At 31.3% G+C, this 57671-nt stretch carries 55 protein-coding genes and 1 pseudogene (1 of these 56 running past the window's edge); 11 read left to right on the top strand and 45 right to left on the bottom strand.

Annotated elements, in window-relative coordinates; genetic code table 11:
- The 5 genes from ES677_RS05050 to ES677_RS05070 all read right to left on the bottom strand — a co-directional run.
- Nucleotides 1–164: helix-turn-helix domain-containing protein (locus ES677_RS05050; RefSeq protein ID WP_148380616.1), on the bottom strand; the 164-nt coding region annotated here is incomplete at its 3' end.
- Nucleotides 165–218: 54 nt separating this feature from the next.
- Nucleotides 219–1247 carry an nSTAND3 domain-containing NTPase gene (locus ES677_RS05055; protein ID WP_211357861.1) on the bottom strand — a complete coding sequence of 343 codons (1029 nt, stop codon included), beginning with the start codon at nucleotides 1245–1247 and terminating at the stop codon, nucleotides 219–221.
- Nucleotides 1248–1531: 284 nt separating this feature from the next.
- Nucleotides 1532–2917, bottom strand: a complete 1386-nt coding sequence (locus ES677_RS05060) for an ATP-binding protein (protein WP_148380617.1) — start codon at nucleotides 2915–2917, stop codon at nucleotides 1532–1534.
- Between the two features lie 159 nt (nucleotides 2918–3076).
- Nucleotides 3077–3874, bottom strand: coding sequence for a hypothetical protein (locus tag ES677_RS05065; protein ID WP_148380618.1), 798 nt, complete (start codon nucleotides 3872–3874; stop codon nucleotides 3077–3079).
- Between the two features lie 555 nt (nucleotides 3875–4429).
- Complete coding sequence (locus ES677_RS05070; RefSeq protein ID WP_148380619.1) at nucleotides 4430–4942, bottom strand: VOC family protein; 513 nt, start codon at nucleotides 4940–4942, stop codon at nucleotides 4430–4432.
- A 115-nt stretch (nucleotides 4943–5057) separates the two neighbouring features.
- Between ES677_RS05070 and ES677_RS05075 the strand changes: the two genes are divergently transcribed.
- Nucleotides 5058–5378 carry a winged helix-turn-helix transcriptional regulator gene (locus ES677_RS05075; protein WP_148380620.1) on the top strand — a complete coding sequence of 107 codons (321 nt, stop codon included), beginning with the start codon at nucleotides 5058–5060 and terminating at the stop codon, nucleotides 5376–5378.
- 139 nt (nucleotides 5379–5517) lie between these two features.
- On the opposite strand, the gene ES677_RS05080 is transcribed toward ES677_RS05075, so the two are convergent.
- The 12 genes from ES677_RS05080 to ES677_RS05135 all read right to left on the bottom strand — a co-directional run bounded on the left by ES677_RS05080 (nucleotide 5518) and on the right by ES677_RS05135 (nucleotide 14504).
- Nucleotides 5518–6153: a hypothetical protein gene (locus ES677_RS05080; protein WP_148380621.1), complete on the bottom strand. Its 636-nt coding sequence runs from the start codon at nucleotides 6151–6153 to the stop codon at nucleotides 5518–5520.
- A gap of 1210 nt (nucleotides 6154–7363) precedes the next feature.
- Nucleotides 7364–8179 (bottom strand): hypothetical protein, encoded by an 816-nt coding sequence (locus ES677_RS05085; protein WP_148380622.1) that lies wholly within the window; start codon nucleotides 8177–8179, stop codon nucleotides 7364–7366.
- A 309-nt stretch (nucleotides 8180–8488) separates the two neighbouring features.
- Complete coding sequence (locus ES677_RS05090) at nucleotides 8489–8848, bottom strand: hypothetical protein (protein WP_148380623.1); 360 nt, start codon at nucleotides 8846–8848, stop codon at nucleotides 8489–8491.
- 148 nt (nucleotides 8849–8996) lie between these two features.
- A complete protein-coding gene (locus ES677_RS05095; RefSeq protein WP_148380624.1) occupies nucleotides 8997–9206 on the bottom strand; it encodes a hypothetical protein in 210 nt (69 codons plus the stop codon).
- A gap of 5 nt (nucleotides 9207–9211) precedes the next feature.
- Complete coding sequence (locus ES677_RS05100; protein WP_148380625.1) at nucleotides 9212–9409, bottom strand: hypothetical protein; 198 nt, start codon at nucleotides 9407–9409, stop codon at nucleotides 9212–9214.
- A gap of 10 nt (nucleotides 9410–9419) precedes the next feature.
- Nucleotides 9420–9839: a molecular chaperone DnaJ gene (locus tag ES677_RS05105; protein WP_148380626.1), complete on the bottom strand. Its 420-nt coding sequence runs from the start codon at nucleotides 9837–9839 to the stop codon at nucleotides 9420–9422.
- A gap of 1 nt (nucleotide 9840) precedes the next feature.
- Nucleotides 9841–10242: a hypothetical protein gene (locus ES677_RS05110; protein ID WP_148380627.1), complete on the bottom strand. Its 402-nt coding sequence runs from the start codon at nucleotides 10240–10242 to the stop codon at nucleotides 9841–9843.
- The gene (locus ES677_RS05115) at nucleotides 10232–10792 is read right to left on the bottom strand and encodes a hypothetical protein (protein ID WP_148380628.1); all 561 of its coding nucleotides are present in this window, start codon (nucleotides 10790–10792) and stop codon (nucleotides 10232–10234) included. The genes ES677_RS05110 and ES677_RS05115 overlap by 11 nt, the downstream gene beginning before the upstream one ends.
- A 980-nt stretch (nucleotides 10793–11772) precedes the next feature.
- On the bottom strand, nucleotides 11773–12240 hold the full coding sequence (locus ES677_RS05120) for a hypothetical protein (protein ID WP_148380629.1): 468 nt from the start codon (nucleotides 12238–12240) through the stop codon (nucleotides 11773–11775).
- A complete protein-coding gene (locus tag ES677_RS05125; protein WP_170235048.1) occupies nucleotides 12230–13240 on the bottom strand; it encodes a CBASS cGAMP synthase in 1011 nt (336 codons plus the stop codon). Before ES677_RS05125 ends, ES677_RS05120 begins: the two co-directional genes overlap by 11 nt.
- 28 nt (nucleotides 13241–13268) lie before the next feature.
- Complete coding sequence (locus tag ES677_RS05130; RefSeq protein ID WP_148380631.1) at nucleotides 13269–14270, bottom strand: CBASS cGAMP-activated phospholipase; 1002 nt, start codon at nucleotides 14268–14270, stop codon at nucleotides 13269–13271.
- 3 nt (nucleotides 14271–14273) lie between these two features.
- Entirely contained in the window at nucleotides 14274–14504 is a 231-nt protein-coding gene (locus tag ES677_RS05135) for a DUF2188 domain-containing protein (RefSeq protein WP_148380632.1), read from the bottom strand.
- Between the two features lie 869 nt (nucleotides 14505–15373).
- Between ES677_RS05135 and ES677_RS05140 the strand changes: the two genes are divergently transcribed.
- From ES677_RS05140 to ES677_RS05150, 3 genes are all read left to right on the top strand, one after another.
- A complete protein-coding gene (locus ES677_RS05140; RefSeq protein ID WP_148380633.1) occupies nucleotides 15374–16228 on the top strand; it encodes a caspase family protein in 855 nt (284 codons plus the stop codon).
- Nucleotides 16229–16254: 26 nt separating this feature from the next.
- Nucleotides 16255–16839, top strand: coding sequence for a hypothetical protein (locus tag ES677_RS05145; RefSeq protein ID WP_148380634.1), 585 nt, complete (start codon nucleotides 16255–16257; stop codon nucleotides 16837–16839).
- Between the two features lie 337 nt (nucleotides 16840–17176).
- Nucleotides 17177–17641, top strand: a complete 465-nt coding sequence (locus ES677_RS05150) for a hypothetical protein (RefSeq protein WP_148380635.1) — start codon at nucleotides 17177–17179, stop codon at nucleotides 17639–17641.
- On the opposite strand, the gene ES677_RS15260 is transcribed toward ES677_RS05150, so the two are convergent.
- From ES677_RS15260 to ES677_RS05210, 13 genes are all read right to left on the bottom strand, one after another.
- On the bottom strand, nucleotides 17628–17789 hold the full coding sequence (locus ES677_RS15260; protein WP_170235049.1) for a hypothetical protein: 162 nt from the start codon (nucleotides 17787–17789) through the stop codon (nucleotides 17628–17630). The genes ES677_RS05150 and ES677_RS15260 overlap by 14 nt on opposite strands.
- Before the next feature lie 140 nt (nucleotides 17790–17929).
- Nucleotides 17930–19033: a HigA family addiction module antitoxin gene (locus ES677_RS05155; RefSeq protein WP_148380636.1), complete on the bottom strand. Its 1104-nt coding sequence runs from the start codon at nucleotides 19031–19033 to the stop codon at nucleotides 17930–17932.
- 17 nt (nucleotides 19034–19050) lie between these two features.
- Nucleotides 19051–19383 carry a type II toxin-antitoxin system RelE/ParE family toxin gene (locus ES677_RS05160; RefSeq protein ID WP_148380637.1) on the bottom strand — a complete coding sequence of 111 codons (333 nt, stop codon included), beginning with the start codon at nucleotides 19381–19383 and terminating at the stop codon, nucleotides 19051–19053.
- Between the two features lie 185 nt (nucleotides 19384–19568).
- A complete protein-coding gene (locus ES677_RS05165) occupies nucleotides 19569–23219 on the bottom strand; it encodes an HsdR family type I site-specific deoxyribonuclease (protein ID WP_148380638.1) in 3651 nt (1216 codons plus the stop codon).
- Nucleotides 23216–24541: a 5-methylcytosine restriction system specificity protein McrC gene (locus ES677_RS05170; protein WP_148380639.1), complete on the bottom strand. Its 1326-nt coding sequence runs from the start codon at nucleotides 24539–24541 to the stop codon at nucleotides 23216–23218. The genes ES677_RS05165 and ES677_RS05170 overlap by 4 nt, the downstream gene beginning before the upstream one ends.
- On the bottom strand, nucleotides 24531–26339 hold the full coding sequence (locus ES677_RS05175) for an McrB family protein (protein ID WP_148380640.1): 1809 nt from the start codon (nucleotides 26337–26339) through the stop codon (nucleotides 24531–24533). Before ES677_RS05175 ends, ES677_RS05170 begins: the two co-directional genes overlap by 11 nt.
- A gap of 2 nt (nucleotides 26340–26341) precedes the next feature.
- Entirely contained in the window at nucleotides 26342–27589 is a 1248-nt protein-coding gene (locus tag ES677_RS05180; protein ID WP_148380641.1) for a restriction endonuclease subunit S, read from the bottom strand.
- The gene (locus tag ES677_RS05185; protein WP_148380642.1) at nucleotides 27586–29166 is read right to left on the bottom strand and encodes a type I restriction-modification system subunit M; all 1581 of its coding nucleotides are present in this window, start codon (nucleotides 29164–29166) and stop codon (nucleotides 27586–27588) included. Before ES677_RS05185 ends, ES677_RS05180 begins: the two co-directional genes overlap by 4 nt.
- Before the next feature lie 218 nt (nucleotides 29167–29384).
- Nucleotides 29385–29573: a DUF3050 domain-containing protein gene (locus tag ES677_RS05190; protein ID WP_317130605.1), complete on the bottom strand. Its 189-nt coding sequence runs from the start codon at nucleotides 29571–29573 to the stop codon at nucleotides 29385–29387.
- A 115-nt stretch (nucleotides 29574–29688) separates the two neighbouring features.
- Nucleotides 29689–30951, bottom strand: coding sequence for a type II toxin-antitoxin system HipA family toxin (locus ES677_RS05195; RefSeq protein ID WP_148380644.1), 1263 nt, complete (start codon nucleotides 30949–30951; stop codon nucleotides 29689–29691).
- 3 nt (nucleotides 30952–30954) lie between these two features.
- Complete coding sequence (locus ES677_RS05200; RefSeq protein ID WP_148380645.1) at nucleotides 30955–31218, bottom strand: helix-turn-helix transcriptional regulator; 264 nt, start codon at nucleotides 31216–31218, stop codon at nucleotides 30955–30957.
- Between the two features lie 163 nt (nucleotides 31219–31381).
- Complete coding sequence (locus ES677_RS05205; protein WP_148380646.1) at nucleotides 31382–31831, bottom strand: hypothetical protein; 450 nt, start codon at nucleotides 31829–31831, stop codon at nucleotides 31382–31384.
- Nucleotides 31831–32682, bottom strand: coding sequence for a hypothetical protein (locus ES677_RS05210; RefSeq protein WP_148380647.1), 852 nt, complete (start codon nucleotides 32680–32682; stop codon nucleotides 31831–31833). The genes ES677_RS05205 and ES677_RS05210 overlap by 1 nt, the downstream gene beginning before the upstream one ends.
- Nucleotides 32683–33027: 345 nt before the next feature.
- On the opposite strand from ES677_RS05210, the gene ES677_RS05215 reads away from it, so the two are divergent.
- Nucleotides 33028–34020: an IS110 family RNA-guided transposase gene (locus ES677_RS05215; protein WP_148380648.1), complete on the top strand. Its 993-nt coding sequence runs from the start codon at nucleotides 33028–33030 to the stop codon at nucleotides 34018–34020.
- 153 nt (nucleotides 34021–34173) lie between these two features.
- On the opposite strand, the gene ES677_RS05220 is transcribed toward ES677_RS05215, so the two are convergent.
- The 13 genes and pseudogenes from ES677_RS05220 to ES677_RS05280 all read right to left on the bottom strand — a co-directional run bounded on the left by ES677_RS05220 (nucleotide 34174) and on the right by ES677_RS05280 (nucleotide 46493).
- Nucleotides 34174–34530: a hypothetical protein gene (locus ES677_RS05220; RefSeq protein ID WP_148380649.1), complete on the bottom strand. Its 357-nt coding sequence runs from the start codon at nucleotides 34528–34530 to the stop codon at nucleotides 34174–34176.
- Nucleotides 34531–35284: 754 nt separating this feature from the next.
- Nucleotides 35285–36388, bottom strand: coding sequence for a hypothetical protein (locus ES677_RS05225; protein ID WP_148380650.1), 1104 nt, complete (start codon nucleotides 36386–36388; stop codon nucleotides 35285–35287).
- On the bottom strand, nucleotides 36381–37964 hold the full coding sequence (locus ES677_RS05230; RefSeq protein WP_148380651.1) for an ImmA/IrrE family metallo-endopeptidase: 1584 nt from the start codon (nucleotides 37962–37964) through the stop codon (nucleotides 36381–36383). The genes ES677_RS05225 and ES677_RS05230 overlap by 8 nt, the downstream gene beginning before the upstream one ends.
- Nucleotides 37965–38261: 297 nt before the next feature.
- Nucleotides 38262–38360, bottom strand: a pseudogene (locus ES677_RS15635) (ATPase); the annotation flags it as partial.
- Nucleotides 38361–38614: 254 nt separating this feature from the next.
- Nucleotides 38615–39028, bottom strand: coding sequence for a hypothetical protein (locus ES677_RS05240; protein WP_148370141.1), 414 nt, complete (start codon nucleotides 39026–39028; stop codon nucleotides 38615–38617).
- A gap of 346 nt (nucleotides 39029–39374) precedes the next feature.
- Entirely contained in the window at nucleotides 39375–40157 is a 783-nt protein-coding gene (locus tag ES677_RS05245; RefSeq protein ID WP_148370142.1) for a DUF6591 domain-containing protein, read from the bottom strand.
- Between the two features lie 121 nt (nucleotides 40158–40278).
- Nucleotides 40279–40716, bottom strand: coding sequence for a hypothetical protein (locus tag ES677_RS05250; protein WP_148370143.1), 438 nt, complete (start codon nucleotides 40714–40716; stop codon nucleotides 40279–40281).
- A gap of 407 nt (nucleotides 40717–41123) precedes the next feature.
- Entirely contained in the window at nucleotides 41124–42035 is a 912-nt protein-coding gene (locus tag ES677_RS05255; RefSeq protein ID WP_148370144.1) for a hypothetical protein, read from the bottom strand.
- 235 nt (nucleotides 42036–42270) lie between these two features.
- Nucleotides 42271–42954: a P-loop NTPase family protein gene (locus ES677_RS05260; protein ID WP_148380652.1), complete on the bottom strand. Its 684-nt coding sequence runs from the start codon at nucleotides 42952–42954 to the stop codon at nucleotides 42271–42273.
- A gap of 57 nt (nucleotides 42955–43011) precedes the next feature.
- On the bottom strand, nucleotides 43012–43374 hold the full coding sequence (locus ES677_RS15640; RefSeq protein WP_246124375.1) for a hypothetical protein: 363 nt from the start codon (nucleotides 43372–43374) through the stop codon (nucleotides 43012–43014).
- Nucleotides 43375–43832: 458 nt separating this feature from the next.
- A complete protein-coding gene (locus tag ES677_RS05270; RefSeq protein ID WP_148380729.1) occupies nucleotides 43833–44102 on the bottom strand; it encodes a helix-turn-helix domain-containing protein in 270 nt (89 codons plus the stop codon).
- Between the two features lie 228 nt (nucleotides 44103–44330).
- On the bottom strand, nucleotides 44331–45176 hold the full coding sequence (locus tag ES677_RS05275) for an RteC domain-containing protein (protein ID WP_148380654.1): 846 nt from the start codon (nucleotides 45174–45176) through the stop codon (nucleotides 44331–44333).
- Nucleotides 45177–45242: 66 nt separating this feature from the next.
- A complete protein-coding gene (locus tag ES677_RS05280; protein ID WP_148380655.1) occupies nucleotides 45243–46493 on the bottom strand; it encodes a site-specific integrase in 1251 nt (416 codons plus the stop codon).
- 400 nt (nucleotides 46494–46893) lie between these two features.
- Here ES677_RS05280 and ES677_RS05285 point away from each other — a divergent pair, with 400 nt between their 5' ends.
- The 6 genes from ES677_RS05285 (at nucleotide 46894) to ES677_RS05310 (ending at nucleotide 53649) form a co-directional block, all read left to right on the top strand.
- Nucleotides 46894–48138: a tyrosine-type recombinase/integrase gene (locus ES677_RS05285; RefSeq protein ID WP_148380656.1), complete on the top strand. Its 1245-nt coding sequence runs from the start codon at nucleotides 46894–46896 to the stop codon at nucleotides 48136–48138.
- 4 nt (nucleotides 48139–48142) lie between these two features.
- The gene (locus ES677_RS05290; protein WP_148380657.1) at nucleotides 48143–49288 is read left to right on the top strand and encodes a hypothetical protein; all 1146 of its coding nucleotides are present in this window, start codon (nucleotides 48143–48145) and stop codon (nucleotides 49286–49288) included.
- A gap of 191 nt (nucleotides 49289–49479) precedes the next feature.
- Nucleotides 49480–49773 carry a helix-turn-helix domain-containing protein gene (locus tag ES677_RS05295; RefSeq protein WP_148380658.1) on the top strand — a complete coding sequence of 98 codons (294 nt, stop codon included), beginning with the start codon at nucleotides 49480–49482 and terminating at the stop codon, nucleotides 49771–49773.
- Nucleotides 49773–50105 (top strand): hypothetical protein, encoded by a 333-nt coding sequence (locus tag ES677_RS05300; RefSeq protein WP_148380659.1) that lies wholly within the window; start codon nucleotides 49773–49775, stop codon nucleotides 50103–50105. The genes ES677_RS05295 and ES677_RS05300 overlap by 1 nt, the downstream gene beginning before the upstream one ends.
- Nucleotides 50105–51295 carry a primase-helicase family protein gene (locus tag ES677_RS05305; protein WP_246124376.1) on the top strand — a complete coding sequence of 397 codons (1191 nt, stop codon included), beginning with the start codon at nucleotides 50105–50107 and terminating at the stop codon, nucleotides 51293–51295. The genes ES677_RS05300 and ES677_RS05305 overlap by 1 nt, the downstream gene beginning before the upstream one ends.
- An 866-nt stretch (nucleotides 51296–52161) precedes the next feature.
- Nucleotides 52162–53649, top strand: coding sequence for a P-loop ATPase, Sll1717 family (locus ES677_RS05310; RefSeq protein ID WP_148380661.1), 1488 nt, complete (start codon nucleotides 52162–52164; stop codon nucleotides 53647–53649).
- A 579-nt stretch (nucleotides 53650–54228) separates the two neighbouring features.
- Here ES677_RS05310 and ES677_RS05315 read toward each other — a convergent pair.
- Both ES677_RS05315 and dndD read right to left on the bottom strand, forming a co-directional pair.
- Complete coding sequence (locus ES677_RS05315; RefSeq protein WP_148380662.1) at nucleotides 54229–55755, bottom strand: ATP-binding protein; 1527 nt, start codon at nucleotides 55753–55755, stop codon at nucleotides 54229–54231.
- A gap of 10 nt (nucleotides 55756–55765) precedes the next feature.
- Nucleotides 55766–57671 carry the 3' portion of a DNA sulfur modification protein DndD gene (gene dndD, locus ES677_RS05320; RefSeq protein ID WP_148380663.1) on the bottom strand. 83 nt of this gene lie beyond the right edge of the window, so 1906 of the gene's 1989 nt are visible here — the last part of the coding sequence; its start codon lies off the right edge, out of view; its stop codon occupies nucleotides 55766–55768.

Consider the following 57671-nt stretch of genomic DNA (forward strand, 5'->3'; position numbering starts at 1 on the left):
CCAGCTGTCCTTCCTCTACTTGGCGTGTTCCTTTTTAACTCTCTTGATACCGTACTCTTATTGACACCAATAATTTTCGATATTTCTGTAATAGTTATTTCTGTCTCTAATAATGCAGAGATTTGGTGCCTTTGTGACAAGGTCAATTGTTTATAATGTTTCATTCAAAACGAATATAAATATTGAGCCTAAAATAGATGGGGCTAGCCCCATCTATTTTAAATAAGCGTGTTGCACTTATGACTTGAACTTACTATGTCAATAATTTGTTCATCTGAAAGTTTATGTAAGTCTATTCTTTGAGTTGAAAATTCTTGGCATTTTCGTCCGATTTCTTGAAATGCATAATCTCTAACAGTTATTATTATTTTAAGTTTACCGTTTCTATTAGCTTTAAAAAAGCCTGTTATTTGTTCAAATGCATCAATTCTGTTTGCATCATCAACAAAAAGTAAATAGTCTTTTTCTACATCAAAATATTGATACAAGTCCTCAAGTAAAGTATGGCTCTTATATGAAACACAATATGCTTGGTATGATTCATTTTTTGATAAATAATTATTGATAGTTTCAATTGCTAACTTCGTTTTTCCAACTCCAGGTGCTCCAGTAAGGATTATAAAATCGTGATTATCTATAGCATTACTTAATTGCACTAATTCTGTTTCCCTATGTAAAAATGTGTTATTTAAAGGTGTAGCAATACCTTTTGAAGCTCTACCATACTCTTTGATAAAATTCTCTATTGAAACTATTTGACCTGTATCTAATGGTAAACCTAAATAATGATGTGCTAAATCTCTATGATGCAAGTGAAGTTCCAATGCTAATTCTTGTAGCATTAAATAGCGAATTCTAATGTCAGCTTTAAAACTTTGAGCTAGTGTGTTTAATTCGGTTATTTTATCTTGGTTAATGTTCCAATTAAAGCAAAGAATGATTTCTTGAATTTTTTCAATAGGGATTTTTGTCTTTTCAGGGTCAAAACAAGCTTTTATATCATTGGCTAGCTTGTTTTTTGTACTCGTATCCGTTGTAATTTCTGAATATAAAAAGTTTCCGTTTTGTAATTGAAAGAAAGTGTCAGGTGTTCCTTTTGTTGTTTTTTGTTTTCCTGTCTGACTTCCTGTCCTAGATATAGCCAAGTAATTATTGTCTCTAATCGTTAAATAACTATCGCATAGCTCTTGAAATACAGTTCCATTTATTTCTTTCAGTCGATTTTCTATTGTTTGCAGTCTGCTCATATTATTTAATTACTTCGAGCGTTGGAAAAAAACAGCTCTTTTGGTTTTTTAAGCGTTGGATTATGTGTCGGCAAAAACCAAATGTGCTGTTTGTGTGGCTGGCTTTTTTAGTTCAAATGTTCAATTTTATCACGATTTCCCGCATTATGCACAACGTTTATGTATAAGAATAGTTGCGGGTTTGTATGCGAGGATTTTCCGAAGGAAAATCAGACGTTACAAACACGCAACGACCTTTGATTAAGCACTAAACCGTAATTATTTTTATACGGTGTTGGCAATAGTTATTTTTTAATCCACGTTGAATTTCTACCTTTTTTATTTGGGTCAGGATTTTTAACGATTAAATTTCTTTTCTGTAGTTTATAAAAATGAGATTTAATTGAATCTGCTGATTTTATTCCAGTTATTTTTCTTGCTGTACTATTATGTATTTCTTCGTGAGTTTCTAAATATTCCATAATCAACACAGATGGGGAGGCAAGAGGCTCGTGTTTAATTAATACAGTTACTGAATGTTCATTTTCAATAATTTCAGGTTTTTTTAGCCTTAATTCACTAATTTCATTAAAGGCTGTATTTAAACCTTCTCCAACATCCTGATTCGGTGGGTTTGGAAATTTGTTAATAAGCCTAACCATATTTCCATTTCGAGCAAATTGTTCTTGTAATATATTTTTTACAGTAACGTGACCGGGAAGCGAACCCGGACTTAATATTTCCACTCTATTGTCAAAAATTCTTATATGAATATCTGAAGCAATACTATAATCTCTGTGCAAAACAGCATTGGTAATTATTTCGTGCAAAGCTTTTTCGGGATATTCAAGTGATTCTAAACCTGTCTCTTTTAAAACTTTACCTGACTCAATAATTTCCTTTGTTTTATTAACAGCTTCATATATTTGTTTATAGGCGGAACCTTCTATAGATATTGGAGTGAAATCAAGAGTTTCTCGAGTTCCTTCTTCATCTTTGGTTTTATATCTATAAATTTTAATCCCACTTTGTTTTGGTAGTGCTGCTTGAGGAGTATCAGAATACAACATTACGGCAGAAACGGTTGGTAAATTATTCCTTATTAATAATTGCTTTCTCAACCAAGGTTCAGGTTCCGTAGTGGGAATAACTTCTGTCATAAACTCATAAATTGATAATGAGTCAGAAACAAAACCTAAAGGTAAATTCAAAGTATGGTCTTCATAGGATTGAATTCCTTTATCTAATTCCAAACGTTTTTTTTCTTCTTCTGATTCAATAGGAAGATTTTGAGCAGACCTTCTTTTGTATATTTTACCATTTGAAGCTATGATAATTTTTGGGTTTTTCTTTATGGACAAATGCAAAATAACTCCGTTTTCCGATGAATTTTTATAAAAATTATATGTGAAATAATCCCCTAAAGGAAAGAGCTTTTCAAAGACTTGAATATGTGCATTAGCTTCTTCTTCATCAGTAAAACCACTCCATTCTCTATTTTGGGAGCTTGATGTGTCATTTTCTTCAATACCTAAATAGATATCTCCTCCAACAGAATTAGCAAATGCAGATATTGTATTAGTCAATTTTGCAGGTTTTATTCTTTTTGATTTTAAGTCATTAAAATGATTTTCATTAAGACTTAAAATTTTCTGCTTTTGATTTTCTGATATTTCTATTGTATTAATCATTCATTTTTTTTAATTATTGCCAACGTTTTTGTATAAGATTAGTTGCGTGTTTTAAGCAGTAAATTTAGTAAATAAAACACGAACCAAGAAAGTCCGTTTGGACTTTCGTAAATAGGCAAAAAGCCAGCAATTAATTTTATACGGTGTTAGCAATAGTTTTTATTCCAAGTCTTTCATCAAATAGTAATCTTTATTTAATTTAGCCTCATCAAAAATTCTTGTCATTTCATTTTTCAATATTTCGTACATTTTCCTCTCTGACAAGTTTTCAAATTCCTTATTTTCCTTGATAAAAATTTCTTTTAATAAGTCTAAAATTTTATCCTTATCAGCTGTTTCTCTTTCTATATCGCAAAGTGTATCTATACAATATTGGCTTGTAATTAGTGATAATCGACTGTCCTCATTTATTATTACGGAATTATATTTTTCAAGTGATTCGACAATATCATAGGAAAAGAAAAAGTGCTCATAAAATATATCAAAACCTTTTTCCAGGTCAACTATTTTTATGTTTTTTGGACTTGCTAAAATAAAGCGAAAAGGTGACCTTTCCATTGGATTTAAATATTTCAATAAACTCGCTCCATTGCAAACTGCAAGATATAATCCCAACGTATTTTTATAATGAATATTTAGTGGTAATAAAATACTTAATAGTTCGTTCCAATATATTTCATCTCCGTTTTTTAATTCTAATCCACCATCAAAACCGTGGATTTCAAAATGAAAAAAAAAGAAGTAATTATTAGCTATTGCATCATTGACTATTCTTTTCAAGAGTTCAACTAAATCTTTTCCAGTATCAACATCATAGAATTCAGAACTTAAATTCGGTTCTTGAAACACTTTATATTTAATTGTCGAATGATGAAGATTAAAACCTGTTTTTTTATCTCCATTCGGCAACGATTCGATTATTATTAGTCCAAATTTTTTCGTGTCGTCGCTGTTCATAAATTATTGCTAACTTAGTTATATGAGCATAAAACCAATGTGTTACCTTCTTCATTGGTTGGATATCTGCTAGTTCATAACCCAAATGGCTATTACCAATACATCTTAAATGCGCACAATGAGTGGCAACTATGCTTCTTTATTAGCGCACGTAATATAGAAATAACTTCTTCTTTATTATTGTAAAAAATCGTAAATGTGGGGTATGGGCGTTTTTATTTATGAAACAGCGTATTTTCTGGAAAAATATACGGTGAGACTTTGTTGTAGATTGGTTTTGTTTTTAAGAGTTGCTACTGTTTAATTACAGCACTTTATTTACTAAGTATACGTAATTGTCACTGTTTTTTGTTATATCCTCTCTATTCAGTTTATAGTAGTTAAGGGAAAGATCAAAAAACTAACGTTGAAAGCGGTCTGTAATAAGCTACTAAATCCAACTTTTGGAATAGCAAAAGCTGGATTGATAAATGAGAATACTTACAGAACTGCTTTAGTGAAAAGTTAATGGGTTTACTTGTATTTTACCACAGTACTTTTTTGGCAATTGTCTTTTTATTTTGAATAAGCACCTGATGAATATGTCAATTCATAACTATGAGTGTAGATTTCAAAAACAATCCCGAATGGGTCTTCAACGTAGCACATTTTGAAAGGCTTGTCATTAGGATAATACTCTCTTATTGGCATTCTTTGTTTACCACCATAAGACACTATTTTTTCTATCAATTCCTCAATATTTGGGTCTTGTATGCAAAAATGAAAAAGTCCAGTATTGAAAGGATTAAATTCTGGTGCTTCCTTTATTCCGTTTGGAAAGGAAAACAATTCAATACCAATTCCGTCTGAAGTTGCTAAATGAGCAATTTCAAATTCAGTCCAATCGTTTCCGAAAACGTCAATGCACATTTGACCAATTGCAGTTTCCTTTTCCTTTTTTACTTTTGAAGGCTCCATAATTACATACCAGCCCATTACTTCTGAATAGAATTTTACGGCTTCTTTTATATTTGGAACTGTTATTCCGATATGAGAAAATGATTTTGGATAATTTTTATTAGTTGTCATGATTTATATTTTAGATTGCAAAATTAATCTATATTTGCTTAATTGACAATAACTTACTAAAAAGTGGTATAGTTACCAAAACGAGTAATATAGTGATAATCAGTAATATAAAGTTATGGTTTTGAATAAAGAAAATAGATGTCCTTTAAACTACACAATGAATCTAATAGGGACAAAATGGAAACCTTTAATTTTATTTCATTTATTAGAAGGCGGTTTGCGTTCAGGCATTTTACAGAAGAAAATTCCAGGGATTTCTAATAAAATGTTTACACAAACGGTAAGGGATTTAGAAAAAGATGGACTTATATCCAGAAAGGTTTTTCCTGTAGTTCCTCCAAAAGTTGAGTACAGATTAACGACTAGAGGGAAATCTCTTGAGAATATTTTAAAAAGTTTGGATAATTGGGGTTTGAAAGATTCCCAGAATTATTAAAATGTGCTCGATTTCAAACTTGTTGGCAACGTTTATGTATAAGAATAGTTGTGGGTTTGTATGCGAGGATTTTCCGCAGGAAAATCAGATGTTACAAACACGCAACGACCTTTGATTTAGCACTAAACCGCAATTATTTTTATACGGTGTTACTAACTGGCTTTGTTTCCGTTATTGAAATCGGTTCATATTTTTCTTTTTTCGCAATATGAGTCAATTCCATTAATATTTTTTCTAATTCCTGAATAGAATTTAATTTTTCCTTTTTAGTATCAATACTTTTTGTGAAAGCATATCTGCTAAAGTCGATTTTTAAATAATCCAATTCTTTAGCTTTTTGTAAATATTCTTTACTGTTCAAATGATTAGTAAGCCCATAAATACTAAATTCTGCTATTTTCGGTTTCCTAATATTAATATCAAAAATAATTTCACTACCATTTATTTCGGCAAATTGAACATAATCTACCAAACTATTATGATTTGTTTTAATTGTCTTTTTGGTAAATCCAATTTTCTCTAATTCAGAGTACGGTTTCTTAGTCAGAATCCGCTTTTTATATCTCCTTTTTCGAAACCAATCAGAAATCCAAACTGATAAGATAAATAAAGGTAAGACTATTAAAGTCAGACTATAAATTATTAAAATCCATTTGGACGAAACTTCGGAATAAAAGAAAAATAAATAGACAGAAAACCCAATGGAAAGAATTCCGCTTATCCATAAATATCCATTAATTAGAAATTTTCTATTTAGTTCTAAAAGTTCGTTCATTCAGCTTGTTGGTAACTTAGTTATATGAGCATAAAACCAATGTGTTACCTTCTTCATTGGTTGTATATCTGCTAGTTCATAACCCAAAAAGGCTATTACTAATACATCTTAAATGCGCACAATGAGTGGCAACTATACTTCTTTATTAGCGCACCAAATATAGAAATTACTTCTTCTTTATTATTGTAAAAAATCGTAAATGTGGGGTGGGAGCGTTTTTGTTTTTTTTAAACAATACCCTTGTACTTGGTGGTAGGTTGTTTTCTTCATTAGTTAACTCGCCGGGTTAGTTGTTTTTTATGGTTTCTAAGGAGAGGCGGGCTGAAAAAAAACTACTAAAGCCACTTTAGTAATTGCTAAATCTGGATTACTATATTAGAATACTAACTGAAGTACTTTAGTGAAAAGTTAATGGGTTTTTACTTGTTTTTTACCACAGTACTTTGTTGGGAATTAGGCTTTTTTCGCTGGTTTAACTAAAATTAGATAAAAATCAGTTAAATTCCTCATTGTCAATAGCATTATATGTAAAATCAAAAACACTAAAATTGAAAATCCTACATATTTTAAATTCTGATTAAACTTTATATTCTCAATTAGTAATGGATAAATTAAACAAACTATTATAAGTCCAACTTCTACAATAACTGAATATGTGAAATTTATAAGTAAAAGCCTAAATAAAGTTATATACTCTTTATTTATTTTTATACTAGTTTTCTTATTTTTAATTTCTTCTAAATTGAACAATAATATCATTATAAATTAATTTTAATCCAATTTTTTGGTCAATAAAAATTTGAAAATTAGCATATTGCATATTAGGTAAACAGAGAGTAAATAATACAGCTAAACGAATTTAGGTTCTTGGAATTTGACTTTTGTATTTTATTCTCGACCAATCAAGGAAAAGGGGATTGCCAATATTAAGTGAGCGAGCGCTATATATGCATAAGTATCATTCACTCCAAACATCTTAAACATCCAATAGAGTTCTGCTAAAAATGGAAGAAATAACGAGATTATCCCTCCTAAAAATCCGCCCTCTGTAAATGCTATTATTACAGTCCAAAGGTGAGTTATTATTGCTGTTATTGCAAATACCCCATATAGTGAAACAAATATTGCTCTCATATTATCTTCGTTTGTTTATTATTGTTTACTTATTTCTACTTAAATCTTTTTTTATTCTATTCCGACTTTAAATTTTTTATTCTATTAATTTTGTTATTATAAACCCATAGTGTCCATTAACAAATACTTTTGAATACACTGTATTAGACGCCTTCTCTTTTATTACATAAATAAGTTGGTTTTTGTTTACTTTTTTTATTCTTTCAGAATTATAGGCAGGTTTTTTCTGTAGGAATGTATCTGAGTCATATTTTAAAAAAGTTTTCTTTAAAAACTTTTTCGGTGCTTTCTCATCTCCTTCCCTATATTCTTTTACTAGAAACAAAGCATAGTAGTCATAATAATGATTTTTGTATGGAACCGAAGTGTAGCCATATTTGTCCGGTCCTTGTATCGTTGTATTTGTTGTTGAGCTATAATTCGCATTACCATAAGTCGAACTTGAACCAATAGCAGATCCATTTGTGCCTACTGCGTATGCAGTAGAATTAGAATTATAGTTCAAATTTGCATTTGTTTTTGATGTAACTACATAAGTCTCTCCTGGAATTCTAAAAGCGAGCGTTTTTCTTCCTGATACAGCGCCAACATAGTCATCTTTTAATAACATAATAGGTGTTCCAAGTTGTTTTGATGCCAATCTCGCCCAATCATTATGCACATATCTTTCCCTAAATGCAGATTTTGCTTTTATCTTATATCCTCTTATCAAAAAGTATTGTAAATTTTCTTCAGTGTAATTGTAAATTTTTACATCCTTTGGCTTTTTCAATTTATTGCTGTCATAAGTTGTCATACCAAAATAATAAGGATTAACATTTTTATTCATATAAGCTCCACAGCTTGAAAAAATCAAAAGGATTGATAGTGTTTTTAAAAATTTAAAATTCATTTCTGGTCTGTTTTAATTATTGATAGTTTAATTCTAGTAGTATGAAAACCAACACTTTGATTTCTCTATTGGTTGTAGGAAATGAGATTAAATAATAGCTCACCAAATAATATTAAAAAAGTCATAATGTTGTGGTCCCAGACTACAGTTCCGACTCCGGTTATCACGGTTATTAAAATAATAATAGGCTTGAATTTTAATAATTTACCAATTAATGGCTTAAATATGAGACTCATTCAAAATTCTATAGCTGTAACCCTATTATGCATCAATTCAACTTCTGAACACACATTCTTATATGTGTTTTATTTAATTATTGCAATCGTTGGCATAGGACATAGCATCATCTGCTGAGCTCATCGCTTTTTTGGCAAAACTTTTGGTGTCATCCCAGCTATTAGTATTATATCCTTTTTTAGCGTATGAGTAAGAGTCATCAGCAGCATAATAGGCATCATCACATTCACAGTCACTGGAATAAGACATAGCATCATCCGCTGAACTCATTGCTTTTTTTAAGTAAGTTTTAGAATTTTCCCAACTATCTGCATTGAAGGCTTTTTTAGCATAACTATATGTGTCGTCTGCTGCAGAATAGGCATCTGAACAATCCTTTTCGAAAGAAAATGAAGAGATTCCAATTAGAATTAAAAACGTTATTGCTTTCATATTTATCTAGTTTAGATGAAGGTTACGGTTAGTCTATGAAAAGTATGCGGTTTTGAAGCATTATAATTTCGGTTAAGTAAAAGGTTTGATTCGAGCCAAAATCATTAATATTACTGCATTTTCATTTATATTGTTATGTGCTGGCTTTCTATTCCGTTTCATTGGAATTTCCTTCAGCCCATTTTCTTTTCTTTTCTTCTTCTTCCTTTTTCTTATTTGCTCTGCTTAATAGAAATGCTCCTAAAACAACAAATGCCAAACCACCAAATGAGGCAGAGTGTCCTTTTGCAGCACCGATAATTGCACCAAGAGTTGATAGTATCCCTAATATGAGTAAAATAATTCCTGCTATTTTCATAATTGTTAGTTTTCGTCTTTTTGTATATCTATGAATTCAACATCTTTTTTTTTGGAAAATAAGGTTATTATGAGACCTATAATTGGCGACAAAAACAAACTGAGGGCAAAACTCCACCCAAACCCAATATTTCTATTTTTTCCTAATTGACCTACTAATGCAGCAAGACCTACTGCTACTACTAATACTACTACTTGTTCCATAATTCTAATTTTAAAAGTTAATATTCAATTTATGTTGTGCTTCAATTTTAAGTTCCTGAAGGCGTTTAACGTTTGTTTTGCTTCTTGTAATTTCTTGGAATAGTTTATCAGCTATTTCATTGAGTTTTGGATCCGTTGGAAAACGATCAGGGTGGCATTTGACTTTCAGGATATCATACAATTCTATTGAATGAAAAGAACTATTAATAATATTGTTAAAGTCAACTTCTTGCGCTAAAGATTTATCCTTAAACTGTTTTTTTGCATTAGGTTTTCTTTTTAATCGAATGGCTATTATAAAGCCAATAATCATTGTGAATTCTCCTATTGCAATCCACATCCATAGGTTACTTGTATCGTTGTTTTCAGACGTTTTAGTGATAACTTTTTCTGCTACTTTTAAACTGTCTTGGAATAAACTATTATTCATATTAGTCGTGATTAAATTTAGGTAATGGCATATAGTCTTTCAGTTGCCATCTGCAACCATAAGTGCCTTCATCTCCATGGATTTCCAAAGTGTCCCAACCCAAAACCACGAGTTTACGAACGAGAATTTCGTCATTTAGGATTACTTTTCCAATATGCATAAGTTCGTCTTTTGATAGTTGCCTTCCTGTGAATGCTTGAATACGATATCCTGTGTTTAACCAATTTGAAAATTGGTGTTTATATGCGCTTTCTCCTTTAGAAATTTTACCTTTAAGTAATGTCGGGGCTATACCACCAACAAATGAATTTCTCGCAGATTCGTTAAAGCTGCGAACAAGTTTACTACGTTCGCTCCTGTCTCTAAACCAATCTAATATGTTGTTCCATGAATTACTGAGCATATTCTGTTTGTTTTAAGTCTTTTAGTGAGTAAAGAATTTTGTTCATTTTGTTTTTGTAACTGTGTTGTTTGCTTTTATGTGTCCATGCCAAAACTTGGTAGAAACTATCTTTTCCTTCGTAAATTCCTATTGAATAAAACACGTCTATTCCTTCTACAGTGCCACTTAATGTGGTTAGTTTAGCAGGCATTTTGTTAATCGTTGTGTCAATTAATTTAGATTGATATGAATTACTTAAGCCTTCCTTGAAAACGCCCATAATTAATTTTGAATAACCTTCAATGTTGTTTTTATATGTATCCGTAAGGTTATTCTCAATAAGTGCCTTTCGCATTTCTTCTTTTGATTCGTCAATGGCTATTACATAAAACTCTTTCCAACTATGCTGATATTGTAATGAAGCATCATCATTTAAGTTGTAGACCTGAGTCAAGAATGATGGTATAGAGAGTGTATACTTATTACCGACAGATATCATTTGCTGTTCCTCACCTGGGGCACAAGATTGAATAAAAAATATGGTCAAAATTATAAACAATGTTTTTCTCATATGTTGGTTTTTTAGTTGTGTAAAACTTAGTTTTTTGAGTATAAAACAAATGTAAACGATTCATAGATGTGTTTTTTACGGGAAACCGTATTGTGTGATTTTATACATGATTTACGCCTCTTTAATCTAAATTTATATTCCTTTAAAAGTTGTGATTAAGGTCTTAACGGGTTGTATTTAAGTAGATTACAACATCAGTGTTTAATGCGCCACGCTAGTATTTTATGATGTATTAATAATGGCTAAAATTTGTAAAACCTTCAAATTTCACCATATTATTTCTATTGATTGAAGAGTAATGTAAACCCTGTTTTTTCAGGGTGTGCTTTCGCTTTTTGTTCGTGTTGTTTTGAGTAATTCTTGATTTTCCACAATTAAAACTGTGCTTATTCTGGTTAAAATGTGGGAATATTAATGTGTTATTTGATGGAGTTTAAATGCGTTCTCTTCGTTGTTTAGAGAAGAATTGACTAATAACTCTATTAACTGTGGAATAATATGTGAAGTGAACTAATAAAAATTTGTATATAGTTTATAGTTATTGCTTATTATTGTAAAAAATCGTAAATGTGGAGTAGGAGAGTTTTTATCCTTAATGACAGATTCTAAGCTTTGAAAATTAAATGAGTGAAGCTTTTTGCGAAACGATGGAATGGGTAAGTGCTGGAAGTGTGGAAACTATATTTGTTGATATAACCTCCAGCACATTGTTTTTCTATACTTTAGACCACTTCATATTTAACGCCCATTTCGTATGCCGACAAACTCTCCTTGAGTGGCATCTTTTTGAGTATGTGAAATTTTTAGGTTTTTCAAGCGAAATTTACACCATACGCGTCTCTAGAAATAGAATACACAGTGAAAAAAGATAATCCTTTCTGTATGAGCTCATCAAATTGAGGGATATAAAAATCGATAATAATAACTGCATCGTTATATCTCTATAGGCCTAGTAATTGTTAAAGTTGTACTCCCATAATTTAATTTACGTCTTTAATTCTTCGATGAGATTTATAAGGATGCTCCCATTTTCCTGTAATCAGATATAATTCGTAAAACACAAACCATTCTAAAGCCCAAGGAATTATGGTGTCAAATATATTATGTTTTCTATAATTCCAGTAGAAGTTATCTGTTTCTTGATGGTACAAGCATAGATTCCCTTCTTTCGGATAAATGTGTATCTCATCACTATATTCTATTTCTGGTTCAATTACATATACTTTGGGACTATTAATACCATCATAATCGATTCTTATATTATATTCTTTAGAAAATTCTGTTGGTTTAACTATGCCCTTGCAAATTAATTTATTTTGCTTTATTGTACATTTTAGAAAATTATAATTTGATTCAATGCGCTTTTTCTCCCTGATAAGAATTACTCTTAGAGATAGATTTTGCCCACTTGATTTGAACTTGTTTTTATGAAATTTGCTAACCGCCATAATTTGTATGAGGTTTATTTTTAACTTTAGTCGGTTCAGTCGAAATTGTTCCTGAACTTTGAGAGTAGGCTGTACCTTTTAATACGTTCTCTGAAATTCGTTTTAATGCAGCTTCCTTAGCGTCTGTGTTTTCATCTTCACCAAATGGAAAATGAAGACCTAAATGTTTACGCCAAAGCTTACTTGCTTTTAATTGATTTGGTTCATTATCAAGCGCTTTATTTGCATCTTTAATAAAATCATCTAAGTTGGAAAGGAAATTATTTTTCCTAATAGCGTCGTAGCTTTCAAATAAATCGTCACCAGGTGTTGCAGGAACAAAACATTCAAAATTGTCATCTAAAGTTTGTTGAATTTTTACTAGTGTATTTTTAAGAGCTACGTCGTCCCTATCGTTGGATTGGATATTGTTAGCTGCAAGTATAGTCATTGCTAAACCACTAGGCATTTTATTTCTTTTATGATCTCCCCAACCTTTTAGGTATTTCACGAGTCTATTAAGCTGTAAACTTTTTGCTTTTTCGGTTTTATACCAGTCCACTACCTCTTTTGGATCACTCATTTCAAAGCCATTATTTTTAACAGCCAAAGAAGGATCATTGTCATCTTTAGGGAAAATATAAACTGGAAAGTCAATATGATAGTCTCCTTGATAATTTACTCTTAAACATTTAGACCTGTGTTCTACGGCTGAACTTGTAGCTCCATCTAATGCATTTTTCACCCATTTTTGTAAAGTTGTAGCAGTAACATCGGTTTCTCTTCTAAAATAGACACCATCATCTAAATCACATTCATTATCTTTTGTTAAAATGGTTGTACCCATTTTATAAGATCCTTGAATATAAAACTCTGGCTTATACTCTGGATGGTTATCTTTAAAATGCTTACGTATTTTAGCACGAAGCACTTCTTTAGAGTCTTTAAGTTTATCTTTTTTCTTTTTTGGGATATTTAGATTACTATTAAAATCTAAAAACAATTTATTGCAATTTGCCATATTCTTTTTCTTTAATTTTTTACTCTTATTAAACAACAGGTACGCTGCTGCTACAAAAGGTATCCAATACATATTTGCTTTCAGTTTGAAATATTCTTGATGCTTTTTCAGCTAATCTTTTTAGTTTTTCTGGGTTTTTATCATCCATAGCAACGTTGAAATTATGATTAAACTCTAAATCAATGCGTTTATATACAAAGTCATCATTAAATTGATGTAGTATATTCACCGAATTATGGACTAGCTGAGATTGACTTTGCATAAAAAGCTCAATAATTCTCTTCTTTTTTAACCAGTAAAGTACGGACCACTTGTTTTTTGTTTGTGCTTCTTCATATTTGTATTGTCCAGTACCTATTGATAATAATTGAATGTTATCTAGTTCCTCTTCCAATCTAGTTGTAGCCTCTATTATGCCAAGCATACTAGGATTGTTAGCATAGACTCCACCATCAACTTTATTAGAAAAATCCTCAAACGTATCTGAGCCTATACGCTTAAACTTATTAGAGTACGCATTAAAATATGTAGGTGCAGCTGAAGTAGCCATTGCTGCCATATACATGGGGATATGTTTATCCATTATTAAATCGCTAGTATGTGGTGTTTTTAATACCTGAGTAGCGCCATCGCCTAAACTATAGATAGGTATAAGTAATTTTACCTTTGCCAAAGCATCATTTATTCTTGGATCTTCATCTGAGTGATGGTACTTTTTAAAAATATCTCTAATAAGTTTTTCTAAAGGTTTGTTACTGTAAAAAGGTTTTTTTACAAAATTCAAATTTTTACTACCAAAAATTGTTTTGGCGTTGTCTTGATATAATTTTAAAATCTCTTTGGCTGGAATACCAAGTGATAAAGCTAATGCTATGATACCTCCTGTAGAAGTGCCACAGATTAAATCAAAGTGTTTATGTAATTGACCTTCACCTATTTCTTCTTCTAAAGAAGTTAAAAACTTGGCTGGAAATACACCTTTTATACCACCACCATCGATACTCAATATTTTAAACTTTTCTTGCTTCATAATCTAACCTTTTGATTGTTTAGGGTCGTTAGATCTTGGATACGTTCTCTCTTCTTTAAAACCTCCCAAGTTTTTATGAATTCTTAAGGAACCACCCCCTTTTGATTTTACAAAAGCCGCTGCTTGTTTAATAGCATCAGCTTTGGTTGAATCGATAACCTTCGAGGCGCGCTGCGCATTCTCTTTCTTGAGTTTGTACATACCATCATCGTGTACTAAATGAAAATTTTTCATTTGTATTTTGAATTAATTAAACGGTCAACGTTTACAGACGATTGACCTAAACCGTGAAAGAAAATAAGGATATTTTGTAGGGTGGAAGTAAGACACTATATTTGCGCCACAAAATATGAAGTAGAAATCTTTACATTTTTCTACTCACTTTCAATTTAAAAGTCCTTCCGGTCGAATGTTGGGACTTTTTTTTATGCTTTGTTAAGAACAAATATTATTCCGAAATCGTTAAAGGTTTCTTAATTTGACAAGGTGACATTTTTGATAACTTATAAGTTATAAGTAGCAGATGAAAGGTTTTTTAATTCGTCGAATTACGTTTTGATATTTTGTATCATACTGACATAATAGCATATATTTTGTTCAACCTTGTTGCTATCAATGTAACTATCTATGTTTTTTTTGAATTTAATAGTAAAAATAGACTTGAAATATTTAATCCCTACTCGGTCTTTTATATATTTATTATGAAACTCAATGTACCTATCGTAAACCTAACCAACTGCTGCTAGAGTTTTAATCTATCCGGAGATTTTTTTAATGCCTAGAAGTGTTGCTGGAAGTACTAATCTACTTTTACTAAGGCGTAAAGGTACTTGGCAAATTTATTTAATTTTGCGATACAAGTTATAGATAAAACATATTGTTTTATTATATATTAGGTTGGTTAGCTGCGAATTACCGTTGCCTTGGTTGTTGATCTGGCTAAATATACAGCCTTAGTGCTATTTCTAAAGGAGAACAGAATAACCTATTACCCTGATTATAATACCCCAAAAAGTGTATATTAGATGTCATATAACCAGTTGTATGCAATGCGAGAAAAAAACTATGAAATCTAATTCAACAATCGTTTCAGGAAATCTTTATTGATTAGTGTAGGTATTGAAGAATATCTACGAACATCAGATTTTAGTAAAGTTAGGTACGCAAATAAAGATGCATCTGAATTGAAAAAAGCATTTGAAATTGATTCAACGATAGACGAGGAAGAAATTGTACATCTAATAAATCAACAAGCGACAAAATCTACAATTAAAAAGGAGCTTGAAAAGATTACTCAAAAGGCAACTAAATTTGATAGAATAATATTCTTTTTTGCAGGACACGGTGCGTATTCAGAAGGACAAAATTGGATAGTTCCTTTTGATGCTTATAAAACTGACATTACGAATACTGGAATTTCTATTAAAGAAATACTATCGCTTTTTAAAAAATCAGACTGCAAAAGAAATATTCTGTTCTTCGATTGTTGTCACAGCGGATTTGAACTTGGAGAAGATGAAAGGAATTTAAATACTGCATTCGAGATTGATGATTTACTTTATCTGTATAAAGATGAAGAATATTGTTCTGGATTTGCATCATCAAAATCAACTGAAACTTCTGTTTCTAATGATGTTTTGCGAAATGGAGTTTGGTCGAATTTTTTAATTAAGGCTTTAACTGGTAATGCAAATAATAAAATTTATGAAGATGGTATTTTGTTTAGCGATAATCTTCAGAATTTTCTAAATAAAAACGTCAAAGATTTTGTTAAAAGAAATACAACTGACAGAAAAGACCAAACACCAACTTGTTTTGGTAATTTTACAAATCGCTTTCCAATTATCGACATTAATCCAATTATAGAGCAGAAAATTATTACACAATCCTATTCGAATATTTCTTTCAAACGAATAACAATGTTAAGTGAAGAGAGAGAGGAGATGTTAAAAGTTTAAATGGTTTTATAAAAGGAAAACATAAAGTGCCAAATTACAAAAACTCAACAACCGAAGATTTTATAAAATCCTGTGGTTCGAGAGAATTATCAGAAGATATTGGAGAAATAACAGACTATATAAAGAAATTAAAATATAAAAGGAGAGAAGTAGAAACTAATATTGAAAATGGCTTTGCTTCTATTTCAACACCTGATTTTATATATTTCATTAATATTGAACAATTAGACGAAGAACCAAGCGAATACATTTTAACACGCACATTAGAAGAATTCAAAGATTCCCAAATAATTGATTCAGATAAATTTAATTCGATTTTTGAAAAATCTTTCGATGAATTGAAATTTGACTTATCTAAATCTATCAATATAGAAAACCTTATTGACCACGTAGAAGATTTAGAAAACGATAAAATAAAAGTTGATTATGACCATAATAATCTTAATTGGTGTACGATAAAAATAGAAGGTTTAGAGTATGATATTGTAGTAGAACCAAATTCGATTTCAATTACCTACTATAGAATGACAAGTCCGTTAAACTTAATCAAAGCATTTGAAAAAACCCATAATACTCTATTAAATACGCCTGAATTAAAAATACTTGAGTAAGCACTGTATACAACATCGTGTATAAAAAATCGTAAATATGGGGGTAGAGGAGTTTTTATTTTTGAAACAGCGTGTTTTCTGGAAAAATATATGATGAGACTTTGTTGTAGATTGGTTGTGTTTTTAAGAGTTGCTACTGTTTAATTATAGCACTTTGTTTTTTTGAACTTGGAATTATTGTTATTGTTTAGGTGATTATTTATAAAGCTCTTTAGTACGGTGTAACTCGATTTTAATTGGGAATTAGTCCGTACACAGCCGTCTGCTTGATTGGTGGATGTGATTATAATCAGTTTATAAGTTTTATGATCTTTAAAATAGCAGTACTTTTATAGGAATGAAGAAAAAGAACCAAATTAAATATAATGCTTGGAATGAGCATTTAAATAATACGAGAGAAAGAACAAATTATTCTATTAGAAGAATGGATTTGTTAATAATTTCCATTAGTGGGGGAGGAATATATATATTATTTGAAACTTTAAGAGAATTTAAAACTGGTAAAGTTGATATTGAAAACACAGCCCTTTTATTATTTTGTGGTTTATGTTTTCTGGTCGCAATAACTTCAAACTTTGTGTCTCAAAAAACGGGGTTTTATTCTAATGATAATGAAGAGAAATTTATAAATTTAGAGTTGAAGAAAATTCAAGGGGAAAGCATAGATACTTGTGAACAAAAAGGATATGATAAAAATGTGATTAAATACAACAGAATAACTAATGTATTAAATTTAATCTCTATATTCCTTATGTTAGTTGGTTTGATTTTATTAGCGATCTTTAACTTTAGTCTCTTTTAGGTTTACGTGGTCTATTGCCAGAACCAGAACCTCTTGTGCTTCCAGCACCTGAATTAGTATTTGCCCCTAAACCAATGTTTTTAGTTCCTGTTTTTGAATTATGTCCATTATTAGTTTTATTTCCTCCAGAGTTATTTTTCTTTGCCATAATTTAATTTTTTTATCTTGTTCTATATAAAGCCAAATTAAAAACGATTTGGCGAATTTTGTTTAAAGAATTAATCACCGAAAAACATATGACTATAGCTCTTAATAACGTAGGCTTTTCTTATTGATTATGTTCTTTCTTTAAACTTGTGATTCAGAAAATTTAACCTTTATTTTTAAACTATTTAATTGTATGTTTTTATACAAATGATTGTGTTGTCTTTGTACTTGGGCAACTATAATTCCTGGGTGTTTTTTGAACTTTTTACTTAGCTCTACTATCAATTCTTTATTAATTTTATGATATGTAGACAGTTCGTTTCTTTCTTTATCAGATAATAGCATACGCGCTGCAAATGCATCTGCATCTGCTTCTTTTTCTTTGTCAGGTTTAATACTTTCAATACCATCAATAAAAATATCTTTTTTACCATGGTATAAAATATGTGCTAATTCGTGAAAGAAAGTAAACCAAAACGCGTTATAATCTTTTTGTCTATCTGTTAATTGAATAAGAGGTATACTATTATTTTTAATCCATCTTGTGGCGCCATATATAGGTGCTTTAGCAATGCAAGGTGTATATACTAGGGCGACACCACAGGAAGCACAAAGTGTTTGCAGTTCTTCTAACCAGGTTTCTGTATGCTTGTATGCAATATCTTGAATTTGTTCTAAACAACTACGTAATGATTTTTTATTAAAGGTGGATACTTCTATTTTATCAGCTTGTAATTCACCTAATCGTAACCAAACTGAAATAGCTTGTGGTTCGGTGGTGTGTTTTAATTCTATTTTAAAAGCTAAAGAACAACCATTATAAATGTCTGACCATTGTGTAGGTGAAGCAACTCTAAAAAATTTTAATAAGGCATCTGCTAATTCGGTTTTTTTTTGAGTATTTGGAAGCAAACCTAAAGATTTCATTTTAGGTAATGGAAAAGAGGATACCCATTCTTTGCATTGCTCTAATTCTTCTAACTGCTCAATCTCCAATAATTCATCTTGATAGCTGCGTTCTAAATTGAGCCAAAAACTTGCAGGTACCCCTAAAACGTATTCTAATTTTGTTGCTGTTTCTTTAGTTATAGGTGCTTTTCCTTTTATTAACTCATTTAGCTTAGGAACAGACCTGCCTAATCGCTCTGCTAATTCTGCTTGCGACATTTCAATATGATCTATATGCTCTTGAATAGTGTCACCAGGGCAAGAGAGTAAAGATTTTTTTAATTGTAAATCAGTCATAATGTTTCCTTTTTAAGTTAGTGAGGGTCTTCTACAGACTCAATACTTATAATGGTTATCGCTTTTAAATCTACACCGCCATCTTCTAAGGTTGGTAATGAATCTTGGTTTATTGTGAATAGTATTCTCCAATTTTTTTGTATGTCTATAGACCAAGTACCTTTGTCTTTCCCTATATGTTGGTGGAATCGTAGTACGGGTAATTTTGAGATCACCTCTAAATTATCTGCATTTTTTAGCTGAGTGATACGTAACTTTACCTTCTTTGCCAAGGTGCCATAACTCTTTGCTATACCACTATCGGTAGTGAGGGACTTCTTCAGCTTGGTATTTTTATACGATAATTCCATTGCAAAGTTACAAAATTATTTACTTAAAAGGTTAATGATTTTTTGTTTTGTTAAAGGTGTTTCAACTTTATCTTCCACATTTAAATTTATTATATTGCTTATTTTTATATACTTAGTTAGATTTTGTCTTTAATTTGGTTTGCGTATTTATTGTTTTATTAGCCTCTTATAATTATTGTGACTCTTTAATTCCCCGCAAAAAACTCCGCCAAGTTTTCACTCTGTGCTAGGACTCTGTCGGCTTCTAGTTTGGCGAGATCTGGTGGGTAGCCGTAACGCATTAGTATTTTCTTTACTGTTAATCGTAGTTTGGCTTTTACATCGTCGCGTTTGCTCCAGTCTACAGTTGCGTTATTTCTCACTACATCGACGATTGTATGAATGAGTTCTTTCATTTTTACATCATCTAACATTTTAGTGGAGTCGTTTTGAGAGAGCACAGAGTAGAAGGCATATTCTTCGGGACTTAAACCTAGTTCTTCGCTTTTATGGTCTTCTATTCGCATTTCTTTTGCGATATTAGAGAGTTCTTGTAGTACTTGTGCGGAATCTATTTGATTGTTATGATAGCGCTTTACAACCGATTCTAACAATTCGGAAAACCGTTTTCCTTGGGCTATATTTTTTGTTTTGCGAATGCGTACCTCATCACTTAACAGCTTTTTTAATAACTCGAATGCAACATTTTTTTGCTGCATATTTTTAACTTCTAATAGAAATTCATCTGATAAAATACTTAATGATGGTGCTTTAATACCTGCGGCTTCAAAGACATCTACAATACCATCACTTGCTAATTTATCATCGATTATTTGCTTAATAGCTGTTTCTACTTCGTAATCTGATTTGATGTTGTTTCCAGAAAATTTATTGATTCTATTTTTGATTGCTTGAAAAAAGGCTACTTCATCTTTAATAGCATTTGCTTCTGGACTAGGTATAGACATCGCAAATAGTTTAGATAACAACGTAATTTCTTTTAAGAATCTGTCTTTTAGCTTTTCGCTTGATAGTATAAAGTTTTGTGCTGCTAGTATAACTTGTAGTCTTCTGGCTGTTTCAGCGGAGAAATACTCTTTATAATTAAAACCGTGAAACATTTGCTCAATGATTTCAAATTTCTCTAACATTCCTGCAATAGCTTCTTTAATATCTACAATTGGCGATCCTTCGCCACCGCTTTGTAAATAGGTAACCATTGCATTACGTAGGTCTTGACCAATACCAATGTAATCTACAATTAGACCTCCTGGTTTGTCTTTATATACTCTGTTTACGCGGGCAATAGCTTGCATTAGGTTAGCGCCTTGCATTTTCTTGTCGACATAGAGTGTATGTAAACTAGGAGCGTCAAATCCTGTTAACCACATATCGCGAACAATCACCAATTTTAATTCGTCGGTGGTGTCCTTCATTCTTGCAGCGAGGTCTTTTCTTTGCTTTTTGGTGGAGTGGTGGGGTTGTAGTATGGCGTCGTCATCGCTGGTACTCGTCATTATTACCTTAATGACTCCTTTATCCATATCGTCATTATGCCACTCTGGGCGTAATTTTATAATTTCATTATAAAGCCTTGCGCAGATTTTACGCGTCATTCCCACAATCATTGCTTTACCTTCAAAAACCTCTTGTCTAGCATCAAAGTGCGCTACAATATCTTTAGCGATATCTTGTAAACGCTCTGGATGGCCCACAATAGCATCGATAGTAGCTGTTTTCTTTTTAGCGCTTTCCAGTTGTTCTTCGGTAGCATCAGCAATTTCATTGATTTCCTCGTCTATAGTTGCTGCTGTATTTTCGTCTAATTTTATTTTTACTAGTCGCGATTCGTAACTAATAGGAACAGTGGCGCCATCATCTACCGCCTTTTTAATGTCGTAAACGTCTATATAGTCGCCAAAAACTGCTGGCGTGCTTTTATCTTCTTTTTCTATTGGTGTGCCTGTAAAGCCGAGATAGGACGCGTTAGGTAAAGCATCACGTAAGTATTTTGCGTTTCCATAACGAATTTCCGATCCTTCGTCTGTTTCTACTTCTCGAGCTTTGAAACCATATTGGCTGCGGTGTGCTTCGTCTGCTACTACTACAATATTGGTGCGTTCGGAAAGGGTATCAAAAATATTTCCTTCTGCCGGTGCGAATTTTTGAATGGTCGTAAAAATTACTCCACCTCCAGATACTTTAAGGAGTTCTTTTATATGTTCTCTGCTATTGGCTTGAACGGGCGTTTGGCGTAATAAGTCTTTGCAATTACCAAAGGTGCCAAAAAGTTGATCGTCGAGGTCGTTTCTATCGGTTAGAATAACTAGAGTGGGGTTTTGCATTTCTGGTTGCACGATAATTTGTCCACTATAAAAAACCATAGTCAAAGACTTACCGCTTCCTTGTGTGTGCCATACTACGCCTATCTTGCGATTGGCGTAGCCCTCACTTCCGTCTCTCCCAGGGGGAGAGAAACTATTGCCTTCGGCACCCTCACTCTGATCTCTCCCAGGGGGAGAGAAACTATTTAGGTGTTCTTTTATTTTATGGAATATAGATTCCAGATCTGTATTTACTGTTTCACTTGAAAATCTGATGACGGTATTTCCTATTGTGGTTAGGTAGGCTTCTCTTTTTTTATCTTTTTTAACTTGTTCTTCTTCGGAGTGATATGCTCCATCGAGCTCAATTATCAATTTCAATTCATGACAGTAAAAATCGACGATATAGTCTCCAATTTGATGTTGCCTTCTGAATTTTAGATTTAATAATTGTTTATTTCTTAATACCTCCCAAAGTATATTTTCTGTAGCCGTTTCATTTTTTCGCAATAGACGTGCAGTTTCTACTAATCCCGAAAAATTATAATTACCTCTGTAATTTATGGTTGCTGGTTCTGCTGCTTCTGACGTATTATAATGATTACTATAATTTGTGTCTGTCTCTTTTTGTAAGCTGTTTGCGGGTAGAGTAGCGGTAGCCCTTAGGGTTTGTGCTACAGCTTTCTGCACGGCATAATATTGATGATAAGCCCCTACTTTTTTAACTTTAATTTGAAATATTAATCCTGTTTTTTCGTCTTTCTTTTCTTCTTGTTCGAAAACGGTACAATATCTAATGAGTTGTATTAATGCCTTTTTATCTAGCATATACTCGGTAAGAATTTGTAATTCTGTACGAGGATCGTTTTCTATTGGGTTAGGAGCACGCCAACTTAAAAAACGTGAAAATGGTGCCGAAACACTAGATGTTTTAGCTTCTATACCATCGCTAATAACACAGATGGCATTGTAATAAAAAATGCTTGGTGTTGCGTTTTTATAATTCCCTATTTGGGTGTGTGCTTTTCGTAAAGTGGCTTTTTCATCTAAAGCGCTTTTAAGCTCTAAAAAGACCAACGGCAGACCGTTGATATAAACCACCACATCAAAACGTTTTTCGTTATTGTTTTCTTTAACTACTAATTGATTAACGACCCAAAAGCTATTGCTATTGGGTTTTTCGACATCAATTAGTTTTACATTAATTCCTTTGGTACGCCCGTCTTTATTATACTCTACGGTGACCCCATTAGTTAGGTAGGTATGGAAACGCTCGTTGTTTTCCATAATATCTTCTGTGCCTAAGTTTAAAACTTTTTGGTAGGCTTCAGCAAGAGCTGTTTCTGGAATATTAGGATTTAGTTTTTTAAGCGATTCTTTAAAATGATTTTCTAAAATAACCGAAGCAAAGTTCTCTCTTTGTGGATTATCACTGTAGGGTGCTATGTCTGGACCATAATGATAGGTATAGCCTTGAGTGATTAATTGCTCAATTAAAGAATGTTCTATGGTGTTTTCTGATATTTTACTCATCTTACGTAGTACATTGAAAGGTTGGTTTGAAACCTAGATAAAAACGCTTCTTTTTGAACCGTTAAATCTTCTAAAGATTCGGTTAGTTTTATGCCATCTACCTTGAACCAAGACTCACTAAATGAATCTCCGAATAAGGTATGTGAAAAATTACTCTCTAATTGGGGTTGATCAAAATTTTCTAATAATGGGTAAATAAGGCCCAAACCCAATACCTTTTTATTTTGTGATTGCATAAAGGCGCCATAGGTATGGATTTGAAAAAAATCTTCTCTATCATAATCCCTGAAGTTAGTTGTCATTCTTTTGTATTTAGCATCTAACACTACCACATTGTCATCCTTTTCTAAAATAATATCTGGAATTAGCCCTCTCTTAAAATCTTTACTCTTGTAAATATTAAATTTTGAGGAATACACCTTCCATCCACCAATACTGTATTTCTTCTTTAGTATAGTCATTAAATAATTCTCCCATATCTCTGCCATATCTAAAAACAAAGCATCATTTGTGTCTTTAGATTGTTCTTGGGAAATCGTGTTGTTTTTACGCTGAATAATCTGCCAAGAGAAGTCAACAATAGCTTTATAATTGGCGTACATAGACCCGTACTTAATGCTTTGGTATTGGTTTTTAGTTATTGATTTGTGTTTATAACTCGCTGCTGAAATAATAACTTCCTTAACACCATCTGTAAGCATATTTTGAGACAAGAAATAGTCTTTAGTTAATATTTTATAGGCTTTATGAAGTATTGCAATTATGGTTGAGTCTGTCTGTTTCTCAATTGAATTGGAAATTAGTACGCTTTCGTTATAGAGAGGTAATACCGTTTTCCGAATATCTATACGGCCTTTTACCGTTTGCCCTTTGTGCTCTCTTTTTAATATGTTTTTAGGTAAACCGTGTACATTGGCCTTACTGAGTTGTTTAACCCAAATAATGCTGATTAGCTTTTTAATAAGCTCGTTATGCACCTTGTTTTCTAAATTGTTTTTAGACTTACTATGTGCTAATTTAATATTGAATATTTCCTCTAGTAATTGCATAACTGCGGCATTCCCAAAGCGAGGGATCACCTCAAAACAATACTCTTGATTATTATAATTAAAAAACAGCTTCCCTATATATCTACCTGTTAGCCATTTTTTGGATTTGAAATCGTAGGTTAAAAGTGGTAACTCTTCTTCTTTTAAAGAATCACTTATTTTAAACACGTTTTTGTTAGTGAAAGTATCATTTATATGCACCGCCATATTAGCCTCTATGTCTATATAGGAGCAATCTTTAACCGGCGGTATATAAATCATACTACTTGCCATTGGAATATAAATTGTATGCTCTCTTTGTATATTCTTTTACGCTTTCTTTATCTGTATTTCCTAAGAAGGCTTCTAACATTGGCTCTATGGATATAGACCACAAAATATCTTTGGCTTCTTTAAACACTCTTTTTCTTGAGCGCCCTTTACCAGTAAGGTAATAGTGCTCTTGGTGTACTCTTGAAAGTTCTGCAAAAAAGGTATGACCTATTTGATAGGCTTCACCTAACTCTTCCACATCATTACTGATGTAGCGATTTAATGCGCTACAAGCTTCTACAAATTCATCTCTAAGGTTCTCGTAATTCTGGTCGTTAAAATAGTCACTCAGCATTTGGGTTAACACAGCGTCATTGTAACCTTTAAACTTCCATACAAAACGACGACGTAATGCAAAGTCCATTCGTTCTACAGAGAAGTCTATTTCGTTCATTGTGCCTATAATATACAAGTTGTCGGGAACGGTTAGTACTATTCCTTTTATGGCCGTTTGTATTGGTTTGTTTCTGTATTCCATAGCAGAAAACAATTCGCCAAAAACTCGAGATAAATCGACTCTATTAATTTCGTCTAAAATAAGAACGTGCGGTAGTTTTACTTTACCTAAAGCATCTGTGGTCTGTTCTTCATTATTTGCCTTCTCGATAATATTAAAAAGCTGTCCTTTTACTGGTATGGTTTCTGAACCATTAGGAGTTGCTTTTAATTGGTAGCCTGCAATAAAGTCTTCGTAAGAGGTATTAGGGTTAAATTGTAGTTCGTGTATTCTACCTTCTATATTTTCTAAACCCTGCTCGAAATACACTTTCAGGTTTTCTTTTTTGTGTAAAAAGTGATTGGTTATAAATGATTCTGCCAATTCTTTAGCCGTATGTGTTTTTCCTGTACCTGGTGGACCGTAATACACTAAAGCTTTTTTAAACTGCAATAGCATTATATCCTCCGACACATTGTGCAAGCCTTTATTCCAAATATGCCATAATTTAGGGGCGTAAAAACTTTGGGAGATGCCTAAATTTTCTAGTTCTTTTTTAATTAGGTGAATTTCATCATCTATTGTAAGCTCTTCATTTTTAGCTTCCTCAGAATCTTTGATAAGGGAATAAAAATTAGATTTTATGGCTTCTTTATCTTGTTTTGATGCAATAGCCTCATAATAGTCTGGTTTTGCCAAATGCATCATTAGGCTTTCCATAGCAAAAGACTTTGTTTTTAGTAGCTTATACTCGCGCCCTGGAATATTAAATGTGTTCTCATCAAAGATGGTACTGGCATTTTCTAAAATATAAGTATTAATATCGTCTGCGGTAAGAATAGTGCCATTTTCAATAGTCTTCTTTATAAAAATGCAGAGTATTAATAAAAAATTTATCTCCATTGGCTTGTTGGTCTTGTGATACTGACCAGCAGACCCAACACCTCTTACTGGAAAATACTGGGGTTTTTTATTCGTTTCAAATTGTGCTTTAAAATCTTCATTGTCTAAAATCCATAACGGTGTCTGTTCTTTGGTTTCTGGTTTTATATCATCGGCTGGTAAGTACCACAACCAATTTAAGTGCGCAAAACACAAACGCACATCGTAATTAGCCTCTTGAAATTGCAGTTTTATTTTATCCCAATAAGTTGCGGCATTACCGTCTATTGCAGCGTCTAAAAAGTGTTTTTTTACTTCATATAAATTAGTAATAGAGAAAATATCTTCTTCGTTGGTTAAAACAGAGTTGTCTTTTAATAAACAATTCTCTATAAAGCTATTGTATAATTGATAGACTTCGTGCTTTGTATCTGTACTCATTTTTATAGGTTACTTTTAAACTCGTTAACTCTTAATTGCCCACTCATTAATTTTGGTAAGAGGGTGTCTCTGGTTTTGGTTAGGGATTGGATTTGTTTTGCATTTATCGCCTTTTTTTGAATGGCACTTCTAAATATTCTTGAAGCCTTTTTCATAATTTTTTCTTCAGGAACAATCACTTCAATTTTTCTTAATTCAGACTGTCTTATTCCTTGGACAGTAGAACCCGAGGCCCTAGCATTTAATAGGTGTTGTCCATAGTTTGAAAACAGATAATCATATAGGTATTCGCTCGATATCCCTTCATTAACTCTTAATGCAAATAAACGTTGGGACAAAATGAACTTAGTATCGTCATTTATATAATACATTTCTCCTAAAGGAGCTTCTGAAGTTAATAATATATCTCCCTTTTTTAGCTCATCCTTCATCCATAACTTATAAAGTTCTGGACTACCAAAATTCATTGCATCACGTCGTACAATTTTGCCATTTTTAATTGTTTTAGCTGAAAGAGCAGGGATGCCTTCTCCTGACCAGTCCATCCCAAGTTTTTTTGGTGTTTTTCCTCTATAATCAATTATTAGTTCTAATAGATTATCTAATGTTTCAACTCTCCAACCCTCCGGCAACACATCCCCAATTTGGTATTTCCCAAACCACTCTTTAAAAATGGTTTGTGCTAGGGTTTCTAGGGTTTGGTTTTGTGCGCGTAGGTTTTCTATTTTATCATCAAAGGCGGTTAAGACTTTTGCAATGGCTTTTTGTTCTTGGAGTTCTTTTGGAATGGTTATTTCCAAATTTTCTAAATCAATTGATTTTATAGACGGATATGCTGAAGTACTTTGTTCTGCCAATTGATGCAAATATTCAGTAACCGAATTTAGTGTAAGTAAATAATAGATATACTTTGCACAATTATCGTTGTTCGTAGTAATTACAGTAAAACCTGTAGATACCACTAAATTATCTAAAGGATTTTCAATAAACCCATAATGCTTTTGATTTGGTCTAACAGTTGAGTAAATTATATCCTTATTTTGGACCAATCTTTTTGCTCGGCTAGGCGCATCTTGCAAATCGTGTTTTTTTAATTCTACAATTACTCCTTCGGTTATAGACCCTGTATCCAAATAATATATCTCATTATGTTTATAGGTTTGGCCTATAGAGTTTTTATTTGTTTCAACAAGTTCACCTAATGAGACTTCCACCCAACCTTTAGGAATTTTATCTACAACACTACTCATAACGCAAACCCAATTTTAGCCAGTTGTGTTTTAATTTCTTGGTTTAGGGCATCCTCTTCCTGCATTTGTTGTTTTAGGGTGGTGGTGAGGTCTACCATTTTATCTTCAAACGGGATGCCGTCGTCGTCTTCATCTGGGATACCTACGTAGCGTCCTGGGGTTAGAACGTAGTTGTGTTTTTCTATATCTTTAAGTGTAGCAGCTTTACAAAAGCCTTTGATGTCTATGTAGACACCCTCACTCCCGTCTCTCCCAGAGGGAGAGAGGCTTTTTTGTTTGCGCCAGTTATGATAGGTGTTCACTATTTTCTGTATATCGCCGTTGCCATTTTCATCGAAATCGCCTCGTTTCTTTTCATCGTCTTTATCAGACAGGTTTCTATGCACACGGTCTTCTAAATAGCCCATTTCTGACGCGTCAATAAAGAGGGTTTCTTTGTTGGATTTATTACGACGTAAAAACCAGATACACGCAGGAATACCTGTATTATAGAATAATTGTTTTGGTAAGGCAACAATACATTCTACGAGGTTTTGTTCTATAAAATTCTTACGTATCTCGCCTTCACCAGAGGTATTAGAACTTAACGAGCCATTAGATAAAACTGTAGCCATTACCCCTGTAGGTGCCAGGTGATATAGCATATGCTGTAGCCAGCCGTAATTGGCGTTTCCGTTAGGCGGTGTGCCGTGTTGCCAGCGGGCATCTTCTTGTAAAATATCTATACCCCAATCTTTTTGATTAAAGGGTGGGTTTGCAATTACGAAATCGGCTTTTAGGTCGGGGTGTGCGTCTTTTAAAAATGAGCCTTCGGTATTCCACGCTACGAACTTGGAGTTGATGTTACGAATGGCGAGGTTCATTTTAGATAGTTTCCACGTGGTCTGGTTGCTTTCTTGTCCGTACACGGTAATATCTTTAACGTTTCCGCTGTGTTCTGTTACAAACTTCTCACTCATAACAAACATACCACCAGAACCAGAAGCGGGGTCATAGACACGACCTTTGTAAGGTTCTATCATTTCCACCATTAGCTTTACAATAGCTTTTGGGGTGTAAAATTGTCCACCTTTTTTACCTTCGGCATTGGCGAATTCTCCTAGAAAATACTCGTACACGCGACCAAAGAGGTCTTTAGAGTTTTCGTTTTCGGCTTGTAAGTCGGTATTAGAAATTAAATCTATGAGCTCGCCCAAAGCGGTCTTGTCTAGATTGGCCTTACCGTAAACTTGAGGTAGTACGTTTTTTAATTCTTTGTTTTCCTTTTCTATGGCTTCCATAGCTTCGTCCAGCGTTTGCCCGATACCAGGTAGCTTGGCTTGGCCGTGAATGTGACTCCATCGAGACACTTTAGGAACGAAGAAGGTGTTTTCTGCTATGTATTCGTCGCGGTCTTCGGGATCGGACCATTCTTCGGCTTCTAGTTTTTCGTAGAGTTCAGAGAAAGATTCGGATATGTATTTTAAAAATACGAGCCCTAGTACCACGTGTTTATACTCGGCTGCGTCTATGTTTTTACGTAATTTATCTGCTGCTTTAAACAGGTCTTGTTCAAAGGTATTTTTTGTTTTTGCCATTTAGTGGTTCGCTATAAACTAGTTTATAAAATTATTTGAAATGTCTTAAAATTATTCCCTTCGACACCAATTGCTAAAAATAGCAATATATATCGGTTTGGCATTATGGTTTTCCGTAATTGCTACTTAAAGTTGTGTAAATAATAGTAACTGGTATTAAGACTCAAGGCTGGGATTGTATAGGCGTTGTGAACTTGTTTTATTTATTGCGAGTTATATTAGGGGCTTTTAGCTACATTTATGTGAATCAAAGAATATTCGACTGTATTCCCTAATTCTATAAGTTTTATAAAATTTTGGATTTGATTAGTACTAGCATTTAACTGAAGCATTGTATCCAAATACATTTTGAAATGACTTTTAGGTTCTCTCGTAATGTTCTTTCTGAAATACTCTCTCCAGAATATAACTCGGCAATACCCTCATTTACTACGTTTAACAACTCTTAAAAACTATAAGGCTTATTGCGAAAGCAATGATTTAGAATATTATATCCTAAATGTGCGGGTGTGTTATTTGCGATTATTCTAATTCTTTAATTTCTTTTTGAATTGCTTTAATAATAATCTCAGGTATATCTAATTCAGTAGCAAGTGCTGACCATCGCGGTACTAAAACTTGAATATCTGCAATAATTCCTTTAGGGTTCTTTATAGAAAATTCTTCAGCAATGGTGAGAATATCCTTTAGCGTTATCTCTGTACGTTTTGCGTTAATAGATAAAGCTCTGGATGTTGATTTGAATGTAAGTAGGGGATTGAGCGCATAGGTTACATCGTATGCCGGACTTACATTCCAACTATTACTTTCTTGGTTGTATATAAAACTGTGATTTTTTAGGTGGTCGTCTACATTTTTAAAAATGAGGTTAAACACCATACGTTTAAACAGTTGTTGTAAATCTTTGTGAGGTACTTTTAAAGCTAGCGCGACTTTAAAGACGTTTTCGTAGCTAGAATTTTCAGGTTGGCTTTTAAAGTCCCAACCTGTTAGGCCTGTTACTGTGAGTACGTGTTGTTTTTCTCCGTGTTGCCTGTCGTATCGTAACGTTGCGAAGTGTTTATTTTCGATTAGCTTAGACGGCATCATATCGATACCCGCTTCTTGCGCCAATAGGTAGTATGCATATTCTACTTTTTCTTTATTATAGCCATCGCTATCATCGATATGCAATTTAACTAAATAGTGGTTGTAGTCATCGCTAACCTCTCTATCACCTGCACTAATTTCTCCTGTTTTTTTGTGTTCTGAAATTAGGATTTTAGGTCTTGCACCACCAGCGGAAGTTCCGATTTTGAAAACGTTTAATAATGATAATTCGTTGAGGTCTTTACCTGTTGTCCCTTGCTTAAGTTTAAGAACTTTTTCTAAAATAGTGATGACCTCATCAATATTAACATTAGTTGCTTTAGGCAATGCTTTGATAGGTTTATATTCTAGTGCACCCATACCACGATCTGCGACATAGGCTAGTTGCTCTAAAGGCGTTACTTTTAGGATGCCTCTAGCTGTTAGCCATTCTTGGAATATAATATTACCAAAAGTATCTGGAAGGGAATCGGCTATCATAGGCGGTAAGCCTTGAAAAGTGTCTTGTTGGTATTCTGTGAATACCTGTGCTTGTTTTGTGTGTTTAAAAATAAAAGGAAGCAGGTTAGAGTACTTTCCAGAATCTAAAAAATCTGGATTGTATTGAAAAAAGGATTTTCTTTGATCTATATCATACCCTAACTTTCCAATTTCTAGGCCAAAAGCCATTATATCTATGATTTTATCTCTAGCCATTGATTAATACAGTGAAATGTCGTTTTGGTTTGTAATAGTCTTCTCTATTTCTTTGGTAATAGACTGTACTAACCCAAAATGATTTGCTACTTTTAAGACATTGTCGAGTGTGGCATTTTTACCTTTCTCGATGTTTTGAATGGTGGTGCTTGAGACCTCTAGGGCTTCTGCTAACTCTTCTCGAGAGAGCTCATTTGATTTACGAAGTGCTTTACACGCCTCTCCAATCTTGACTTTTACCTCTTTTATTGTTATTATCTCTAACATATTATTACCATTATAATGTCTAAATATAGGTATAATTTATTAAAACAACCATTTTATTGGTAGATATTAAGGTATGATTTAATGTGCTATGGTAAAAAGGAGTTCTTTTCCACTGAAACGTGTACACTATGTAAGGCCTAATTTAGGTGGTATTCTGTTTTATTTATTTTTCTTTATTCAGTTTGTGTAACTCTTCTATAATAACAAAAACTGCTTTACCAGTATCCCATAATATATTAATAGAATACGCTAATATAGATACTAGAATTACATTACTGATTTCAACTTTAAATAAAAATGTTAATTTGGTACTGTCCATTAGCAATAGTGTTATTATACTTAAGCTTATGAGTATTATCTGTTCTAGCAAAGATCTTTTCATTTCTTTAATAGTGTCTGAAAAATCAATTTTTGGCTGATTAACAATAATGTCTTGAATTTTAGAAGCGATTAAACCAGACGTGGCGGTGTTAATTGCTAAAAGCGTTAAAAGTAAGCCAATAATGCTTTCTTTTAGATACATAAATAGAAAATCAGAATCTAAAATCTTACCAAGTATTGTCATTACAATACCGATTACTATAAAGAATGATATGTTTTTTATTGTGTTCACTATTCAATAATTGTCTTATAAAGTTTTATAACCTGTTCAGCAGGTCCTTCAATATCTAGCTCTCTTACTTGTATAGTAACTGGTTTTTCTTTCGTGCTTATCTGTTTTCTAATACCTTTTACTTTGAGCTTAATGCTGCCGGCACCTTCGGAAGTATAATCAACTAATCCTTTAATAGCTTCATTACTTTTCTTAATATTAACAAGAGTGCCTTTTTCCGGTGCCTTAATAATGATGTGGCTTTCGTGGCTGTTGGTGTTATCTACGAAATTTTTGAAAACAAGCGGCAGGCTTTTAGAAATATTAGCAAGATTCGGTTTAATAAATTCAAAGTTTAAATAAGTGATTTCTTTTCTGTGTTTACTAACATATTTCCAAAACTCTACCTTATCGTATAATGCTTCAATTTCAATGTTTAGACCAAATTTTTCTAAATCTCTACGAAACAATTTCTTTAAAATATTTTTCACAACTTCGGGACTACTAAAGGCCTCCTTATTGTCACTTATTGCAATTTTTTGAACACTAGGATCGTTGTTTAAAACAACGTGAGCATAAGGTGCGTCAGCAATTTTTATATTTTTAAAATCCTTTGTAATATTTGTTGTCTTATTTTGTGCTAATTTAAACAAGTAGTTTTGACCTTCACTATGCTCTAGTTTTAATGGGTGACTACTATTTTTTGAATCTTCAAGGTTTGCTAAAGTTTTAGCGAAAAACTCATTTTTACGTTCTTTGATTTCTTTAGCGGTTATCTTTTTATCATTAAAAAGCTTTACTTGTTGATTTGCAGATTCAATAGGTAATAAATGATATCTGTAAATATGAAAATTGATTAATTTATCATCCATACTTCAATATTATTGTTGTTAGCGTTTAGAGCGAGCTAATATAGTAGATTTTAAATATAATAGATGAAATACTAAAACATTTAAGTTTTTTAAAAAATGAAAATTAAGTTATCGTTTATCTCAGGAAGATATATTAAAAGCCAACGTGTTTCTTTAGTTTGTATTAAATATCTTTAGATAGAAAAAGAGGAGAACTATAACGTGTTTTAGAATAACAGATCCATGACACGTACGAGTCCTCTCTTTCTATTCAGTTGCCAAGAACCATTTGGAATACCAGGAGTCTGAACACCCGATAAAGGAAGTAGTTAACGCAACTTACTTATTAACTCTAATTGTAAAAATATGAAAAATTATGAAGAAGTTGTTGGAATCGATGTTTCAAAAAAGACACTCGATGCTTATTGTCACCAAGCACAGGTTCACAAAGCGTTTATCAACGCTGTTGTGGGCTATAAAAGTCTATTGAAATGGGTTTTAAAGGTTACAAAGGATAGTAAGGTATTTTATTGTTTTGAGAATACGGGTTATTACTCTTTAAAATTAGCGCTTTACTTGCATAGTCAATCTGTTATTTATGTAGAGGAGAATCCTTTGAAAATAAAACGTAGTTCAGGTATTGTAAAGGAGAAAACGGATCTGATAGATTCTGTTTTAATAGCGCGTTATGCGTGGCTTTATAGAGAAGAATTGGAACCAATTACAGTAAAGAAAATGTCTCATTTAGAGTTAGGCAGGTTATTAGCTTTAAGAGATCAATTAGTTAGAAATAATGCAGGTTTAAAAGGAATCTTGAAGGAGATGAAGGTACTTTTGTCAAGTTCAAGTACAGATGTCGGATGTTTAAGCTTAAAGCGCAGTATTGATTACCTAGGAAAGCAAGTGAAATCGATAGAGACACGAATAAAAGACATCTTATCAGCCGATGCTTCTATGAGCAAGAATTATGAATTACTAACAAGTCTCAAAGGAATAGGCTTAGTGGTTGCTTGCCAGCTTATTTATCATACAGGTAACTTCACACGCTTTGCTAGTTGGAGAGCTTTTTCAAGCTATTGTGGAACAGCACCATTCAAGCATGAATCAGGGACTAGTATCCATCGCAGAAAACAATGCCATTATTTAGGCGATAGAAAGATGAAAAGTTTATTGAGTATGGCAAGTGTGTCAGCGATACAGCACGACAGTGAATTACGTTTGTATTATAAGAGGAAATTAGCCGAAGGAAAAGATAAAATGCTTGCTATAAATAACGTTAGGAATAAATTAATAGCAAGAGCTTTCGCAGTGGTTAAGAAGGGAACTCCTTATGTGGTTCTTCAACAATATGCAGCATAAAAAAAATAGAATATTTATTAGGATTTGATCTTGGAATACGTGTATTGAAAGTTGCGATTTTTGTGTGCGAGGATTTTCCCACGGAAAATCAGTAGTACTCAAAAATGCAACTAGTTTTTAGTTAAGCAGTAATTTAGCAATTTTTTATTCCGATTATATTTTACTAATAACAAATTTTACTAATTCAACTATTAACCAAGCAAATAAAGATTCCATTATAAACACAGTAAAATACATAGCTATTGTCTTTGTTTTGGTTAGATTTATTTCTGTTTTAAAAAAAATATTTAATTTATGGAAAAAATAATGTGCTGGAATTTGATAAATACGTCTTAAATCATACCATTTATAAGGATAAATTTCAATATTTCCATCAATGTATTTATATACAGATTTTGAATCAAATTTAGAAAAAGACATAAACTCAATTTCATATGAGTTTGGTTTTCCGTCTTTCCCTTTATATTTTGTAATTGTTCTGACTATTTTATTCCTATTGATTGATTTCATTCCTTTTGAGTGTGATTGGTAATGTTTGCCAACTTAGTTATATAAGCATAAAACCAATGCATTACCTTCTATATTGGTTGTGTAACTATTGATTTTATGCCCGAAAAGGCTATTACTATTACATCTTAAAATACACCTATGGGGTGTGAATTAAGATTAAATAATAGCGCACACAATATAGAAATTACTTATTCTAAATTATTGTAAAAAATCGTAAATGTGAGTTGAATGTCGTTAGATAGATACTTTTAAGTGCTTTTGTTTCTAATTCACTATTTAATGTTATTGACGTTTATCTACACTATTTGCATTAAAACTAACTAGATTAAACATAGAGCGCACGAGGGATCTCACACGGTTTTTGTAGCGCTCTTCTAATTCGGTTGTCTTTTTATGTAATGGAATAAAGGCACTTTAAAACTTAGTGTGCGCGTAATTAAGTCAAGCAAAATGTAGCGAAACCACCAACCTGAAAAATAAGAAAGCCCTTAAAAAGGGCTTAAATAAGGTTGTTTTTTTGTGAAATTGTGGTGTTGTGCAACGGTTACGGTTTTTGTGTGTAATACTTCGTTCACTTTTCTTTATACTTCTATATTATTTTTAGTTCATCTTCTGTTTTGAATATATGCTGCTGTAATTTTAATATTAAAATGCTGAGCGAAATAGAATAAACCATTTGCGCTATTCGTTAAAACATCTTTAGTTATTTGTAAAAATAGTAATGAAATCTTTATTTTATAAGTAATTAGGTTTTTTACATACCTCTCCAAATAGTCGCTCTATATGAATCATTAAATTTTAATATTGAAAACCAGGGATTTGAAGGCCATTGAGCTCTATTTTCATCATACCTATAACTATGGTAATCTGCATAAATTTTAAAAAAATCATCTAAATCATCTTTTTCCAAAAAATTTATTTCGATAGGATTTGGTTTTTCTGTATCCGTGAAAAATTCAATTAGAGAATTACCATAATTAAATGAGAACATTTCTCGTTTTTGACCTTTGAAGTTAACCTTTCTTGTTTCGATACCTGAACACTTAATATTTTTCTTAAGACTTTTAATCAGGTCTTTCGTAGATAATATATTTTGGTTATCAATTATCTCAACAGGAATGTATTCAATTAAAGTTTTTTTGTCAATCCCATTATTGTCCATTTTTAAATTGCCATTTAAACTAATAAAATCAAAAGCATCTACTACATAGGCAGTTTTGTTTTCTTGTTTTATAACAAGATTATCATAAGTAATTTTAGTTCCACCGTAAGTTATAAAACCGATTTTATTAAAATTTGAAATATTCCAATTACTTTTGATTATTAATTTTTCATTAATAAAAACTTTGATTTGAGATTCTTTATCTGCCGTTTCTCTATTATCGAATATTATTTTAGCAGTATTACCTTTATTTTTAAATATTGGACTTTTTTCTAAGGCCAAATTGAAATATGCATCTGGATAAGAATCTGATTTTTTTACAAAATAGGAGTTCTCCTTGTTTAAAACCAAACTTACGTTTTCAAATTCTTTAGAATTTAAATCGTTTATAAATATCATACCTGTTCCGAAATCATTATTTTCAGTATTTTCTATATCAAAGTCATAAGTGATTTCAGTGTAGGTCTTATTAGCTAAGTTGTCAATACCATTTGCAATAAGCCAAATGTTTCTATATGTTTTATTTATTTGCATATTCAATTTGCCATTTTTAATATCGCAATTCCAATTGTCAGATGATTTGAAATTCCAATTGTTCTTATTAGAATCAAATCTGTCAATAATTATAATTTCGGTATCTTGTGCAATAATCCTACAACTAATTAAAATTATTATTATATAAATGTATTTATTCATCGCATTTAATTTTTAAATATCTACAAGCTAATTCTACTCCGTTTTCGCAAGAGGTTTTAAATTCTAAACAAGCAGATTTATTATTCTTTATTTCTAAATAACATTTTCCTAAATGAAAATTGGCATAAGGGTCTTTATTGGTTTTGAGATATGATTGAAAATTTTTAATTGCTTTTTTAGTTTTGCCAGTTTCTTCTTGCAATCTAGCTGTGATGTAAAGAATATTAGAGTTTACTATATTTTGTTTTAATTCTAAATCCTCCCATAATGCAAGAGTTTCTTCTAAAAGCGAATATTCTTTGGAACCTAATAAGGCCATAGAGTAAGTGAAATAGCAAGCTTTAAGTATTGTGTTTACTTGTTTGTTCTCTTTAAGCTCAGTAGAGTTTATTAGATCTATTGCTGTTTTTGAGTTTTTAGCAGATGTCTCAAATTCACTTTTGCTATTTAAGAAGTATGCATAATTACTATAAAAATGAATTAATTCAAATTTGTTTTTATCGTTTTCTTCGCTTTCTTGAATACCATCGTATAGAGCGTTGAAAATATTTTCTGCAAGCTCTGGTTTGTATGTGTCCAGGTAATATTTAGCTAAAATTGTCTTGAATATTAAGCCTTCTAAATCTGTGTTTTCGATTGTTTCTATTGCACTTATTATTTCTTTAGGTACTGTTTTTTTTAAGCTATGATAATTTTCCCAAAGTAAAAGAACTGTATAATTGTTACGTTCTTCAATTTCGTTTAATATCTGTATTGATTCCTTGACTTCCTCGTTTAACTTGTATAAATAAGACAGCTCAATATAAGCTGCGTTTCTGAATTGTTTTTTATTAATTAATTCTTCGTAGTACCTTCTAGAAGAATTGAAATAGTCCATATTTCCGGTCACTACAAACTTGGAGTAAAACGACCTTGCTAAGTTCAAAGAATTTATTCTATTTGACTCATAGACTTTTGCCGTGATTGAGCTTTCAAATCTCTGTAGTATTTTCTGTTCTTTTAAGACGGCATCCTCAAATCCTTTATTGGCAGTTAAAATTCTATTTTTTAGGATTGGATGAGTGCCTGTATTCTTACTTGGATGTGGTATATCATTTAGTGTACTTGTTATGTCTTGAATTGGACTATTTAATTTTTTTAATACAAAACCTGCAAAATAATCAGCCTCTAATTCCTGTTTTCTCGATGTCGTATTGTCGCTATATTTTAAAGTATGCCCATTTAGGTGATGCCCAATTTCGTGAGCAAGTATAAAAAGATAAAATGATTTATTAGTAGAGTTATTTAATTTGGATAAATAATGTTCGTCAATTAAAAGCTCTCTTTCTCCATCGATAATTACTGCAACAGCATTATTAATTGAATTACAAGTTTTTATAGTAAAATTACTTTGTGACAGTCCAATTTCTGAGACTATGTCACTTAATCCTAAAGTCAAATACGCGGAAGATTCAACTGATGTATAGTCGTTCATACACAAGTACAAATCTATTTCTTGCGGAGTTAATTTACAAACAGATTGGGAATAACTGTAAGTAGAAATAAGCAGAATAAATAATGGTATAATTTTTCTCATATGTTAAATAGTCGGTAGGCACGATGTTTTTTTAAATGTATCACTACTATTACAATGAATATAAATATAAAACCAATGCTTTGCTCTCTCTATTGGTTGTGTATCTATTTATTTTTATTAAAAGAGTATTACTCTTGTATATTGAATACATACACGAAATATGTAACACGTTTAATTAATAGCGCACACAATATAGAACTTACTTATTCTAAATTATTGTAAAAAATCGTAAATGTGGGGTAGATTTTTCGAGATAGACACTTTTATGTGAATGTGGTGTTGGATGTCTGTTTAAAGTTATTGTCGTTTATCTCTACTATTAGCATTAAAACTAACTAGATTAAACAAAGAACACATACGGGATCGCAGACGGTTACCGTAGCGCTCTTCTAATTCGGTTTAGGTGAGGGTGCTGATGACATTTTGCGCATGTGTAAGCATCTGTACTGGTAAATAAAAACCGAATAGAAAACCCGTAAGATCCGGGCGCAGGGATCTTACGGGTGTGATTTTTGTAGGTAGGCCTGAAATAAAAAATAATTGTAAACGGCTTAAGTTAGCATTTTAATAAAAACACCTATAATTATAATAATTTCTATAAATAATAATTAATTACAACGTGCTTTTTAAAACTTCTCAAAACCTAATAATTATTGCTTTATAAGAAGTGATTCTGAAAGTTCACCTAAGGGGTCATTAGTTAGCTCTATAATATTATCAGATTTTTTTTCAAAATAATAACTTATTGTATTGCTTCTCACTGTAATATCAATTTTATACTCATTTTCATTTATTGTTTCATTAACATTTGTGTTTACATCAGCATTATTTGTGAATTTTATTTGCTCTTTCCATGAAGTCTCTGTGTTTATAACAATTGTAATAAAATCATCTGGTGTGAATTTAAAACCACTTTGGGTGTTGGTGGAACCACTCCAAGTACCATGAATCCAGTTAGGGGGATTAATTGAGTCAGCATTAGTGTTACTTGAATCGTCATCAGATGAGCAGCTTACACATAATATAGTTGTAATTAAAATGTAAAATAGGTTCGTTTTTTTCATATTATTTAGTTTTAAATGTTTAAGATTTGGTCTCGGCTATGAGTAGTTGGGTAGTTTAGCGATTAACCTTGCATTTACGTACCAAACTGAAAAACCTCTTGGATTTTTAGCAGTAGGTGAGAACGAGCAATTACTTATAGTCAATGTTGTAGGTAGTACTATTTTAAAAATTTATCTAATAAAAAATCAAATATTTTCCAATAAGCAATCAAAACAAATATGACTTTAACTGTATAGAAAACCACGCAGGATAGTTCAAATATTCAGGTAATCGTAATTTCTTGGTTTCACTTTTAATCTTTCTATTGGTGTTATATCTGATACTATTTATCTTAAAAGGATTATGTTACTGCATTTCCATTGCTGCCGTATTCATTTTATTGACGATTTTCATTAATCGAGACATTTGTTTTGCTGAAAATTCGTTTTTCATATCATCCATTTTTTGTTGCATATCAGTTGCTTTTTGCATCATTGCTGGATATTCAGCCATTGCAGAATTATCTCCTTTTTGGGCTTTCTTTAAAAACTTAGTGTATGAGTCAATATATTCTTCATAACTGTCTAAAGCTTCGTCAATTTTGTCATTACTTTCTGATGTTGAAGCGACTTCCTCTTTAGGTTCTTCCTCGACTTCATCATTACGGTTGGACTCCCTTATGAGTTCTTCGTTGGTTCTAACTAAATCATCTTTTATTTCGGTATTAGTAATTTCAAAATTATTTGTTTCCTTCATAATTTTTGCCATTTTTTCTCTATCCGAAAAATAATCCCATTCAAAGCTTATAGTTGTAGTTGCACCAACATCACTTGCTAATAAATCCTCCACTTTACTCCAATCGCTCATAGTGGCAGGTGAGAAAGAATATCCAACATCTCTAACAGCAACATTTGAAGCATCTAAAGGACTTAAACCTAAATTACCCATTTGAGGATTATTACCATCATACTTTTTTATAAGTTCAAATTTGAATGGAATGTAAATTTTGTCATTCTCTACTTTTAATTTGTAATCCCCATCCAAAACTTTGATATATTCTTTACCTGGTCCAATAATCGAAATATCCGTAGCCGAAATTGATTTTTCGGGAATAACTTCAACTGTTTTCTTACACGATAGAATTGACATTGATGCAAAAAGAAAGAATGCAACATTAGTAAAATTAATTTTCATTTTAATTAGTTTAATTTTTTGCCTACTTCAGATTTTCATTGGCTTTTCGGCTTATTCCCAATTTCTTTATAGTAATTTATAAAATTGTAAAAATTAATATCTCTATTGGGATTTCTCCCGAAATTGTATATAAAACTGTGTTGAATTTTCCTTTTCCTTGACGTATATATTTACCGTCTATTGTATATAATACAGTTTCATAATCTCCTTTTCCTTGTCTCAAATATTTTCCGTCCCAAGTGTAAAGTACATTGTTATAGTCTCCTTTTCCTTGTCTTAAATATTTTCCGTCCCAAGTCGCCAAAACTGTGTTGTAATCCCCTTTTCCTTGAAGAATATATTTTTCGGTCGATGTGTATAAAACAGTTTCATAATTTCCTTTTCCCTGTCTTAAATATTTTCCATCCCAAGTATATAAAACATTGTTATAATCTCCTTTTCCTTCCCTAATATAGTTTTGAGCTGTTAAAATAAATGAAGAAAAAAATAAAGAAGTAAAAAGCAAAAATTTCATAAATTGGATTTCTTTCAAATTTTACAAAGTAATATATCTGTCAACGATTTACCTTACGGTTTTCCGCATTCTATTGATGTTTTTTAAGTTTTTTTTGTAAGTTATTGGAAATGAGAATTGTTTTTTAGAAAAAAATTTTGTTCTAGACCGAAATTTTGTTCAAATTGCCCACAATATCTTTATATAGAAAGAGAGGAGAACTATAACGTGTTTTAGACTAGTGATCTATGACACGTACGTATATGATTAGTGGCGTGTATAAATAACTAATTTAGCAAATAAAAACCAAATAGAAAATTCGGAAGAATTTTCGTAAGCAAGCACTAAACCGTAATTATTTTTATACGGTGTTGGGCGAAGTGCTTTCTATTTGATAGTGTTATTTGTATTCGACGCTGTTATATCTATTAAAAGCCATATCTAACACCAATATTAAAACCTCCATTTACATCAAAATCAGGAATGACTGTAAATTCAGGTTGATAATTTACAAAGATTATTAAGGGAAAATTGAAATTATATTCCAAACCTAAACTTAAAATAGCTGAACCATATGTCCCGTTTATATCCTCATAGTAGGTTATAGGTTTCTCTCCATCGACTTTTTTTAAACCTACTCCCAAGCCAACATAATAATTCGTATGACCAAGTAAATTTTCAATCCATTGATAAATTGCATTAAATTTATACGTTTTATAGGGTTCTTCATTTTTATAACCTAATTCAAATTCTAAACGTGCCTTTTCTTTTGTGCGTATCTGATAAATAACAGCATAATCTTTATCGAAACCATATTGAAATCCGATTGTATTTTTATAAAGTTCAACTTCACGCTTTTTACCTATTAAAACATAATTTTCAAATCTTTTTCTATTATAATTTTGAATATATTCGTCAACTTGTCTTTTTTGTTTTAGTGTAAGATTACCGTATATTTTTTGAAGTCTGTCATATTGATTTTGTTTATAAGATAGAGCTAACATCGCTAAATTACTATCAAATGTCGATTGTGGTTCGCCATAATCGTGTACAATATATTGGCCTGAACTTTCGATAGAATTATTTTGATTCAAATCTACTTGTTGTGTTTCGCCAGTTAGTGAATTATATTTATCGTAACCAGTTAGTTGATTATTTGAATTATAATATTCCCATCTCTCTTGTAATGAATTGTATTTTGCATAACCTACTATTTGACGACTTGAATTATAAAACTCATATCTTTCCATCAAATCATTATATTTTCTTGTAACATTCTGAGAATAAATTAGAGTAGTAAATAAAAATAGAATTAGACTAAAAAGTAATTTATTTTTCATAATTATTAATTGTTTTTCAGGTTAGTTTTTTTTGCATTGCACCCAACTTAGTTATATGAGTATAAAACCAATACTAAAATTTATTATTGGAGTTATATCTCTTACTGTTTTTAATTATAGCGCACACAATATAGAACTTACTTATTCTAAATTATTGTAAAAAATCGTAAATGTGAGTTGAACGGTGCTAGATAGACACTTTTAAGTGCTTTTATTGCTAATTCACTATTTAATGTTATTGTCGTTTATCTACACTATTGGCATTAAAACTAACTAGGTTAAACAGCTCTCTCATTCTGGAGCGCACGCGTTCTCCATAGCGATCTTCTATTTCTACGGCGTTGAGGTTTGTAGTGCAATGTGTTTTAATGCCTTTCTTTTTAAATTGGTCGTATCGCGATATTAATATTTCGCCCATTACATTGCAGTCCTTGCCATAATGTCTTCCGGTGTGTTCTACGCCTAGATCGTCGAAACAATATTCTTTAGTATCACTATAATCGTCGATTGTTTTATAGCCAATGGCATTGAAGCCAAAGACAATATTACGTGCCGGAATAATAGTATATCGTTTTTTATGAGGAATGAGATGCGGTAGTAACATCATTAGCGTTGTTTTGCCGCAGCCCACGGGACCAGATAGGAGCAGGCCTTTGTCTGGATCGATTCCAAATTTTGCACAGTATGCATAATCTTTTATAAAATAGCTGGAGAGTTTTAGCAAGAGCTCGTGGTCTTCTTGGTAGGTTTTAAAGTTTTTGCCGAACATTAATTTTCCTTTCACTTGGATGTAGTTTACTATTTTTTGGAAGTCGTAATTAATAATATTTCCGTCCAGAGTGCCCAGTTGGAATTCTGATGCCCCTTCGTAAATAATACTTGGGTTGTTTCTGTTATAGCCGGTGGGAGATGTTTTCATCGTGGATTAGGTTTTAATTATTGTGGTTTCAGTTTAGAGAATCTCATTTTGATACGGTTAAAGCGGTTGATGGTAGTCTTTGTTTCTCGTGGTGTGTAGGTTGTCTTTATTTTGGGACTGTTGGTAGCTGTTTGAATTCGTTTTAATTTGCGCTGCAATTTCTTTTGCTTTAAGCATCCAGTTTCTAGCGGAAGCGTGCCAGTCTTCGATTTTAATTTTCCCACCGATTTTCCATCCTGTGGATTGGTAGTGGTTAAAGAATTTTTGTGCTTCTATTTCTGGCCACTTTTCTTTTTTAAAAAAACTTAACACTTCAAATTCATTTTTTGGCTTGGGTAGTTTATAACTGTTTTCTATTTGTTTAATGTGTTTATATAAAGGTACCACTGCTTGTCCTTGATTTGGGACAGCTAAGTCCATTGCTTGTTTCAGTACTTGTCTTGATTTTGAGACAGTTGATTCCAAGTGGCTTTGACTTTGCTTACTGAGATCTCCGCTTTCGCGGGAACTGAAGATGAGCATCTTAATTCTTGAACCTTTAAATGGGTTGTGCGAGGGGTAATATATAAGGTATTGGTAAAGGTTTAATTCTTTTACACACCGGTGGTAAGTTGACTTTGAGCCAATTTTAGAAATTCGCATAACGTCTTCCCGGTTTACGAAAAAGGTATTTGGAAATCGGTTGTGGTTCCATAATTGGAAAAATGCCATATATAAACTGATATGCGTAGGGTTAAGCCTATTGTCTTTGCTAAACAATAGGAATACTGCATTAAGGTGTTTTATATAGTTAATTGATGGCATAAATGGTTTTCGAATTTGCTTAATAATTCTCAATGGTATTAACTGTTTGTTGAGGTGCCGTGATAAGCACGGGATTAGATATGATGTATTCGGTTTTCTTCAAGAACCTTGTTTATGTCGTCTTCATCATAGTAGATAATACCTCCTAATTTGGTATATGGTAAGACTCCGTTAACTCTTAGATTTTGAAGTGTTCCTGGGCTTACTTGTAAAAGGGCCATAACTTCCGAAGATCTTAAATACCTTTTGTCAGGTTTAGAATTGGAAATAATGGTTTTGATTTCATCGAATAACTCTGTTTTGAATTGATACAGATCGTCTGTAGTAAGAATAGCTGTTGGCATAATCATTTAAATTAAGTTAGTAAAAAATGTATTTTAGCGAGAAGAGATTGTTTAAAACCACCATCTGTAGCATTCGCTTTTGATGATGGTTTCTAGCTGCTAATCAGTCCATCGCAAAACAAATTTGAGACAATTTGTTTGAGATTTTTCGGTAGTACCGAAGAGGTACCGAAAAGATTTAACATATTTAGAAGGAAAGATGATTGTAATTTATTGGTTGCTTACAGATTAGTTAGCATCGTCACTATCCATTTTTCTGAGTAATGAATATTTTAAATTGTCTAAGAATTTCGTTCGGTTTTTTTCGCGCGCTTTAATTTCTCCATAAGTTTTATAGAAATTTCCAAGTTCTATACCAAAAAGAGATTCATATATTTTTGCTTGACTTTTAATATCAACTTTGCCAATATTAAGAGCTCCGATGGCATTAATAGCATACATTAATTCTACGAGATCTGTTTTGGAAGCTGTCCATGATAGTTTTTCTAATAGTGGGGGAGTGGGGTCTGGATTTGAAAGTTTTTTTTTAGACTTTAAGTTTTCAAGTTCTTTTTGGAAGTAGCTTATGAGTAAATCGTAAGCAATGATTTTTGCTACCTTATCATCGTGACTTGTTGAGAATTCTGGATCTATAAAATGGTTTATGTTGTTTGTTATGTCAATACTATTTAAACCGCGAACAAAATATATGTGATCGTACCTTGTAGATTTATGTCTGTAATATTTTACGAACTCTAACTCACGCGATTTATGTGCTTCGTACTTATCTAAAATAAGATGTATAAATTTTCTTTGTCTTGAGCTACTTACTTTGGGGCGGTTCATTAAATAGGAATGGATATGAGAAAAGTACTTTAAATGACCGCTAACAAAAGGTTTACACTTCTTAAAGAAGAGAATTTCGTCAGATTCAGAATTGAAACCTCTCTGTCTTACCGATAGCCTTAATAGCTGAAGGTATTCACTGCTTAAGTTAATGAGGTGTCTTAAATTAGTGATTTCATTTAGGTTGTCTTGATGAGAATTGGTGACTTTAAATTTGTATTCATCAACAAGGGTATTAATCTTATCCATAAATGATGTGATTTGGGTTGGGGCTATAAATATACTTAATTTAGTTTAAACTAATGAAAATGAGTATTATAGCAGTTTTTTAGACATCCTCAAATTGTCTTCTTCCTTGCCTAATATTGATTTTAAGGCGCTCATATCTGAACTTACTTTTCTATCTAAAATTTTGGCGTAATGCTGGGTCGTTTTAAGTGATTTATGACCGAGCATTTTACTAACGGATTCAATAGGAACTCCGTTGGTTAGTGTTACGGTTGTGGCAAAAGTGTGTCTTGCCAAGTGGTAGGTGAGATTTTTATTTATATTACAACTATCTGCAATCGTTTTTAAATACGAATTCATTTTTTGATTGCTTAATATAGGGAGTAATTTGTCGTTGTTTATTACTTGTGGGTGGTCCTCGTAACCCTTAATGATTTCGGCCGGAATTGGTAGCAACGGAATATTACTTCGCGTATGCGTCTTAGCTCTTTTTGTTTTAATCCAATGCTCTCCATCAATACCTATCACAATATCATTTTTTGAGAGTTGTTTAACGTCAATGTACGCAAGGCCAGTAAAGCAGCTAAAAACAAATATGTCTTTGACTAATTGGAGTCGCGGGATTTCGAATTTCTTTTCAATGATTGCTTGGAGTTCCTCTTTAGATAGGAATTCGCGATCGATTGTTTTCAATTTAGCTTTCCAATGAATAAATGGATCTTTATCTATCCAATCGTTAGCGTAGGCAATTCGTATAATTTTCTTAAAATTGGTAATGTATTTAATCGAGGTGTTATGACTGCACTTTCGCGATGTTTTTAAATAGTATTCTAAACCAGTAATAAATTTATGGTCCACATTTTTAACTGGAATGTCATCAACCATATATTCCTTTAGGATATATTCTTGAATATGATTTTTGGTTGTGCGATAGCGTTCTGCAGTACCAGGAGCAAAGTCTTTACCTATTAAGCTATCTACTTCGTTATTATGTGCTTGGAATATTACCAACAGCATTTTAGTCGGCTGATCTTTTCCGATATATCGATTTTTAATAGCCATTGCAGTGAATGGCCTTTCAAGATCTAAAAGACGTTCGTGGATTTTGTTTAGCTTATATCTAACGTCGTCAATATACTTATTGATGGCGCGCGCTTCTGCGGAATTCCCTAAAACTTTACCATTAGTACTATCCCATTTTTTGATTAATATTTTACGCTGGATACTAATAAGTGATCTTTTTCCATTTACGGTGATACGTGCGTAAATAGGTGCCTTTCCATCTGGAGTGGCTTTTGTTTTATGTAGTAAAAAAAGAATACTGTACGTAGAAGTCATCGGTTACCTATATTATAAGTACTAAATCTAACTAAATATACAAAATTTAAATTAAAAATTTGTCTGTAATGGTTTTATTAACAGGTATTTATGTCTAATTCGGTTACCTGTTGGTAAATTTCAATTAGGTAACCGAATAGGTAACCTATGGGATGCTATTATATGTTATATTTTGAAATATGTAGAAAAGCAAAAACCCTATAAACATAGTGTTTATAGGGTTTTGTTGGAATTTATGCTATTCCTAGCGGAGAATGAGGAAATCGAACCTTTTATGCTGTGTTATATCTAAGTGTCTTGTAATCAGTTGATTTTGTTGGTTTAATGTATGTTTTATATCTCATTATTAGTATTGAAATCTATTTAATTATACCTTTACTGTCAACTAAACTGTCAACGCATGAGATATACATTTAATTTAAGGAAACCCAAGTCTTTAGATAAAACTCTAATTGTTTTTTCATCCTACTTCAAAAATGAAGGGAAGAAATTTGTTTACTCTACAGGAGAAAGTATTGCTCCTTCAGAATGGGATTTTGAAAATAGATTACCAAAAAATTTAAATGGAAGGACGGCTCAAGCAAATGATAACAGATCTATAAAAAATCAATTAGATAGATATTCTATGTTTTTTGCGGAGTTAACAAATAGATACATAAACTCTAATTTAGAGTTAGACATTGAAACTACTAAAAAAGAGTTTGATAAACATTTTAAAAAGGTAGAAGCAATTTCTAATCGTTTTTTTGATGTATATGATTTATTCTTAAAAGCTAAGAAATCTGATTTTACGGATAATGCAAATTCATCATCTACAATAAAACGCTATGAGTATAATAAAACCCTTTTAAATGATTATCAAACTTATCAAAAAAAGAGCCTGCATTTAAGTAAGATTAATTTTGAGTTTTATAATGATTACGTTAACTATAGCGTCACTGAAAAAAAACATTCAGCTAATACTTTGCGTAGAAATATTGGATTGCTTAAAACCTTCCTAAATTGGGCAGTAGAGAATAATCACACTTACAATGTAGAGTTTAGAACTTTTCAAAGCCCAAAAGCTTTTGATACAGACGAAATTGCATTAAACCTGGAACAAGTGCAAGAGGTATATCGTAAAGACTTTAGTAAACATCTTAAATTAGAAAGGGTCCGAGATTTATTTGTTTTTGGATGTTCTACAGGTATGAGATATAGTAACTACTCTAAAGTTAATAGGAACGATGTACAGAATGATATGATTAGAGTTATGGATCAAAAAAATAAAGACAAAGTTTTAAGTATTCCATTAAATAGTATTTCTAAAGCTGTTTTAGTAAAGTACGATTATAATTTGCCAGTTATTTCAGAGCAAAAGTTTAATGAATATATAAAGGATGTATTTAAAGCATGTGGCTACGATGAAGAGATTAAAAAAATATCTAAAATTGGTAATCAAATTAATGAAGAAATGATTCCTTTTTATAAAAGGATTTCGTCTCACACGGCTAGAAGAAGTTTCATTACTATAATGAAGAATAAAAAAATACCTGATAAAGTAATAATGTCCTTTACGGGTCACAAAAGTTTAGAAGTCTTTAATAAATATTATAAGCCACACGATGTAGAGAAAGTTGATTTTATGAAAAACGTTTGGAATTAGAATTATGGATATAGAAGAAAAGTTCTTGAGTTTAAAAAATATAGAAGTTGAAACCCTTGCTATTGTTAATGACGATTTGGGCGTATGGATTAATAAAGTTTTTGTAATGGACAATAACGATGATTTTCAGTTTAACTTTTATAAAATATTCTTTGATGTAAAAAAGAAATATTTACAATCAATGGATTCTAAATATACCATTTTTGACCGTTATATTTCTAATTATTTAATGCAGTATGAATTTGGAAAATCGAAGCAGTATATGGATTCTGCTCTTTCTTTATTTGATATGATTGTTAAAGCTCCATCATTTTCTGAGAGAATTGAAAAGTTTTCGAGCGGATATCGAATCTATAAAACTGAAGAATTACGCTACAAAGCTTTCAAAAAGCTTATAGATCAACATAATAGTAGTTGTCTTGATAAATCTAAAAAATACCCGGATTTTGATAACTTTGAAATTGGTATTTTAATAGACTATAATAAAAAAAACAAGAGTCAATCGGTCTTAATTCAGTATTTAGAATCTACAACAGAGCAAAATAGAACCCTAATTGAAGAGATAAAAAAAAAGGAAGCTCTGTTGTCTAAAGAACTGAATAAGACCCTTGATGAGCTTTTTCTAAAAGAAAGAGTCTTTAGAGATTTAAAACACCAGAATGACCTATCTCAAAACCAAAATGATATGTTTAGAGCATATTTGCCTACCATAGAATCATCCAATGTTGATCAATTTAATAACCTAGTATGGGGAGATAATTATCCTGCATTAAAAGTGTTTTTCAATTTTCTTAAAAAGAATGATATGGTTTATCTAGGATGGAGTGTATTCGCTAATTCAATGAGCGAAAACAATTCTAACACCATACATATTAGTAATGGAAAGTTTACCAATGATGAATTAGGTTATCTCTTATATCATCTAAGATTATTTTTTACTAATAAGATTTCTAAAACTGTTAAAGAATATAAGGAATGGCTAAAACAGAAATTCTATATAGAAGGTGTCCAAATAGAGGATTCTTTTTTTAATAAACACGTTCGTAAATTTGAGATTAAACAGAACAAACAAACACAAAAAAAGGACTTAATCAATAACAGAAATACTTTAGAAACTTTAATAATGAACATTAGAAACGCATATTATTAAAATTTATTATAACATCACTACTTGTTTTCTTCATTAATAACAATTGTAAAAAACCATAAAACAATGATTTTCATTGCTTTATGGTTTTTTAACTTTTAACCTTTACTACTTTTTTTCTTCTTCGATTCTGCCTCAAATTTGTATCAAACAATTAGGCCTAGTTGTATTTATTAATATTTAAAAATTATAAAATGACTAAAATTGTAGTAACAACAAAAGAAGAATTATCAGCATTTATCAGAGAGATAGTGCAACAGCCAATAGAAGATCTTAAAACATCTATTAATGAATTGGTTAAACCGAGTAAAAAGAACTTTACAGTTAAAGAAGTAGCTGTTCACTTAAATGTGTCCGAACTTACTGTGCGCAACTATATTGCTAAAGGCTTTATTAGAGCAGATAAGATTGGTAGACGTGTAATTATTAGCTCAGAAAATTTAGAGTCAGCGTTATCAGAAGTTAAATCTTTAAAATATAGAAGATAATGAGACGATTATTTTACAAAACTGAATTTTCTGATAAAGATTTACATTTTCACCTTGAAGAAATTAAAGATCAAATTAATTATTTAAAAAACAACTTTCAGTATGATAGTGCGTCAATGGAGTTTTTTAATTGGATAATGTCTAAACTTAATAGACTTTCAGTCGTGGTAAATGAAGATGTTAGATTTGATTATCTGACTATTCAAGGGGAAATAGATAGATTATATAAAATCGATAACTCCATTACAGGAGTTCAAATTCTATTTGATTTTATTAAAACGAATAATCCCAAGCGAGCAATTTTAACTGTAACGGTGCCTAAATCGAAATAATGATGGAGTATATAAGAGTAGGAACAGATTATTTTAAAATAGCTGATAAACCATTATTAAGTGGAGATACTATGTCAACCTTAATTAAATGGAACAAAGGAGAGATAATTACGGATCACGGTAAAGACTATATTGATGGAATTTCTAAATACGATGGATTTGTAACTATGCCAAGTAATGTAGCGTATGAAAAGGTTATTAAGGGCTTCTATAATGAATATCACCAAATTAATCATTCATTAGAGAAAGGAAGTTTTCACAAAACGATAGCATTTTTGAAACATGTTTTTGGAGATCAATACAATATAGGTTTAGATTATTTAACAATACTCTGGCAATACCCAACTCAGGTGTTGCCCATATTGTGCCTAGTTAGTGAAGATCGTAAGACAGGAAAAACAACTTTCTTAAATTGGTTGAAATCAATCTTTCAACAAAATATGACTATTAATAAAAATGAAGATTTTAGGAGTCAATTTAATGCTGATTGGGCAACCAAACTTATTATTGCTATTGATGAAGTTTTACTTGATCGGAAGGAGGATAGTGAGCGTATTAAGAATCTGTCGACATCACGGTCATTTAAAACAGAGAATAAAGGCAAAGACAAAGTAGAGACGCCATTTTTTGGTAAGTTTATATTGTGTTCTAATAATGAAGATAATTTTATTCTAATAGACGAAAAGGAAATTCGCTATTGGGTTCGAAAAATCCCCTCTATAGAAGATAGTAATGAAAACACAAATTTGTTAGAGGATTTAGAGGAAGAGATACCACGTTTTTTATATTTTTTAAATTCTAGGAAGCCTTCAACTAAAAAGACTTCAAGAATGTGGTTTTCTAAAGACGAAATTAAAACAGAAGCATTAAGTAAATTAATGAAAGGTAATAAAACATATTTAGAAAGAGAAATATCGGAAATACTAGTGGATGACTTTAGCAGGTTTGATAAAGAGACTATTTGTTATAGTGCATCTGACCTTGTTGAAAAATTAAAAAATAACAACATAAGAGTCTCTTCTTTTAAAGTTTCCGAAATACTAAAATCCAAATTTGGATTATTACAGAAAAACTCTAGCTATAAAAGGTTTCATTTGTCGACCATACCATCTATTAATGATAAATACATTGTTGAAGAGACTTTAGTAAAAGGTCGTTATTTTGAATTCAATAAAGAGGATGTTAAGTAATCTGTTGAATTGTCGACATTGTGTCGTTGAATAGCTTATAATATAGGATTGACCATTCAACTTGTTTTCAACAAATAATCAACAAGTTTTTCAAGAAGCTAGGTTATCTAAATAAAAAAAACAAGTTTAAAACAAGAATGCAACAAGAATGCAACAAGTTTAAAAAAAAATACAACAAGAAAAAACAAGTTTAAAACAAGAAAAAACAAAACTGCAACAAGAAAAAACAAGTTTAAAATAAGAACAACAAAAGTGCAACAAGTTTAAATATTAGTACAACAAGCCGCAACAATATAAAGTACTTTTTTAGACCGATTAAATAATATGTTCAATAGTAATTCAACACATAAAAGTATAGCTGTTGAATTATTGTTGAACATTTGTTGTTCTTGCTCTACACTGTTTTACTGATAGTGGATTGATTTTTCAACAATTCAACATATTTAATACCTTTAGCTTTTTTTAAATAATATATTCAAGATGAAAGGTAAGGATGTTTATGTAATAGCAAAAGGTTTAGACCTCGATGAGCGAGTCAAGCTTATTAATTTATTGAAGAGGGATTTGGTAGTTAAAAAAAAAAAAAACAATCTGCATTGGAATATACATTAGAGGACTCTATTAAGTACTTAATTCAAGTACATTTCAGTAGGAGGCGCAAATATTAACTTCCAGCGCTTAATTTTGGAGATTTATTCAATATTATTATATAATGTTTCAATACCTTAGCGCAGTTACTAGGGATAGTTTAAAGCGAATAATAACCTAAGGTAAACAGTATATTATTAGGGGTTAAGTTTCTAATTTGTTATCTCCAAAGAATTATGTAATTATTTAAAACAGGCATAGTAAATTAAAATAAAATTATGACATTAAACTCTAATATAGGTTTTACAAAGAATCCTTTCTCAAAAAAATCCTCAGAACAAGAACTTGAATTTTTAGATGAGATTTTCTACGAACCAAATTATTATAATACTTTATTAAACGATTTATCTAATGGCGATAGTAGATTTATTATTGGGCAGAGAGGACACGGTAAGTCATCAATTATCAATAAGTTACAAGAAGATTTAGAAAAGACTAAAAACCTAACTGTTAAAATAGACAGGTTTGATGAAATTCCGATAAGTAATAATGAGAATGCACTAATTTTATTAATAATAAAATCCCTAACTACAAAACTCTCAATTTTTTTAAACAAAAACCCTAAATGCGTCAATAAATTAGATAAAATAAAAAAAGAAAAATTAGCATTATTCATTAGATTATTTTTTGAAACTTTAAGTAAAACGGAGTATGACAATATTTATGATAATGTTCATAAAGTAAAGACAACGAATAATATTAGGAATTTTTTTAATAGATTTTTACTACGTAGTACGAATCAGGTTACTTCAACATTAATATCAATTGGTTCTACTTTTATCAGAGAGTCTTTAGGTATTGAAAATGTCAATGTTCAAAGTGCATATAAAAATTATTTTGGCGAAATAGATTTAATCGAATTTGAAAAAATAGACATTAAAGAAAAAAAATTTACACGCATTCAATTAAAATCAATTTTAGATGAGTTATTAGATATAATAAAAACTGTTGGTTTCAAAAACACAGTAATTCTTTTCGATAAAATTGATGAATTTCAGGAGTTACAGCAGGATATTACTAAGATTAGTGATTTTACAAGAGAGATACTAACAGATACTGAACTTCTGTTAAATGATAAATTTGCAATTGGCTTTAGCTTATGGTCGGAATTGAGAATTGAATTAGCTAAGGTCGTCCGATTTGACAAATTTGAATCTATAGATATTAGATGGAAGGATTCGGATTTGGAACCTTTAATAAATAAAAGAATTAAATATTTTTCGAACAATAAATTGAATCTTGATAGGCTTATTGAAAACAGCAACGATAAGGAGGAGTTAATAAGAATAAGTCATAATTCACCACGCGATTTAATATCTGCTTTAGGAGTTATATATAATGAACAGTCAAATAATAATCAAGGAGTTTCGCTATTTGAAGCGAAGTATATTTCAAAAGGCTTAATTAATTTTAGTTCTAATTTTAATTACGATTCAATTTATCCGTCCAAATCTAGCAAGAATAAGGATATTAAGGCAATGATAAATAGAATTTTAAAGACTAGGCTAACTAGATTTCATATTAAACATCTGAATGATGCTTTTAACCAAAGAACAGCTAAATCGGAAGGTCAAATTAATTTAATGATTCAATATAAATTAATAAGGGAAGATGAAGTTTTGGGTGATAATAAGATTAAATATTACGATGTAATTGATCCAAAGATCGATTATTTAGTGAGAAGAGGTGTTATGAAAATAGAATAGATTTCGTGAAAGGTTTTTCTAACAATTATTTTTACTCAAAAAATGATTTTAATTTGTAATACATTTAAGTTATTTATTAGTTGAGCCCGTTGATATATAGATTTTTATGAGTTAGGCCAAGTTAAGATTTTAACAAGAAAAACAAAGTTAAAATCTTAATTCAATATTCTTCAAAAAAAGAAGTTTAAACATATGCTGATAAGTATTTAATTCGAGTACATTTTAATTAATGAAGAAAATGTTGATTCAGAAAAACTATTATTATTGATAAGCATTTATATAGTAGCTTTTTGTTCACGTCTGTGGTCTAAACCAACGACTAAATAAGTGTTTTCATTTTCGTTTAACCTAAATTTAAACGGTAAAAAATAGGCTCTCAAAAATTTCTTTATTTATCAAAAAGGCTGATTTTACACTGGTAAATGTTAACAAACCATTCTGTATAGCACTAATGCTCTATATTTTTTATATAAAAAAGGGTTTAGCTTTTCTTTTTGAAAACTTTCTAGCGTTCGTATGAAAGCACTTTTAAATTTATGAAGCACGAGCAAATTTTAAATGTGCTTGATCTTGCGTTTGCTAATAATTTTTATAAAATGGTTCTGCTGTAAATTTCATAAATTCGTCGGTTTTAATATTACTTCTGCTGATTACTTGGAAAGGTTCCAATTTGGCAATTTCTGACTGTAAATCTTTTGCTGTTTTATTGCTACAACCTAAAATATCTTGAATAGCTTTTGCAGAGGTACCTTCACTTTGAAAGATGTATGAGAACTCTAAAAGCTCTTGGAAATTGAAAAACTTTTGCTGATAATCTGATGGTGATTGCGAAGCAAAGAATACTACAATACCTTTTGAACGACCTTCACGTATAATTTTTTCTAAGAAAATATTTTTTTGACCTAAATAGTTATGTGCTTCATCAATTACTAAAATGGTTCTTAATGTTCTTCTTCCATCTTTTATTGGACTATCTGGTAAAGAAGCCATTTCTTTATATAAACGCTCTATTACTAAATACCCAATCAATTCTTTTAATACAGGCATTTTATGAACATCAATAATCATAGAACGATTACTAATTTTATCCATTGGTGGTAAACTTGAACCGTGAGACCAGAATAAATTAAAATTGGCTAAATCTCTTAATACTTCAATTAAAGAATCATCTCTTTTACCTTCTTCTTCATAGGCTGCTAATGCTAATTCTAATACATCATTAAAATCTGGAAACGGTTTGTCTGAATTTGCACGCATAGCATAACCAGCAACTATTGCTTCTGTTAATGCACCTTTTTGAACTACTCCTAATTTTGAGTTTATAGATGCAAAGCTCTCTGCTTTTTCTCTTGCTGATAACTGTATGTCTTGTTCGTTATAATCAGGCAGGATGAAAGGACTAATAGGCAAGTACTCGTTGTTTTGTAATAGCTTATAGGTTCTTGCTCTTGATACATCAATGAAAGTTTCACTATCTACTACATCACCTTTATAATCAAAGAATATAAAATTGGTTTGATAATCTGATTGAATCCTAATATCTGCTAAAATCTTTAATAAAAACTGTGTTTTACCAACACCAGGTTTTCCCATTATAGCTAAATGAGAATTGGCGTGAATTGCAGTATCATTCAATGCCATTATTAAATCGTTATTGTGCAGAATATCTCTACCAATAAATATGTCTAAATCTTTTGTTTTTAGTTTTTTACCACCTGACAAATGTATTGTAGATACAATTTCTGAATACCATTTATTAATATCCTCTCCATTCTTTTGGAATAGGTCCCATAATAAAATAGCCCCATTATCTACGTGATCTTTTACAATAGATTTATTGCTGTAAAACTGGTTTTCGTCCAAGTCTTCTATTTGATAAACTTGATTTACTAATGTTTTTACTAAATGTTCATCTTTACTAAAGAAAGAAGTTCTTTTCATTTCTCCTCCAGTAAAATTGGTACTTTTAATAACCTCTTTTCCTGTACGTACTAAAGAATATGAGAATGCCATACGAGCCAAAATTGCTTTATCCAATTTTGTATTTGCTCTAAAAGCACTAATTATTTCGTCTGTTTTTAATGATGTATATAATCTATCAGCCATATTCTATTTTTTAATTCCAGAAGTAACCTTCTTTTACGGTGGTTAATTCATTGTTTTGACTAAATTCTAAACTTGCTGCACCTGTAAGGTGTGGCTCTAAGTTTTTAAAGTAATTATTATCTACCTCTGTATCTGTAGATAAAATGATTACTTGATTAGCTGCATTTGGGAAATAATGATTAACAATATTATCTCTATGTATGCTATCTAACCTTGATAAAGGCGTATCAATAATAATTGGTAAATTCAATTGAGAAGTTTGGGCTAAACCCCAAAGTAAAGACAATGCAAACACTTCTTTTTCACCTGCTGATAAACCAGACTTACGCATTGTATGTCCGCTTTTATCTCTTATCGTAATTTCGTAGGTTTTGTTGTCAATTTCTAAATCTTTGATTAAACCTGATTTACTGGAAAGCATTTTATACATCTCAAAGGTTTTTTCCTGTAATAGATGTACTTTGTTCTTTCTCAACTTCACCATATAGGTGGTCATTAAATTAGCAATAGCATCACATTCTTCTATGAAATCAACTTTCTCTTTAGAGAAATTGTGCTTGTCATACAATTTGCCAATTTCTAATTCTATTTCCTTTATTTTATTTTCAATATGAACTAATTCTTCGTTGCAATTAGACAAACGTACTGAGAGCCTTCCTATTTGTGTATTAGAGCCTTCAATAGTACTTTGTAATTCTTCAAATAATTCCTTTTCGCTATCTGTAGTACCAGATGTTTCTAAACTGGCTTGTATAGAACGAATTTCAAAATCCAATTCCGATTTTTCTTTGATTAAATCTTCTAATTGTAAAACATCACTTTGTTCTATTTCTTCAATTTTATTCAGCACCTTAGCGGTGTCTCTGTCTGATAGGTTTAAGATTTTAACTACTTCATCTGCGGACTTATTTTCTTGCAATAAACCTAAAACTCTTTGGTGTAGTTTCTCTTTTTGACTTGCAGTAAGTGGTGCTGATGTAATAGGCTCTGGTGTATCAAAGTTTTCTACAATTTTTTGAGCCAATGCCACCGCATTTTCTGAGATAGCATTTTGTTTTTTACTCTGGCTTTCTAAGTTGATTTGCTGTTTTACATCATCAAAGAGTTTTCCTGCCAATGCCCAGGGTAAATGCTGTTCTGTTAGATTTTTTATTTGATTGTCTAACTGATTGCTTTTGTTAGATAATTGGATGCGTTTTTTCTCCTTTTGTTTGATTACTTCTGAAGATTCAGGGTCTAAATTAAAAATAGCTTTAAACCTTGTTTGTGCTTCTTCTTTATCACTTTTAAAACGTTCTAATTCTTCCGATAAATCGTCACGCTCTTGTGTTTTGTTGGTTAGTTTACGTTGTTCTTTTTTTAACTCACTTTCTTTAAACGTAATATCTTCATCTGTAATTTCTACAAAGCCTTTGCGTTCTTCTTGCTTTAAGTACAACACATCACTTGATAAACGAGAAATGTATTGAATACCTAATGCTGCTTCTAAAGATGATTTTAATCGAACTTCTGAATGGTCGTCTGCTGCAATTTCTTGTATTTTTTCTCCATCAAAAAAGAAAAATTGTGTAATACCTTTTGGTATAGTAGCATTAATATAATCTTGCCACATTTCTTTATTTTGGACACTTACACGTTTGCCATTTTTTACTACTACTAATTTTTCGGTTAAATCTTTATGTTTAGGGCTATCTGTAGCACCTGCACTCCAAGATCTATTGATTAAAATAGTTTCGTGTTCGTCCGTTTCTAACTCTAATTCAAAAGAAACAAACGCATTCCCTTTTGCCAACTCTTTACGGTTAATGTATTTGTATAAAAAATCTGTTTTAGCACCATACAGGCAAATGTTTATGGCTTCCATAATAGAGGTTTTACCAGCTCCATTCATACCACCTATTAAGAAGATACTTTTA

The organism is Bizionia gelidisalsuginis, assembly GCF_008086185.1.
Classification (GTDB): Bacteria; Bacteroidota; Bacteroidia; order Flavobacteriales; family Flavobacteriaceae; genus Bizionia; species Bizionia saleffrena.

Excerpts from the sequence above, each read along its gene's own strand:
- ES677_RS05055 (WP_211357861.1), bottom strand. The coding sequence starts at position 1,247 with ATGAGCAGACTGCAAACAATAGAAAATCGACTGAAAGAAATAAATGGA.
- ES677_RS05060 (WP_148380617.1), bottom strand. The coding sequence starts at position 2,917 with ATGATTAATACAATAGAAATATCAGAAAATCAAAAGCAGAAAATTTTA.
- ES677_RS05065 (WP_148380618.1), bottom strand. The coding sequence starts at position 3,874 with ATGAACAGCGACGACACGAAAAAATTTGGACTAATAATAATCGAATCG.
- ES677_RS05070 (WP_148380619.1), bottom strand. The coding sequence starts at position 4,942 with ATGACAACTAATAAAAATTATCCAAAATCATTTTCTCATATCGGAATA.
- ES677_RS05075 (WP_148380620.1), top strand. The coding sequence starts at position 5,058 with ATGGTTTTGAATAAAGAAAATAGATGTCCTTTAAACTACACAATGAAT.
- ES677_RS05080 (WP_148380621.1), bottom strand. The coding sequence starts at position 6,153 with ATGAACGAACTTTTAGAACTAAATAGAAAATTTCTAATTAATGGATAT.
- ES677_RS05085 (WP_148380622.1), bottom strand. The coding sequence starts at position 8,179 with ATGAATTTTAAATTTTTAAAAACACTATCAATCCTTTTGATTTTTTCA.
- ES677_RS05090 (WP_148380623.1), bottom strand. The coding sequence starts at position 8,848 with ATGAAAGCAATAACGTTTTTAATTCTAATTGGAATCTCTTCATTTTCT.
- ES677_RS05095 (WP_148380624.1), bottom strand. The coding sequence starts at position 9,206 with ATGAAAATAGCAGGAATTATTTTACTCATATTAGGGATACTATCAACT.
- ES677_RS05100 (WP_148380625.1), bottom strand. The coding sequence starts at position 9,409 with ATGGAACAAGTAGTAGTATTAGTAGTAGCAGTAGGTCTTGCTGCATTA.
- ES677_RS05105 (WP_148380626.1), bottom strand. The coding sequence starts at position 9,839 with ATGAATAATAGTTTATTCCAAGACAGTTTAAAAGTAGCAGAAAAAGTT.
- ES677_RS05110 (WP_148380627.1), bottom strand. The coding sequence starts at position 10,242 with ATGCTCAGTAATTCATGGAACAACATATTAGATTGGTTTAGAGACAGG.
- ES677_RS05115 (WP_148380628.1), bottom strand. The coding sequence starts at position 10,792 with ATGAGAAAAACATTGTTTATAATTTTGACCATATTTTTTATTCAATCT.
- ES677_RS05120 (WP_148380629.1), bottom strand. The coding sequence starts at position 12,240 with ATGGCGGTTAGCAAATTTCATAAAAACAAGTTCAAATCAAGTGGGCAA.
- ES677_RS05125 (WP_170235048.1), bottom strand. The coding sequence starts at position 13,240 with ATGGCAAATTGCAATAAATTGTTTTTAGATTTTAATAGTAATCTAAAT.
- ES677_RS05130 (WP_148380631.1), bottom strand. The coding sequence starts at position 14,270 with ATGAAGCAAGAAAAGTTTAAAATATTGAGTATCGATGGTGGTGGTATA.
- ES677_RS05135 (WP_148380632.1), bottom strand. The coding sequence starts at position 14,504 with ATGAAAAATTTTCATTTAGTACACGATGATGGTATGTACAAACTCAAG.
- ES677_RS05150 (WP_148380635.1), top strand. The coding sequence starts at position 17,177 with ATGAAGAAAAAGAACCAAATTAAATATAATGCTTGGAATGAGCATTTA.
- ES677_RS15260 (WP_170235049.1), bottom strand. The coding sequence starts at position 17,789 with ATGGCAAAGAAAAATAACTCTGGAGGAAATAAAACTAATAATGGACAT.
- ES677_RS05155 (WP_148380636.1), bottom strand. The coding sequence starts at position 19,033 with ATGACTGATTTACAATTAAAAAAATCTTTACTCTCTTGCCCTGGTGAC.
- ES677_RS05160 (WP_148380637.1), bottom strand. The coding sequence starts at position 19,383 with ATGGAATTATCGTATAAAAATACCAAGCTGAAGAAGTCCCTCACTACC.
- ES677_RS05165 (WP_148380638.1), bottom strand. The coding sequence starts at position 23,219 with ATGAGTAAAATATCAGAAAACACCATAGAACATTCTTTAATTGAGCAA.
- ES677_RS05170 (WP_148380639.1), bottom strand. The coding sequence starts at position 24,541 with ATGGCAAGTAGTATGATTTATATACCGCCGGTTAAAGATTGCTCCTAT.
- ES677_RS05175 (WP_148380640.1), bottom strand. The coding sequence starts at position 26,339 with ATGAGTACAGATACAAAGCACGAAGTCTATCAATTATACAATAGCTTT.
- ES677_RS05180 (WP_148380641.1), bottom strand. The coding sequence starts at position 27,589 with ATGAGTAGTGTTGTAGATAAAATTCCTAAAGGTTGGGTGGAAGTCTCA.
- ES677_RS05185 (WP_148380642.1), bottom strand. The coding sequence starts at position 29,166 with ATGGCAAAAACAAAAAATACCTTTGAACAAGACCTGTTTAAAGCAGCA.
- ES677_RS05195 (WP_148380644.1), bottom strand. The coding sequence starts at position 30,951 with ATGGCTAGAGATAAAATCATAGATATAATGGCTTTTGGCCTAGAAATT.
- ES677_RS05200 (WP_148380645.1), bottom strand. The coding sequence starts at position 31,218 with ATGTTAGAGATAATAACAATAAAAGAGGTAAAAGTCAAGATTGGAGAG.
- ES677_RS05210 (WP_148380647.1), bottom strand. The coding sequence starts at position 32,682 with ATGGATGATAAATTAATCAATTTTCATATTTACAGATATCATTTATTA.
- ES677_RS05215 (WP_148380648.1), top strand. The coding sequence starts at position 33,028 with ATGAAAAATTATGAAGAAGTTGTTGGAATCGATGTTTCAAAAAAGACA.
- ES677_RS05220 (WP_148380649.1), bottom strand. The coding sequence starts at position 34,530 with ATGAAATCAATCAATAGGAATAAAATAGTCAGAACAATTACAAAATAT.
- ES677_RS05225 (WP_148380650.1), bottom strand. The coding sequence starts at position 36,388 with ATGAATAAATACATTTATATAATAATAATTTTAATTAGTTGTAGGATT.
- ES677_RS05230 (WP_148380651.1), bottom strand. The coding sequence starts at position 37,964 with ATGAGAAAAATTATACCATTATTTATTCTGCTTATTTCTACTTACAGT.
- ES677_RS05240 (WP_148370141.1), bottom strand. The coding sequence starts at position 39,028 with ATGAAAAAAACGAACCTATTTTACATTTTAATTACAACTATATTATGT.
- ES677_RS05245 (WP_148370142.1), bottom strand. The coding sequence starts at position 40,157 with ATGTCAATTCTATCGTGTAAGAAAACAGTTGAAGTTATTCCCGAAAAA.
- ES677_RS05250 (WP_148370143.1), bottom strand. The coding sequence starts at position 40,716 with ATGAAATTTTTGCTTTTTACTTCTTTATTTTTTTCTTCATTTATTTTA.
- ES677_RS05255 (WP_148370144.1), bottom strand. The coding sequence starts at position 42,035 with ATGAAAAATAAATTACTTTTTAGTCTAATTCTATTTTTATTTACTACT.
- ES677_RS05260 (WP_148380652.1), bottom strand. The coding sequence starts at position 42,954 with ATGAAAACATCTCCCACCGGCTATAACAGAAACAACCCAAGTATTATT.
- ES677_RS15640 (WP_246124375.1), bottom strand. The coding sequence starts at position 43,374 with ATGGACTTAGCTGTCCCAAATCAAGGACAAGCAGTGGTACCTTTATAT.
- ES677_RS05270 (WP_148380729.1), bottom strand. The coding sequence starts at position 44,102 with ATGCCAACAGCTATTCTTACTACAGACGATCTGTATCAATTCAAAACA.
- ES677_RS05275 (WP_148380654.1), bottom strand. The coding sequence starts at position 45,176 with ATGGATAAGATTAATACCCTTGTTGATGAATACAAATTTAAAGTCACC.
- ES677_RS05280 (WP_148380655.1), bottom strand. The coding sequence starts at position 46,493 with ATGACTTCTACGTACAGTATTCTTTTTTTACTACATAAAACAAAAGCC.
- ES677_RS05285 (WP_148380656.1), top strand. The coding sequence starts at position 46,894 with ATGAGATATACATTTAATTTAAGGAAACCCAAGTCTTTAGATAAAACT.
- ES677_RS05290 (WP_148380657.1), top strand. The coding sequence starts at position 48,143 with ATGGATATAGAAGAAAAGTTCTTGAGTTTAAAAAATATAGAAGTTGAA.
- ES677_RS05295 (WP_148380658.1), top strand. The coding sequence starts at position 49,480 with ATGACTAAAATTGTAGTAACAACAAAAGAAGAATTATCAGCATTTATC.
- ES677_RS05300 (WP_148380659.1), top strand. The coding sequence starts at position 49,773 with ATGAGACGATTATTTTACAAAACTGAATTTTCTGATAAAGATTTACAT.
- ES677_RS05305 (WP_246124376.1), top strand. The coding sequence starts at position 50,105 with ATGATGGAGTATATAAGAGTAGGAACAGATTATTTTAAAATAGCTGAT.
- ES677_RS05310 (WP_148380661.1), top strand. The coding sequence starts at position 52,162 with ATGACATTAAACTCTAATATAGGTTTTACAAAGAATCCTTTCTCAAAA.
- ES677_RS05315 (WP_148380662.1), bottom strand. The coding sequence starts at position 55,755 with ATGGCTGATAGATTATATACATCATTAAAAACAGACGAAATAATTAGT.